Origin of the sequence: Legionella maceachernii, from assembly GCF_900167045.1 — a bacterium.
Taxonomy (GTDB): Bacteria; Pseudomonadota; Gammaproteobacteria; order Legionellales; family Legionellaceae; genus Tatlockia; species Tatlockia maceachernii.
Genome location: NZ_FUXJ01000003.1, coordinates 26,578 through 84,248 on the forward strand (window position 1 = coordinate 26,578; position 57,671 = coordinate 84,248).

Genomic DNA, 57,671 nt, shown 5'->3' on the forward strand with positions numbered 1-57,671 from the left:
AACCCATTCGATGCCTTAACGGATTTTAATGCCGCGTTAGCTCTACAGCCGAATGATGTATTTGCTTTAGCAAGACGGGGAGAGGTTTATCGACAATCGAACCAATTCGATAATGCCTTAACGGATTTAAATGCCGCGTTAGCTCTACAGCCGAATGATGTGTTTGCTTTAGCAAGACGGGGGGCAGTCTATCGACAAATGGGCGATTTGGATAATGCTCTTGTTGATCTCAATAAGGCCTTCGATAATAGTCCGCAAGACGGTTTTATTCTGCACCAAAGAAGTTTGGTTTATTGGCAACAAAATAAAAACGATGCAGCCTTAAACGATCTGGATGCATGGGAGTCCCAGTCAGAGGAGCATGTAGCAGAGTTCGTGCAAGTCGCTGAGATTGCCGAAGAAGAAACATCTTCTGAACCAACCCCAAAAGAAAGCTTGGTAAGCAAGGATTTTTCTTCCAATCCAATCCGTATTGAAGCAAGTGATGAGCAAGTGTTACCAGAAACCTCAGGTTTAAGCTTAACACCCACACCTATGGAAACAGATAATCTTGCATTTGGCTCAATTAATACTGAGGAACAGGCCGGGTCCTCGACAGGATCTCAGAATTCTGGAGAAGAAACGAGCAGGACGACGAAAGAGTTTAAAAAGCCTTGGCAGAAAAATGCACTATTTAGCGCGAAATATTCGGCTAAGTATGAACGTTTGCCGCCTGCGCCTATTAGGTTATTCCATACCCATCGCAATAATTACTCTCAGGTGTTTGACTTTAAGACATTGGAATCTTGTGAGCTATCGGAAAATACTATGGGGGCTCGCAGGCTAATCAGTTTATCCATTGGGCAATCGACCTTTAGACTTTCCACAATGAAAAGGGAGCATCCTGCAAGTGATGAAACGGTTACATTTATTTTTGCAGGCCGAAAAGAAAATGCAATGTTACCCCACCCCGCGGCGCTTGGCGATAAGCAAAGACTACTGCTGGTGGTTAGTGCTGGAGAATACAAGTCGTTTAGCAATCTAAATTATACAGACGCAGTTGAGTTTCTAATCATAGATTCTTTAGAGTCGAGCACCCACGGTAGCTACCAAATTGAAGACATCCAGGCACGCCGGCTTGCTGCCTTTATTCTTTCCTTTCATTGGCAGCTTAAGCATTGTGTTTATCTCGATGACAATCTTGAGTTAATTCAGTCCACGCCTAATTATCCTGCATTATCCACCTGGGCTGAGATAACTGATGTCTTGAAAGCTGATCGAGACAAGGAGAAAGCCGTATTGTGCGGGATGCAAACCTTTTCTTATAAGCCCCATTACTACGTAGAGCCTGACTATTGTTATAAATTGTTCAACCTCGATTTTCAACAATTGACTCAGCTATTGCATTTAGAAACTGCGGACGATGTTTTTATCTTAGGGTATCCAGCCAAATATTCTGGTTACTGTATGCAGGATTTCTACTTTCAGATGATTATAGATTTCGCGCTGTATGCTGCAAATTCAAAGCAGGAAACAGGGCATTTAATGAAAAAACTAGTTTACTTACCCCCGATGGAGTCAATTAGCTTAAAGCGGATGAAACAAAACCAGAATGCAGCTAAAGCCTACACGCGTGGGTTGATAGAGGATATTCTGACGATTACTACAGATGAGTTTGTGCCCCAGGGAATTAGAGAAGAATATGTTCAATTAATGAAAGAAAGTTTGATGCATTTACATAACGAAATTAAACGTAGCTTTAATTTAATGTCTAAGAAACGTCGCGAGCTGGTAACCAGAGATTTTCGGAGTATTGTGCAGGCTAATAATCAAATTGCTCCTTCAGAATCATTCAATAATCTAGAGCCAGAATTGTTGGAGAAAAATGCGAAAAAGCCAAAAAAAAGTGCAAAGCCAATACCGATTAATGACAATTTTTTGCGCACCAATTGGGTGGGGTGTCAAATTAGTGCATTAGCGCCTGCTGAGGTTGTAGATACTTATTTGCAGGAAAAGCCAGTTTCTGATTCCCTTTATCCTCATCAACTCGCCGCTATAAAAATGATTAGTCGATGTAATCAGTCGCATGGTGTACTAAAAATGGCTACCGGAAGTGGTAAAACGCGGGTGCAAATTGTATTCGCTAATTTTCTAATAAAAAGAAATCCGAACGCTGTCATTCATATTGTGGTACCCACTGTTCAACTGGTTAATCAATTCTACCAAGAATTTGTGCAAACGCTGGACACATTAGAGGAGTCAGGGGCAATTAAGAAGGAAAATATTGTTCCGGTGCATAGTAAAGAGAATGGAGTCGCCGCTGGCCTGATTACACTAAATACAATTTTTAGAAGTGAAGCGAGTGTTTATATTTTTTGTGAAGCCAGTTACTCAAAAATGTTAGCGACTGCTGAGAAAAATTTGGCAAACCATCGCGCACCGTTGCTTATCATGTTGGATGAGTTTCATCTTTATAAGCATAAAGCCCGCATTTTGATGGATAGCGGTGTTTCTACGCTTGGATTTTCAGCGACTCCTGGCCCTGATATTGTACCCTTGTACGAATTTAATCGCGCTGATTCACGGGCAGCTTTGCGCACAGCACCTTTGATTATAGACCGTTTATCCTATTCATTGAATCTGGAAAAGAACGAAAAAAAGCATAACAAAATAGCGGTACTGATTAGGCATCATCGACACCCCATGGGTAAACCTTTAGCCTGTTATAAAGGAATTATATACACCAGCAGTATAGAAGAGGCAAATGATCTGACCTCTGCAATTAACGAGGAGGCAGGTGAACAACTTGCGCAAGCGATTCATTCGCAGGTTAAAGATTATAAAAAATGGATAGAGCTGTTCCGCAAAAAAAGCCTGGAAACACCTGCCATTCTAGTCGTAGTGGATATGTTAGGTACAGGGTACGATGATAAAGATGTAGTCTGGGGCCTGTTTGCAAAAAACAATGGTGTTGGTGTGGAAAACCATTCACAAATGGCGGGGAGAGGTTTACGGCTCAATTCAGACTATCCTGAAAAGATAGCGTACATGCTTACTGATGACGATTTATTGTTTGATATTCAGGAAATATACAAAGATGAAGATGCATTAATAATGGCACATCCTGATTATTATACCTACAACCGAGAGGTTATTTACCTCGAGCTCTTAAATGCTGTTGAAAAGCAGCGTCCTTTTAAGCATTATTCAGCGATGTTTCGGCATAACAAGTTGAATTACAGCTTGTCTAAGCACCTGATTTTATTGATGAAGGCTCTGGACTCTAATGAACAAGAGTGGGTACAAGGGCTTTTAAGTGAAAATCGAGTGCTAAAAAAAAATTGGAAAGACCAGCGTGGAAAAGTATTTAATCTGATTGGGACTTTTTTAAATGAAGTGATCGGCCTGCAAGAAGGGCATCAAGATCCCTTGAAAGCGCGTTTATTTACCGTTGATGCATTTCAAAATGTATTGAACGCTGTACATTCTCATTCCTCTGCATTGCTAAAGCAATTGCTGACGGATGCCTCAGTGCAAAGAACTCTGACAGAGCAGTTTAAGAAGGTTTCTGGTGAATATTTTACGATATTCCAACAATATAGGAGCCTGGTAAATAGCCCAAACACACTTCCAAATCGATATGGTTTCTTACAGAGATTAGATAGACCTAGAGGATCCAATTTCTATTTACAGGAGCCTATGGTCAGTAATACTTACTCAAGCCAAAGCTCTCTCTAAACTCGGTCCATGGAATGGGCTTATTGTGTAATTTAAACTTCTTTATTCGATTCAGAGTTAAGGATTTGGCCTATTTCTGCACAACAAAATCACCTCATTTTTCAAGTTCGGCTCTCACCCGCGCTTCGCCTCGATCTCTCCCGCAAGTGGTCGAGGTCACATTTAACTGCAATTTAAATGCCCCGTTTTCTGGACATAACTCAGCTTAACATTGAGAAAAACGCATTACTGTGTTATAATGCGCCAGTTGTTAGAGAGGTCGTACGCATCTGCTGGGTTATAAATGCAGGATGTCAGTGGTAAAAATACCCAATTTGAGCTCTCTACACTGATGGAAAGTAGTAGTCAAGCGCATTTAAAAAAACTATGAATAGGGTTTTTTAGATGTTTAAGTCCTAACTTAACATAAGGGTATTGAATGAAAACATTAGCACTAGTAATGGGTTTGTTTATTCCAGTATTATCATTTGCCGCCAATGTCCCTCCTAATAGAACAATAGACATGTTTCAAGAGCAATGTGCTAAGGAAAAAGATCCTGTAAAGCGCCAAAATTCTTGCCATATTCTTGATCGCCACAGCGAATCCCAGCTAAATCTTCCTGAATTCCATAAAGAAACGGTCACTGTATAAAAAACCAAATAGCGATCCTGAACAAGAGAAATCAAGTCAGGATCGCAATAGTTTTATTTCCTATTCCACCTATCGTTCTCCATTTCAAAGCATTAATCCGCAACAGTCTTCTGATAATGAAGAGTAAGTTCGGGCTCTTCTTCATAGAGCGAATCAATCTTGTAGTGATTTTTTTGCAGCCGATAGCGTTTTGTTAAAATGCTTACATTCATTAGCACAATGCATGCAAGACTCATCATAATAAAACACGGTGAATTGGGAAGCTGAGTTTTGCGAGCTAAATAATCAGATAAGAGAGGGGGCAATCCGGATGCGAGGCTGGCTGCTACTGAAAAAACAATAGAAAGTGCAGTACAGCGAATTTGTAAGGGAAACAATTCGGTGAGTAACACAGAGGAGACGCTGTAGTAGCAGGCACAAGGGACAGAGATCAGCATTTGCATCAGAAGGATATGACTTGTGTTGCCATAATTAATGGCATACATGAATGGATAAGAAAGAAACAGAAGTCCAGCGGTTGCCCACGCTAACATTTTTAGGCGGTCTTGCTTATCTGAGAACCACCCAAAAAAGGGAATAAGGACAGTGACAAAAGCGAGCGAAAATGTCGTGGACATCACAATGAAAGTTCGCGGGACATGTGAGTATTGAGTGGCATGCAAAGGAATATAAAGATAGTAGAAAAACCCTGTAGCAACGGACAGGAAACTGGCAAAAAAAGCGTAGTTAAACATGAAAGGATTTCTTTTAACGAAATCGAGTGATTGATTATAAATGACTCGAGTCGTTGGTTTTGTACGTCCAGCATAGTACATGATGTAAGCTAAACTCTCAGGCATCCGATAGCGGATATAAAAACCAATAAGTGTAGTAAATAAGGCGAGCAAGAAAGGTATTCGCCATAACCAACTTTGCGTGGAAGTATTATTGAGCGAGTGAGTCATTTCGACAACAATGGAAGCAAGAAGATATCCTGCTTTTACTCCGACGGATGGCCAGCATCCGCGAAAGCCTCGCTGCTCACTATCGCCACTTTCCACTAAAAAAGAGGCTGAGTTTAAAAATTCAGACCCTAAGGCCATGCTCTGGATTATGCGAAACAGAAGTAAGAGTCCGGCAGCAAAAAAACCGATTTGCTGGTATTTCGGGATTAAACCAATGAGCACTGTGGATAAACCCATAATGAGAATAGAGCCCATTAATACGTTTTTCCGTCCATAAAGATCAGACAATAACCCTAAAATGAAAGCACCGACAGGTTTGGCTAAATAGGCGAGGAAAATGAGTGACAGGATAACCGTTGGAGTACCTTGATTATCGCCTATTAATACCCGCGAAAGCTCAGCGGATAGAAAATAGCAGATTGAGACGTCATAAGCTTCAACAACGTTCCCCATGAAGCCACCCCAAATGATTTTAGTTTGATGTTTCATATTCAACCTGTGATTTGGGCAAGTAGTCGTATACCCGAAAGAGTTCGCTTAGCATATTGGAACAATATTGGCCTATTTTGTAAAAGTCCTCGTGTTGACTAGCAAACACGTCACGCGTGTGATTGCAGGCACGGTTACTTGCTAAAGAATAAACGAAAAAATGATTTCCAAACTTTGCAGCTAAAGAGTAAGCAATGGGGTAACGATGTTTGATTTGCTTTAAATAATAAAGTTCGTCATATCGCTCTGGAGTGTATAAGGATTGCCAATTGGCTTGGCCGCAAGCGCGAAACCAGTCTGCTTGATACGACTTGTCATAACGCCAAAGACTACTGCTAAATAAGTTAAACTCCAAAGCAGGAGTAGAGGAAAAGCTGAGTATCTGATGTTGTTCATCAATTCGGGCAATAGCAATATGACTAATTTCATGAATGCCCAGCACATCTCTGAACACATTTGATACTTTGGAGCGGAAGGCGAAAAGAGCTTCCAGCAATTGCGGGTGAGGTGTTGCTTCTATGCAATTAGTTTCCATGAGTGACTCTCAAACAGGCTCCATGTTAATGACTAAAGTGCTTTATGGAAGATAAAGCTAAGTCGATAATTTTTTTGGATTGCTCTTCACTGGCATTGATTTGACTTACATCATTGATTAAATCAAGAAGAAAACCAGGAGTTTCTTTTCCTAAGTGAGGGGTATTATATAGATTTGCAGCACGAGTGAGAATATAGAGGAGTAAATTCTTCGTTATCGTCACTTTATTTTCAGATGGGGCAATGTCGGTATGGCTGTCACCAAATAACAACCACCCCGCTGAAACATTCAGTTTCGCAGCGATTTCAACGAGCTTAACCGGTTCAGGAATTGCTTCTCCACGAAGGTATTTCCGACATATTTGAACCGAATAACCCGTAATTTCAGCTAATTTATGAATGCAAACACCGGATGTTGATCGCTGTGAATTGTATCCAGCCGCAATCATTGCATCACGTAAGCGATAAGCAAACTGTTTTGTTAAGTCAACTTTTTCCATGCAGAGATTCGAATGATAAAGTAACCAAATGGTAACAAAGTGTTTTAATTCCTGCAAATAAATGAAGATTAAACGAAATTTATAGTTTCTTTTAGAAATTAACTGTTGCAATTAAGAAATGGCTATGTCATACTGCTCATGAAGCTAAGGAGTAGTTTCAAACTAGAGTCTAAACACTGTAGGGCCGATGGAACATTGTCTTACAGATAGTCCAACTAAGGAAAGAAAGTGGTTTAACCTTAGCAGTTAACCTCGTAAATTTGTGGCTTGAATCGATTGAACATCCATTCAGGCCTCTCTTTTAATAATTAATGACGCGTGGATAGGTGAGAGCACTATTCAACGTGTATCTTGCCTAGGTAGTTATTGCTTTGTGATCCCGGCTTCTATATAATCAACGCCATTTCACATGGTAGAACGAATAATAGGCACGTAGCTCAGTGGTAGAGCACCACCTTGACATGGTGGTGGTCGGTGGTTCGATCCCACTCGTGCCTACCAAATAACCCTGCTGCGCAGGGTTTTTTTTTCCCATACAATCATTAATATTGATGCATGCTTGGGGGAATGGAGGGATAACAGATGCCAAATATTAAACTACCCGACGGAAACGTCAAACATTTTGAGCACCCCATCACTATCCATGATGTGGCTCAAAGCATAAGTCCTAGCTTGGCTAAAGCAGCTCTCGCAGGCCGTGTCAATGGGCAACTGGTTGATACAAGCTATACCCTCTCTCACGATTGTGAATTAGTGATTATTACTGAGAAACAAGAAAAAGACAGTTTGGAAGTGATTCGGCATTCTACTGCGCATTTATTGGCACAAGCGGTTAAAAGTTTATTTCCTAACGCGCAGGTTACTATTGGCCCAGTCATCGAAGATGGGTTCTATTATGATTTCGCTTTTGGCAGACCATTTACACCCGAGGATTTGGAGCGCATCGAAGAAAAAATGCAGGAATTGGCGAAGGCTGATTTCCCAATTACGCGTCGAGAGCTGCCTCGCGATGAAGCCGTTGAGTATTTTCGCAGTTTGGGAGAGGAGTACAAAGCTAAAATTATTGCTGATATTCCTGCTGGCGAAGTGATATCGCTTTATAAGCAAGGGGATTTTGAAGATCTTTGTCGTGGTCCTCACGTGCCCTCCACGGGTCGCTTAAAAGCATTTAAATTAACTAAAGTCGCAGGAGCTTATTGGCGCGGTGATGCGCGCAATGAAATGTTGCAGCGGATTTATGGGACTGCATGGGCAGATAAGAAAGCGCTTGCGGATTATTTGCATCGCTTAGAAGAGGCAGAAAAACGCGATCATCGCAAGCTGGGAAAGGCTCTGGATTTCTTTCATTTTCAAGACATTGCACCGGGTATGGTATTTTGGCACCCAAAAGGGTGGACTGTTTATAAATTGCTTGAGCAATACATGCGAGATCGTTTAGTTGATTTCGGATACCAAGAAATCAGAACCCCCCAACTTGTCGATAAAGTTTTGTGGGAAAAGTCAGGGCACTGGGAAAACTTCCGCGAGGAGATGTTTGTTACAGAAACAGAGAATCGCCAATATGCGGTCAAACCAATGAATTGCCCTTGCCATGTGCAAATTTACAATCAAGGATTAAGAAGTTACCGCGATTTGCCAATGCGTCTTGCCGAATTTGGAAATTGCCATCGCTGCGAACCCTCTGGCGCTCTACACGGTTTGATGCGTGTACGCAATATGGTTCAAGATGATGCACACATTTTTTGTACTGAAGAGCAAATTCAATCCGAAGTGGCAATGATGTTGGAGCTGGTAAAATCAGTGTATGCTGATTTTGGTTTCACAGAAATAAAGTATCGATTAGCATTACGCCCAGAAAAACGAGTGGGGAGCGATGCTGTTTGGGAAAAAGCTGAAAATGCATTAAAAGAAGCAATGAGCAGCCATAGTATTAAGTGGATAGATGCTCCGGGAGAGGGCGCATTTTATGGGCCTAAAATTGAGTGCTCTTTAGCAGATTGCTTAGGCCGTATTTGGCAATGTGGTACAATCCAAGTTGATTTTTCCATGCCTGAGCGCTTAGGGGCGCAATACGTCGCTGAAGATGGATCCAAACAGACTCCAGTGATGTTGCATCGTGCTATTTTAGGTTCTCTCGAACGTTTCATGGGAATTTTAATTGAGCATTACGCAGGGAGACTGCCACTTTGGTTAGCCCCATTGCAGGTTTCGGTGCTCACAATTAGTGATAAGCAGCATGATTTTGCGCAAAAAGTGACTAATATTTTGCAGAAACAAGGGATTCGTGCAAATTTTGACTTGAGAAATGAGAAGATTGGCTTTAAAATCCGCGAGCACACCTTGCAAAAAGTCCCTTATTTGCTCGTTATTGGTGACAAAGAGGTCGAAAAAAACGCTGTTGCAGTACGAACTCGTGAAGGTAATGATCTAGGTGTGATGAGTGTTGATACAATTTGCGATGTCTTGGATAAAGAAATTGCAGCAAAAGGTCGTGTTAAAAATGACTAGGACTGTTTTACATTTCGCTAGTTTGAGCCAAAATATAAACAATTTGGCGAGATAGTAGAAATAGAAAGAGATCCCAAACTACTTGGAGGAATGAACTATTAGTGCATCAAGTAAGCGTGACGGCGATCGCGCGCGTATTAATGAACAGATCAATGTACCTGAGGTACGCTTAATTGATGTCGATGGCAATCAGGTGGGAATTGTATCAACGCGAGAAGCCCTGCGTGCAGCAGAAGAAGGCGGTTTTGATTTGGTGGAGATTTCCCCCACGGCAAAGCCCCCTGTGTGCCGCATCATGGATTATGGTAAATTTCTCTTTGAGTTGAGTAAAAAACAAGCTGAAGCAAAGAAAAAGCAGAAGCAGATTCAAGTCAAAGAACTGAAATTCCGTCCAACGACGGAAGATGGAGATTATCAGGTCAAGCTACGCAACCTGATCCGTTTCCTAAATCATGGCGACAAGGTGAAAATCACTCTGCGGTTTCGCGGTAGAGAGATGGCTCATCAGGAAATTGGTATGAAAATCATGGAGCGCTTGCAGCGCGATACTGCCGAACACGCAGTTATTGAACAGCATGCAAAACGTGAAGGTCGTCAATTGTTGATGGTTTTAGCGCCGAAGAAAAAGCAATAGTAGTTGTTGAATATCTTGATTTGATGGATTCATTCTGATCCACAAATGGATTGAAAGCGCTACATCATAATTAGCAGTAATGTGAATGCGGAGTAAAATGTTATGCCTAAATTGAAAACACATAGTGGAGCGGCAAAACGCTTCCGAAAAACGGCAAGTGGTCGAGTTAAGCGCCGCGGTGCTTACAGAAACCATATCCTCACTAAAAAATCACCGAAGCAAAAACGTCATTTGCGTGTTTCTTCAGGTGCTTTGAAAGAGTGTGATGCGCGTTTGGCCAAACGCATGTTACACGGTAGTTAAGGGGAGGATTGAGAGATGCCAAGAGTTAAACGTGGTGTGACTGCTAAAGCGCGTCATAAGAAAATTTTAGATCAAGCCAAAGGTTATTACGGTGCCCGTAGCCGGACTTACCGTGTTGCCAAGCAGGCTGTGATTAAAGCGGGTCAATACGCCTACCGTGATCGACGTCAAAGAAGACGCCAATTTCGTGCATTGTGGATTACTCGAATTAATGCACAAGCTCGTGAATGTGGAATGTCTTATAGCCGTCTAATCGATGGTTTAAAGAAAGCAGGAATTGAATTAGATCGCAAAATATTGGCTGATATGGCCGTATATGATAAACAGGCGTTCGCTGCAGTGGCTGAAAAGGCTAAAGCGGCGCTCGGTTAAAAGGGATAGCTCAGGCCCTCTATTTATGTCTACTGGAACGGCCGAGGCATTTACCCTAAGAGTTTGTTGCCAATTCGCTAACTTGTGGCCTAAGGAACAAGTTAGTAGAATTGATAACAATACCTGGTTTCTATCTGTATAATTTACTAAGGGAGGCTATAGCCTCCTTTTTTACATGTGGGTTTAATCATGCAAGATATTATCCTGCTACGGCAAAAAGCTGCTGATGCGATTTCTCAAGCACAAGACGTTACAGCCTTGGAGACTATCCGTGTCGAATATTTAGGAAAAAAAGGCCATTTGACCGAGATTCTTAAAGGATTAGCAGGCTTATCTACAGAAGAAAGACCCAAAGTAGGGCAATTAGTCAATCAAGCAAAGATTGATATCAGTAAATTAATTGAAGAAAAAATGGCGTATCTCAAAGAGATGCAGCTGCAAAAAAAATTATCGGCCGAACGGATCGATGTGTCACTTCCCGGACGCAATCACAAATCGGGTTCTCTACATCCAGTCACCCAAGTAAAACAACGCGTCAACGATTATTTCAGCCGTTTGGGCTTTGATATTGTTGAAGGGCCTGAAGTTGAAACGGAATTTTATAATTTCGAAGCCCTTAATATTCCTGGGCACCATCCTGCTCGGGCAATGCATGATACCTTCTACTTTGGTGATGGACGGTTATTACGTACACACACTTCACCGGTACAAATACGCACCATGGAAAAGCGAAAGCCCCCCATGCGATTAATTGCTCCAGGGCGGGTCTATCGTTGTGACTCGGATTTAACTCATACTCCCATGTTTCATCAGGTGGAAGGATTGTTAATTGATAAACAGGCGACGCTTGCTGGATTAAAAGGTGTATTACAAGATTTCTTTGCGCATTTCTTTGGCCGCGAACTCGCATTGCGGTTTAGACCTTCTTATTTTCCCTTTACTGAACCCTCGGCTGAAGTGGATATTGAGTGCACCCAGTGTGCCGGCAAAGGCTGTCGCTCTTGCAAATTCACCGGATGGCTAGAGGTGTTGGGTTGCGGTATGGTACACCCCAATGTACTGACGGCAGTCAACATTTCACCGGAAGAGTACCAAGGCTGGGCATTTGGTATGGGTATGGATAGATTAGCAATGTTGTATTTTGGTATTGATGATTTGCGAATGATGTTCGAGAACGATTTAACTTTTTTAAGGCAGTTCTAGAAGGCGTGGCCGAATTTTGGCCAAAATAGAAAAAGGTAACAAGCCAAGTCGATATTAGGCGGATTTTTTATGAAAGTGAGTGAATTGTGGTTACGCGAGTGGGTAAATCCTTCTTTAAATGAGCAGCAACTTGCGTCGCTCTTAACCATGGCTGGTTTAGAGGTTGATGCAGTGACTCCTGTTGCCGGTGCCTTTGATCGGGTCATTGTCGCACAGGTAACGAACACAAAACCTCACCCGCAAGCGGATAAATTAACTTTATGCGAAGTGAATACCGGTAATGGAAATCCATTAAAAGTAGTTTGTGGTGCTGCAAATGTTCGAACCGGATTAAAAGTAGCGCTTGCCCAGATTGGCGCAAACCTTCCCGGTGGTTTAGTGATTAAGGAGACAACGCTACGGGGAGAACTGTCTCAAGGGATGCTTTGCTCTACTACTGAACTTGGCTTAACCGATACTTCAGACGGAATTATGGAGTTGGAGGATGATGCACCCATAGGAACTAATTTACGGACATACCTCACGCTTGATGATCATGTGTTTGATATTGATTTAACCCCTAACCGAGCCGATTGTTTTAGTGTTTTGGGTATCGCGCGCGAAGTGTCAGCGCTAACCCGATTGCCACGCAAAGCCATTCCGCAACACATTAGTCAACCCACCACGGACGAAACATTAGCGATTCAACTACATGCAAAAGAAGCCTGTCCAAAATATGCTGGGCGAATAATTCGTGGTATCAACTTTCAAGCCCGAACGCCAAGCTGGATGAGCGAGCGATTGCGTCGTGCAGGGTTACGCGCTATTCATCCGGTAGTCGATGTGACGAATTATGTCATGCTCGAGCTGGGGCAACCGATGCACGCTTTTGACTTACAAACCATTAAAGGGGATATCATTGCTCGTTTTGGTAACGACAATGAAACGCTTGAACTGTTAGACGGTCAGCAAGTGAAGCTAAATAATAATGTCTTGGTGATTGCCGATAGCGAAAAACCTTTAGCCATGGCTGGGGTTATGGGTGGGCAAGCAAGTTCTGTGAAGGAAGAGACTCAAGATATTTTCTTAGAAAGTGCCTATTTTAACCCATTAACAATTGCTGGCGTCGCCCGAGGATTCGGTCTCAGCAGTGATTCTTCGCAGCGTTTTGAACGTGGGGTTGATCCCAATTTACAAGTTTTGGCATTAGAGCGTGCCACAGCGCTTTTATTGGATATTGTCGGAGGCCAGGCAGGCCCTATTACTTTAGCTTCTGAGCCTCAAGCTTTACCGGCAAAGGTGAATGTGCTGTTTAACCCGGAAAAAGTAAAACGAATTACCGGCATGAGCATCGCTGAAGAAGAGATGCTGAACATGCTCCAGGGGCTAGGGATGACGGTAAATAAAGAGTCGACCTTATGGAAAGTCGATGTCCCATCCCATCGTTTTGACATTAGTCTCGAGGCGGATTTAGTAGAAGAAATCATCCGTTTGTATGGCTATGATAAAATGCTTGGAGAAAAAATAACCACTGAAGTCCAAGCTGGGACAATTAATCCCCTAGAAGCGCTGTCTGCGCAAATTGCCCGTATATTCACAGCCAGAGGGTACCATGAAACGATTAGCTATAGTTTCGTTGACCCTGAGTTACAACAAACACTTTTCCCTCATGCAGAAGTTTTTCAACTACTTAATCCCATTTCTTCCGAACTTTCACAGATGCGAGTCAGCCTATGGCCCGGATTGCTTGCTTCTATGGTGTATAATGTGCATCGGCAACAAACAGCGATCAAATTCTTTGAGAATGGGGTGATTTTTGAAGGGCAAGGGGATTCATTACAAGAGCATCCGTGTGTAGCTGGTATATTAGCCGGTGAATATGGCGCGTTGAATTGGAGTGAAAAGGCTAGAAAATTTGATTTCTATGATCTAAAGGGTGATTTAGAGGCGCTTTTTGCTTCGCTTCACCTCAAAAACATAAGCTTTGAAAGTGCCGATCATTCGGCACTGCATCCAGGCAAATCAGCGGTCATTATTATTGATGGACAACAGATTGGCTGGTGTGGCGTATTGCACCCGCGTATAGCTGACGCGCTGGATCTGAGTCATGAGGTCATTTTGTTTGAATTACGGATAAAAGAGTTAGTTGCAGCAACGCCTATTCGCTATTTGCCCATTTCAAAATTCCCTCAGATACGTCGTGATTTATCGATGCTAGTTAATGAAGAAATCACTGCGGCTCAAATCGAATCACAAGTGCGAAAGGTGGTTAGCGATGACAAGCTAAAAGCATTCGATGTTTTCGATGTATACACGGGTGAATCAATTCCGGCAGGCAAGAAAAGTTTAGCGATCGCCCTGACTTTACAAGACAATCAACGAACGATGGTTGACAGCGAGATCAATGCAATAATTAGTGCTATAATCAAAAAACTAAACGAGGAATTTTCTATAATATTGAGGGACTAATCGTGAATGCGCTAAGTAAAGCAATGATTGCGGAAGCTTTGTGTAATGAGCTAAATCTCACTAAACCTGATGCTAAAGAGATGGTAGAGCAATTTTACGAGACATTAAGACATGCACTTGAAAGTGGTGAAAACGTCAAATTGTCAGGGTTTGGTAACTTCACTTTACGTGATAAAGCTCAACGCCCAGGGAGAAACCCTAAGACAGGTGAGGAAATTCCTGTGGTAGCCCGTCGTGTTGTTACCTTTAAACCAGGCCTCAAGTTAAAAACCAAAATAGAACAGCGGGGTAAGTAAGCGGTTGACCTACTATAGTAAGCATATCTTTTTGTGCACAAACCAGAAAATACCTGGAAAAAAATGCTGTGCAACTTCCGGTGGAGAGCCCTTTTTTGATTATATGAAATCGAAATTGCTGGAGCTTGAGCTGCACGGACCTGGCAAAATCAGAATGAGTAAAACAGCGTGTTTGGGTCGTTGTGGTGAGGGACCCTGCATCGTGATCTATCCCGAAGGAGTATGGTATACTTACGCCACCCTGGCTGATATTGATGAAATTATAAACAGCCATCTTATTGCAGGCGAGCCTGTAGAACGCTTGCTAATTCCCAATTAGCCGGATATTGCAAGAATTTATAACATTTTTACTTGTAGGTTATCCTAGTTTTAGTTAAAATCGCCCGTCTGATTGAAAGATTACCAATAAAGGCGGTACGGAGTTAATTTAATGAAAACATTTAGCGCCAAGGCACACGAAGTCAAACGTGACTGGTACGTGATCGATGCGAGTGATAAGGTTTTAGGTCGTCTTGCTACCGAGATTGCCCGTCGTCTGCGCGGCAAGCACAAAGCAGAGTACACCCCACACGTTGACACTGGTGATTATATTATTGTAACTAATGCAGAAAAGGTAACTGTAACCGGCCGAAAATTTAAAGAGAAGATGTACTATCATCATTCTGGATTTCCTGGTGGTATTAAATCGACTTCTTTCGATAAATTACAGGCAAAAAATCCTGCGCGTATTATTGAGCTAGCGGTAAAAGGTATGCTTCCCAAAAATCCTTTGGGTCGAGAAATGTATCGTAAGCTTAAGGTTTATATCGGTAATGAGCATCCACATGCTGCACAGCAACCTAAGCAACTTGAGATTGAGGAATAAGTATTATGGCTGATAGACAGCAATACTATGGTACTGGTCGTAGAAAAAGTTCAACGGCTAGGGTCTTTTTGCGTCCTGGTAAGGGCGAAATCAAAGTCAATAATCGCGCCTTGGAAGATTACTTCGGTCGCGAAACTTCTTGCATGATTGTTCGTCAACCTCTTGAAACAGTTGACGTAATCGGCAAATTTGATATTTATGCCACTGTTGTGGGTGGCGGAATCTCCGGGCAAGCCGGTGCCGTGCGCCTTGGCATCGCTCGTGCCCTTGTTGCTTATGATGAGCATGATTTGGCTGAAGATGCAGAACCCAACCCTAATTCTTTCCGAAGAAAATTACGTGCACGTGGACTGTTGACTCGTGATTCTCGTCGCGTAGAAAGAAAGAAAGTCGGTTTGCACAAAGCACGACGTGCAACCCAGTACTCCAAGCGTTAATTGTCATTATCTACCCCGCATCAAGCGGGGTTTTTTATACCCTTTAGTATGGGGTATTGTCATTAAGTTAAGGAATCGGACGCTATCGCTACGTCTCGCGGCTTGTCCGTGCGATCCAAGAACCTCTCACCATCGCTGGATCCCGTAGACAAGCTGCGCGGCGTAGGTAAACGAGCTGTGCCATTAACTTAATGGCAGTGGTATGGGAGGTGATCTATTACTAAAAATAATTGTCATCGCGAAGACTCCGATAATGACACGATAGATGAGCAAAGACGCCGATTTTTACTCGCTACAACAGGTGTCCTAGGTGGAATTGGGGCTGCTTGCGCTTTAACTCCTTTCATTTCTTCTTGGTTACCGAGTGCTAAAGCCCAAGCGGCTGGAGCGCCTGTGACGGTCGATCTCAGCAAGCTCGAACCTGGGCAGCAAGTGACTGTGGAGTGGCGAGGCAAGCCTGTGTGGATAATCCGGCGGACCAAGGAAATGTTGGCACAGATCAATGGACATGATGCTCAATTGCGTGATCCAGAGTCATTGGTTGAACAACAGCCTAGTTATGCAAAAAATCAATACCGTTCAATTAATCCAGAATATTTGGTGCTCGTCGGTATTTGTACTCATTTGGGTTGTTCTCCGAAATATACTCCCACTAAAAATGAATTAGGCTCTCATTGGCCCGGCGGTTTTTATTGCCCTTGTCATGGCTCAACCTTTGATCTTGCAGGACGAGTATTTAAAGGTGTTCCAGCACCTATCAATTTGGAAGTACCGCCTTATCAATTTATCAGCGAGAATGTCATCGTGATTGGTCAAGATCAAGAACATGAGTAACTTAGTATGAAAAAAGTAGTGAATTGGTTGGACGAACGCTTCCCTCTTTTGTGCACTTGGAAAGAACATTTCAGTGATTATTATGTGCCTAAAAACCTTAATTTCTTTTATTTATTTGGTTCCTTAGCCTTGCTTATTCTGGCTATGCAGCTCATGACAGGATTATGGTTGACTATGTTTTATGTGCCTACCGCACAGCAAGCGTTTAGCTCCATTGAATACATCATGCGAGATGTTAATTATGGGTGGCTACTGCGTTATATGCATTCTACAGGAGCATCGGCTTTTTTTATTGTGATCTATCTGCACTTGTTTAAAGCCTTATTATATGGTTCTTACCAGAAGCCGAGAGAATTGATATGGCTGTTAGGGATGGCATTATTCGTTCTATTAATGGCGGAGGCTTTTTTGGGTTATTTACTTCCCTGGGGGCAAATGTCCTATTGGGGGGCCCAAGTTATTACTTCTCTATTAAGTGCGATTCCTTATATTGGTGATCACTTAGTCACTTGGCTTAGGGGCGATTACAATGTCGCAAATGCAACGTTACAGCGCTTTTTTGCTCTCCATGTGATTGGCGTCCCTCTTTTATTGTTATTTTTGGTTTTCTTACATCTCATTGCGCTACATAAAGTGGGTTCTAATAACCCTGAAGGAATCGAAATTAAGGCAGCACTTGATTCACGAGGTAAACCTTTGGATGGAATTCCGCTGCATCCCTATTTTTCGGTAAAGGATTTCGTCGGTATTCTCGGCTTTTTAATTCTTTTTTTTGCTATTGTCTTTTTTTTCCCGGAGATGGGCGGGTATTTTTTAGAGCGAGAGAATTTTGCTCCTGCTAATCCTTTAGTCACTCCAGAGCATATTGCTCCCGTGTGGTATATGACACCCTTTTATTCCATTTTGCGCGCCATTCCCGATAAATTAATGGGTGTTATTGCCGTGGGCGGCGCAATTTTAATTTTATTATTCATGCCGTGGCTAGATAAAAGCCCGGTGCGATCGATGCGGTATAAAGGATGTTACTCAAGATTTGCTTTAGGTGTATTTGTCATCTGTTTCTTTATTTTAGGGTATTTAGGTACGGTTAATGTAACTCCTTTAAATCAATATTTGGCACGGGTTTGTACAGCAGTTTATTTTGCTTATTTCTTATTGATGCCGGTTTACAGTCGTTATGAAACCTCTCGATTTCCACCCAAGAGGATTAAAGGGTGAGTAAATACATTAAATACCTAATTGGTTGTTTTGCGCTTTTAGCGCTGCAAATGACTCAAAGTGCGGTAGCGCTGTTACCAGTAAAAATAGATGTTCATGATCAAACAAAACTTCAGCGTGGTGCAAAAATTTTCATGAATTATTGCTCTGGTTGTCATTCATTACAGTATTTACGTTATAGTCGTATGGGTAAGGATTTGGGTTTAGTCACATTTAATGGCCAGTTGGATACCCGTTTACTCATTAACAACTTGGTGTTTACTCATGCAAAAGTGCAGGATCCTATTCAAGTCAGTATGCCTGTTGCTGATGCACGACAATGGTTCGGACTTGTTCCTCCCGATTTGTCCTTAACTGCTCGAGAACGCGGAGCTGCCTGGATTTACACGTACTTAAAAAGCTTTTATGCAGACAGCGCCCGTCCTTTTGGTACGAATAATTTACTTGTTCTAGATACAGCAATGCCTAATATTTTGGCTCCTCTTGAAGGAGAGGTGATTGCCAGGACAGAGAGTTCTTGGCAAATACCGCGATTAGTGCTTAAGCAAAAAGGAGAAATGAGTCCGCAGCAATTTGATGAAATGCTTGAAGATTTAGTGACTTTTCTTGTTTATGTCGCTGAGCCGGCGAAACTAGTCCGTTATAGTATTGGCATTAAAGTGATTATCTTTTTGCTTATTTTTTTGGTTGTGGCTTACTTGCTCAAAAGAAGTTACTGGAAAAAGGTTTAATAAATTTAAATTCTCACCTCATTCCAATAAAAAATTGTGATAGAATAGTGCCTTTTGACATACTGCAAAGTATGGGTTAGGTAAAAGCTCAAATCCCCCTTATGAATGTTTACTCGAATGGTCGGATTTGAGCACTTACATTTTCAGAGGAGTCGCGATGGCCATTGTAACAAAGCGTACAATTATGTCTTTGTATTCTGACAATGATGATGTTTACAGTCATCAAGTGCGTATAGTTTTAGCAGAGAAGGGAGTCAATGTTGAAATCCTTCATGCTAAGCAAGGTGAAGCTCCCGAAGATTTGTATACAATTAATCCCTATGGATCGGTTCCTACACTGCTTGATCGAGAGCTCGTGTTGTATGAAGCACGAATCATTATGGAATATTTAGATGAGCGATTTCCTCATCCTCCTCTTTTACCTGTTTATCCTGTTGCTCGTGCCGAAGCGCGTAAAATGATGTTTCGTATAGAGCAGGATTGGTATTACCTTTTGCAACGCATAAAAGGGGATATCGAGATTGAGCAATCTCGTCAATATTTATTAGACAGCTTAACTAGTCTTGAGCCTGTTTTTGCTGATAAGGCTTATTTCCTAAGCGATGAATTTTCTTTATTGGATTGTGCGCTTGCTCCTTTATTGTGGCGATTACCCCAGCTAGGAATAGAGATACCGGCGAAATTAAAGGGCTTAAATGCTTACATGCAGCGATTATTTAAACGTGATTCTTTTCAAGCGAGTTTATCGGATGTTGAGAGACAACTAAGAGCGGCCTAATGATGACTACTATGACTTCCAACAAGCCATATCTGATTCGAGCAATTTATGATTGGATAGTAGACAATGATTTAACGCCTTACATTCTAGTCAACGCTGACTATCCTAATGTTCAAGTGCCGAGAGAACATGTGAATGGTGGTCGTATAGTACTCAATATTTCGCCCAAAGCTTGTCGAGGCCTACATCTTGAAAACGATAGAATCGTTTTTACTGCGCGGTTTTCAGGACAAAGTGTACAAATTTTTGTTATTCCCGCTGCTGTGCTTGCCATTTATGCAAAAGAAAATGGCCGCGGAATGGAGTTTGGTGAAGAGTACAGTAATGAACCTCCCCCTCCTCCTAAGCCAGCAAGTGCAGCCTCTACAAGGCGCGGCAAGCCGTCATTAACTCTAGTGAAAAAAGACGAAAAAGATTAAGATTTCTAGGGGCTGTCGACAAATAAATGTGACGACTTTTAGTCAGAAAGGTTAACTAAGTAGGGTGGATTGTTTGACAATGGCGCTGCCTTAAGGATTAAAAGGCCCTCCGTTTACGTGCCGTGGTTTGTTCGCAGAGGTATCCACGGAGGGAGCTAAATGCCAGAGTAGAATCTCTACGTCCACGCAGCAAGCCACGGGACGCAGGAGTGATAAATCCTTAAGGCAGCGCCATTAAGCCGTTTGGCTCAGCATCGATTTGGATATGATTCCAATATTGGCCAAACTTATTTCACCGTAAAACCTATTGTCAACAGCGCCTCGGAAAGATTAATTTCTATTAACGCTTCAATTGATCAAATGGAGCACTAGCGATGATATCAGCAAAAACTGCCCTTTATCAAACTCCTCATATTCGTACTTGCGAACAAATGGCTATGGATGAATTGGGTTTGACCGAAGAGGAATTAATGGAACGGTCTGGTTCTAGTGCTTTTTCGACCTTAACCATGTTACATCCTGACGTGAGGACAATTTCCGTATTTTGCGGCAGCGGTAATAATGCCGGTGATGGTTATGTATTAGCTCGCTTGGCTAAGGAAAAAGGATATTCAGTTATCATTAATCAATATAAAGCGATTGACCATTTGCCTCCGACGGCTCGTCATGCTGCTGCTCAAGCCATCGCTGCGGGAGTGCCTTGTCAATGCTTGGATGACCCTATCGATAGCGATGCAGAATTAATTGTGGATGCATTGTTAGGGATTGGTATAAAAGGGAAGGTGCAAGGCCCAATTGCCACTGCAATTAATCAAATCAATGATGCTCAACTTCCTGTTTTGGCGATTGATGTTCCTTCGGGATTGGACGCCGACACAGGGCGTGTAATGGGTGTTTGCGTGCAGGCGTCTGTGACGGTCACGTTTATTGGGTATAAGTTAGGGTTAATGACTTTGGATGGACCTGATCACTGTGGTCAGGTGGTTTGCCACAATTTACACTTGGATAAGTGCCTAGCATCGATACAGCCTGCTGCCTATCTTTTAGATGAAAAATTACCTAAAATTCTTCTGCCCCGGCGCTTAAAAAATTCACATAAAGGAAAATTTGGCCATGTATTAGTGATTGGTGGCAATTACGGAATGCCAGGTGCTGTTTATCTGGCAGCAAATGCAGCTTTACGCGTGGGAGCGGGGCTCGTTACTATAGCGACACGTCCTGAACACGCCAGACAAGCTTTGCCTAACCTCCCGGAAGCGATGTTACATGGAATCGAGGCGATTGAAGCGTTACTGCCACTCATAGCGAAAGCAACTGTTTGTATTCTTGGTCCTGGCCTTGGAGAGGATGAGTGGGCTAAGGCGTTGTTTGCCACAGCGCTTGCTTCACAATTACCCATGGTAATTGATGCTTCAGCTTTACGCCTATTGGCAAAAAATCCCCAGCATGATGATAACTGGATTTTGACTCCACATCCTGGTGAGGCAGCAAATTTATTGAATTGCACAACGGATGAAATTCAAGAAGACCGTTATCAAGCAGCTATTCGTTTGCAAGATCAATACGGTGGTAATGTCATCCTAAAAGGAGCAGGCTCTTTAGTGGCAACAGATGAATCAGAAATTTATCTATGTAATGCCGGCAATCCAGGAATGGCAAGTGCTGGAATGGGCGATGCACTGAGTGGTGTTATTGCGGGATTAGTTGCTCAAGGACTACTTCTTGCGGATGCAGCCAAATTAGGTACGTGGCTGCATGCTGCAGCAGGTGATGCTGCTGCTCTTGAAAAAGGAGAGCGGGGTTTATTAGCAGGGGATCTAATGCCTTGTTTACATCGTTTAGTCAATTGGACAGGGCATGACGACTGTTAATACGTTTAATTTACCTGATGAAAGCACCTCGGAAAGCCTCGCGGCGCGATTAGCTAATTGCCTGACCACTCCTCTAATAATGACTTTTAGTGGTGAAATAGGTGCTGGTAAGACGGCTTTTATTCGTGCAATGCTTCGTGCTCTAGGCGTGACAACAGCAATTAAGAGCCCAACTTTCTCAATAGTGGAGAGTTATCAGTGTCAGCACTTGCAAATACATCATTTTGATCTGTATCGTATTCATGATGAAACAGAGCTGGAGTATATTGGATTTAGAGATTATTTTTTGGCGAATTCGATCTGTTGTATTGAATGGCCAGAGCGGGCTCGTCATAGTTTAGATTATGTGGATATGAATTTTGCATTTGAGATCAGGGGGAGTGGGCGCTTATTGACGATACATCCACTAAGCCCCGCTGGAGAAACAATGCTATCTTGCCTTGTAGGTAAACAATGAAAATGCGAATTTTTTGCTTTAGTTTATTGATGGTAATGTGCCCTACATTAATGGCAGCAAAATTACTATCCGTGGAAGTCAAGCAGGAGGCAGGCCATCCTTCAGTGCTTTTTAAGTTAGATAGTGCAGTGGCCCATAAAGTATTTACGCTCACTAATCCCAACCGCGTAGTAATCGATTTTGAAGATACTGATTTAGCGCTTGACCTTAACCGAGTCAGTTTGAAAAACCCATTGATTAAGTATCTGCGAAGTGGTCATCCTAATCCTAAAACATTACGTTTAGTATTAGAAGTGAGTCAGGTTGTACAAACAAAAACAAATCCATTAAACCCATCGGCAGCAAAACATGGCTTTTCGCTCGATTTGTCTGCGAATGGGGAGCGAAGTATAAAACCAGTATCGCTTGCTAAGTCGCCCTCCACAATAAAATTATCTGAGACTAACAAAGCTGTGGTGGCCCCTATTTCAGTGCGCCATGCTCCGAATCGAAATTTACGGGACGTTATTGTTGCATTGGATCCAGGGCATGGTGGGAAAGATCCTGGCGCAAGTGGGCCAAGAAACACTTCGGAGAAGGACGTGACTTTAGCGATAGCGTTAAAGCTCAAACAAATCATCGATAGACAACCCGGCATGCGTGCAGTGCTGACTCGTAAAGGGGATTACTATATTGGCTTACGTGAACGCCTAAATATTGCTAGAAAATACAATGCTGACGTATTTATTTCAATCCACGCGGATGCTTTCATTAACCAACATTCACATGGTGCTTCCGTATTTGCCTTATCACAATCAGGAGCGACAAGTGAGGCAGCCCGTTGGTTAGCAGAAAAAGAGAACTATTCTGAATTGGGAGGAGTTAATTTAGCAGATTTGGATGATCAGAGTGGCTTAGTGCGCACCGTGCTAATCGATTTGTCTCAAACTGCCACAATTGGTTCAAGTTTGCATATGGGTGAAAGAGTGCTACGTAACTTAGATACGATTACTACCTTGCACAATAATAAGGTTGAGCAAGCGCGATTCATGGTGCTTAAATCACCAGACATCCCTTCAATTCTCATTGAGACCGGGTTTATTTCGAACCCTCGCGAGGAACGAAATTTGACAAGCACTGCTTATCAAACCCAACTCACGCAAGCGATTTTCCAGGGGCTTAAACGCTATTTTTGGGATTACCCACCCCACGGTACACGAATTGAGGTCTTAGCTGGGAATGGCAATGTTCAAGTGCAAAAAAACAACATTAACCTGCTGTCGAAACGCGCCGTAAGGGAGGAACTGCGAGGAGAGGATTCCAGCACATCAATGGGTGCCGTAGCGAGTGAAAAAAAGGTTATTCATTTGGTGCAAAGAGGAGAGTCATTGCCAAAAATTGCTAAAAAATACCATGTGCCTGTCGCTGTCCTTCAGGCAGCCAATCATTTGCCTGATTCTCGAATTCTGGCTGGGCAAAAACTTATCGTACCTGTCTCGATCACATGAGAATTCAGCAGTTACCAACGGCCGTCGCTAATCAAATTGCTGCAGGTGAAGTGATTGAACGACCTGCCTCGGTGGTCAAAGAGTTATTAGAAAATGCCTTCGATGCACAAGCAGATATCATCACTATTGATATTAGCTATGGCGGGTTAAATCAAATCAAGATAAGTGATAATGGCATCGGCATTGTGGCTGAAGATTTACCTCTCGCCATCGCTGCTCATGCAACGAGCAAGATTAACGAATTAAAGGATTTATACGCCATTTCTAGTATGGGGTTTCGCGGTGAAGCGTTGGCAAGTATTGCCTCCGTTTCGCGGTTAATGATTAGCTCTAAGCCTGCCAATCAACCTCATGCAATGATGCTTTCTATGACTGATGGGGATATTCAACTTACACCCTGTGCCCGTAGCCAAGGAACAACTATCGATGTGCGCGATATCTTTTTTAATGCGCCTGTTCGAAAAAAATTTTTAAAATCCGAGCAAATCGAATTTCAAGCGATTGAAATGATGGTGAGACGCTTTGCTTTGAGCGCACCAGGTATCGCAATAAGTTTAAGCCATAATGGTAAGCAGCAATTCAATTTACCGGCTGCAAACAATGATAAAACACAGTTAGCACGCATTCGTAAGCTTTTGGGCAAAAATTTTATTGAGCAGTCACAATATTTGGATATTGAGCATGCGGGTCTACAGCTTAAGGGATGGATCAGTACTAGCGCGTACCAGCGCAGTCAAAATGACAAGCAGTGGGTGTATGTGAATAAGCGTATGGTAAAGGATAAATTACTAAATCATGCCATCAAACAAGCCTACGAAGGTGTATTATACCCAGGGCGTTACCCTGCCTGCCTACTCTATTTAACCATTAATCCTGAGGAGGTTGATGTTAATGTGCACCCCACGAAGCATGAAGTGCGCTTTCAGCAACCTAGATTGGTCCATGATTTTATTTGTTCTCACATTCAAAAAGCGCTGCATCAATCTCAGTTGGCTGTGGATTATACTCATGCAGCTCTCCCCGTTGAAACGTCGAGCTCTCAAGTTCGCGAACTTTATTTACCTTTACTACACCCAGCGACAAAAGTAACTGATGTGTCCAATTCGAAGAAAAATTGGCTTGTTTTAAATTCTTCATTTGCGTTAATTTTCCTCAATAAAGAGCCTTATGTAGTGAATGTCATTGAGTTACAGCGCGCTTGGCTTTTTTCGGTTCTTTCAAGGGAATCCTTGCCTTTACCCAGTCGTCCATTACTTGTACCGGTAAGTTATCCAGTGAATGCATTAAGTTTAGAGCGCATCGATTCTTATAGGGAAGCATTAAGCCAAATTGGAATGGAGTTAGATTTGGCCGGTGAACAGACAGTGCTAATTCGCTCTTTACCTACCGCGATTCCTCATTTGGATCTCAAGCAATTTCTTTTGTCGATACTTAGTTCTGCGCCGCCTACCATCACCAGGTTGATTGAATTACTAACAATGTGCCAATCTTTTAGTGCTCAAAATGCCAGAGAAGAAGAAATTGAAACGTTAATTGGCTATTTAGAAACTTTAGGTAATGATAAACTAGACATGTGGTGCAAGCATTTATCCATGGAAACCTGCAGGGGCTTGCTAAATGCCTAAAACTATTTTTTGCCTAATGGGTCCAACTGCCTCAGGAAAAACGGCTTTGGCGTGTGAACTTGTCAAACGATTCCCTTTCGAAATCATCAGTGTTGATTCTGCAATGATTTACCGAGAAATGGATATTGGGACGGCAAAACCAAGTCCTGAAGAACTTGCCATAGCACCGCATCACTTAATTGATATTATTGATCCACCTGAAAGCTACTCGGCAGCGCAATTTTGTGAGGATGCGGTAAAGCTTGTGGAGGAAATTTACAGTCGTCAACGATTCCCATTAATGGTAGGTGGGACTATGATGTACTTCCATGCACTGCAACAGGGGTTATCCCCTCTGCCTCACGCGGATGAGGAGTTGCGCGCGTCGCTTTCTCAGCAAGCCAATTTACATGGTTGGGCTTACCTGCATGAACAATTAGCCCAAGTTGACCCTCAGTCAGCACTAAGAATCCATCCAAATGATGCTCAGCGTATTCAACGTGCGTTGGAGGTGTATCATTTAACCGGAAAACCACTTTCTTCTTTCTGGTCAGAACAAAAAGAAAATCAGAATTATCATTTTGTGAATTTAGTTTTATTTCCGCAAGACAGGAACTGGCTGCATGCACGTATTGCAGCCCGCTTTGAGCATATGCTAGAGCAGGGTTTTGTTTACGAAGTCGCTCAATTACTCCAGAAATGGCATTTAACGTTAACCTGTCCTGCGATACGTTGTGTGGGTTATCGGCAAGTGGTCGATTATTTAGCTGGGGATTATGATTATGAGACCTTGCGCCAAAAAGGGATTGCTGCCACTCGCCAACTGGCAAAAAGACAATTAACTTGGTTACGCTCTTGGCCCAACGCCATGGTTTTTGCATGCGAAAATCCAGCGAGTCACGGAGAAATCATAGCGCTTGTGAGTGAAATATTAGATAATATGGCGGATTCGAGTAAGCAAAAAGCAATAACAACTCCTGTAAAGAAACCAACACACAAGAAAATGATTCGTGGGGAAAAATAGATGGCAGAAACAAAAGAAAAACCAGCATGCACTAAAAAGAAATACATTGTTCATCATCGTGATTTACCGCTGAGTTGTCCTACTGATGAAATGATATTGTGGAATGCTCATCCAAAGGTCTATTTGCCTATTGAGAAAACGGGTACAGAAGTTTGCCCCTATTGTGGATCTGAGTTTGTTTTAGAATGATAAAATCAATTTGCGTAGTGCGCTTATCGGCCTTAGGTGATGTGCTGATGTTTGTTCCATTAGTGCGTACGCTGCAAGCTAATTTACCTGATGCATCCATTACCTGGGTCATTTCTCCTCCAGCTTACGATTTAGTAGCGGGTATGGACGGCGTTGAGTTTATTGTGATTAATAAACCGAATAACTTAGCTGATTATTGGCGTTTTAAAAAGCAACTTAAGGGAAGGAAATTTGATGTGTTATTGGCATCACAAGCTAGCTTTCGAGCAAACCTACTCTATCCCTTGATTCGTGCGCCAAGGAAAATTGGCTATGACAAAATTCGTGCAAAAGACGGACATCACTGGGTGATTAATGAAACCATTGCCTCTGGACAGGATCATACCTTGGATGGGTTTTTAAAATTTGCTTCTGCTTTAGGGATTGAAAAAAAAGAATTGCGCTGGGATTTACCCATTAGTCAAGCCGATCATGCATGGGCACGTGCTCATCTACCCGCTTCATCCCCCATTTTAGTGGTTAATCCTGCAGCCAGTAAGCCTGAGCGCAGTTGGCCTCTAGAGCGTTATGTGGAGGTTATAAAAGAAGCGCAAAAACGTTGGCAGGTGCAAGTGGTGTTAACGGGCGGACCGAGCGATTATGACAGGACCTTAGCGAATGAAATAATGAAACAAGTCGCATGCACGGATTTAGTAGGAAAAACCAAACCTAAACAACTGCTCGCAGTGATTAGTCATGCCCACGCCGTATTATGCCCTGATACAGGCCCTTCGCACATGGGTGCTGCAGTGGGCACACCTGTCGTAGCCTTGCATGCAGTAACGAGCGCTGAAGTCTCCGGTCCTTATACTTTCAGGCATTTGGCTGTGGATTGTTATCCTGAGGCAGTGTCGACCATTCTCAATAAGACTGCTGAAACAAATACGTGGGGTACTCATGCGCATGGTGAAGAAACCATGAAATTGATTAAGGTCGATGCGGTGCTTGCTAAACTGGAATCGTTATTTCTTAAAAATGATTGTTTGTAGTACAATATGATTCTATTTCTATCTTTTGGCATGGAATTTTGTTTTCATTACAAGTCCGCAAACCTTATTATCAATGGATAGCAAGCCTTTATTTTTTTCAAAGCATGCCTTTTGTTGTTGTCAGTTTAATTGCGACGATGATGTATCAGCAACAAGGTGTCAATAATACCCAGTCCGCTTTAATAACCAGCTTATTAGCATTGCCTTGGGCCATTAAACCCCTCTTTGCGCCATTTCTGGAAAGATTTTTAACTAAAAAACGTTTAACTATTCTCTCGCAAACTGTGATTGCGCTGTTATTTTTTGCTTTAGCTTGCAGTGTAAATAGGGAACATTTTTTAATCATTAGTGTATTAGGATTAACGTGTTTGGCGTTCACTTCTTCAATCCATGATATTGTTTCGGATGGGTTGTACATGATTAATTTGGATGAGTCCAATCAAAAGCGTTATGTGGCTTTGCGTAGTTTTTTTTATCAAATGGGGCGTTTAGTCATCAAAGGCGGGCTATTGGTTGCTGTGGGGTATTATGCGTTTTATTGGCATGTGAATGCTTGGAAAATATTTTTTTACTCTTTATCGTTGATAAGTCTTGTGCTAGCAATCTATCACCTCATAAAAATACCTGAAGTGGAAAGGGGTTCTCCCAGAGTTAAAAAAGAATATTTTTCTATTTTGCATAGTCTATTAACAGAGAGGTCCATATATTCCGTTTTATTTTTTATTTTCATTTACCCTTTTTCCGAAGCGCAAATGCAAAAAATAGTTCCTTTATTTCTTCTGGATAGTGTCGGACTGGATTTGAGTTTGCCTCGTGTAGGCGAACTGTACGGAATTTTAGGTGGGTTGGCTTTGATGCTTGGTATTTTTACTACGGGGTTTTTGATGACCCGTTATAAAATTGAGCATTGCCTCAGCAAATTAACCCTTCTCCTCCTTTTAAGCCATTTGCTTTTTCTGATCGTTGCTTACTGGGAAATTCATTCCTTGCTTGTTTGGGGTGTAATAGCATTAAGTCAATTTGTTTTTGGCTTGGTAAACGGTGCTTATATGGGTTATTTACTCTCAGTCGCTAATCAAAGTAGATATCCCATGTCGATGTATACGCTGTGTACTGCGATTATGGCCTTAAGCTATGTTCTTTTTGGATCCTTAAGTGGCTTACTCGAGCAACAATTTGGTTATTGTGGATTTTTTTTCTATATTTTTGTGGCGAATTGTGGACTGGTCATCATTACCTTTAAGACATTGAGAGATCATGCAGGATTTAAAGCAATTTGAAAATCAACTCGCTCAAGCCGATCAAATTAATCAATGTGATGAGGCTTTAGGGCATTATTTATTCCAAAAAGGGATAACTACTTATTCTTTTACTTATTATGCCTACCATCCCAATTCCGCCAATAAATTAAAATACGATATGAGTTCGGCTAATTTTAGAAATTGGCATAAGCATTACCTTGCGGAGCATTATAATGATATCGACAGCACTTTAAGTTTTGTTTATAAGAGCCATTTGCCTATATACTGGGATATAAAACAGCAATTGGCTCGGGCTGTTTCCGCTTCTGAGCGCAAAATGCGCTTGGATTCGATTGCGTTTGGTACTGAAGCGGGGTTATCGATACCCATTCATGGTCCGCAAAATAATTTTGCAATTTTATTGCTCGTGCGCATGCAGAATGAGCAGTGCAATCTGCAGCAACAAGAGTTACAGTACGAATTTTTTGTGGCTGCACATCTCTATTATCATTACATTCAAATTCATCTCCTGAATGACACACCCGAAAGGAAATCGTTTCATTTAACTCAGCGTGAAGTTCAGTGCTTATTGCTTATTGCCAAACACTATTCAGTGAAACAAATGGCACAATTGCTGGAATTAAGTGAAAGAACAATTAATTTTCATATCCAGAAAATCAATAAAAAATTAGGTACCCGCAATAAGTATCAGTCTTTAGCAAAAGCCTTGGAAGAGCATTTGCTCACGTTATGACCCCTGTCAAAAATATCAGTAGTTCATTAATTGCTCTCGAAGATAAAATTTGAACAACTAGATGATGAAGAGGTGGTTATGAAGCGTTATAAAAAAATGATTTTTCCTGTATTCACAGCACTATTTTTTCCTATGATTGCTAATGCCTCGCTGACACTCTATACCACCGGATGGTCAATGTATGGGGATAATGCCTATGAATATGATGGGGCTTATAAAAATGGTCAGCCTTATGGCCAGTTAAAGTATGTCGCTAATCCGGATATGGTCGCTCAATTTAATAAAGCGGATATTGTGGCTTGGAGTTTTATGCAGGTTTGGAACAGCAAAGATCCTAATCAAGCGCAATACCCAATTCCTGCCTCGTGGGATGGGCTAATGCACTTTTCTGATTTATGGGGCGAATTGCCCTTTGAAGCGTCCTGGGTATCGTTACCCCCTGAAACCAATGAGTTTTTAACCTTTTGTAGAGCCAATGAAGGAGCCTGTTCTTCCGTGCAAGTCAATGGGAATACGGGTGTAAAGGAGTTATTTACCTATACGGATCAAAAAGGGGTGGGTCAGCTGAATAGCTTCGGGGCATTCATTCACTCAAACAAATACACGGCAAAACGAATTATTGCTATTGGTGGTGCAAATACAGTGAGTAATAAGGGCATCAGCAGCCATACTTTTGATGCTATTTTTGCTAATCAAAGCAAATTCTTAAATCAGTTCAAAGCATGGATGACGCAGTTTAAAAATTTAAAAGGAGTCGATTATGATTTCGAACCGCCGATTGATTCACAAACAGGCGCGCAATTGCTTCCGGATGCAAAAACTTTAGCCGACTATAACCATCTGTATGAACTGGTCAAAGCCAGTCGGCAAACGTTAGGGCCTGATACCTATATTTCAGTCACTATTACGGTGAATAAAGAATATTTAGCTGCGATTAATCAGTCTGTGGAGGGCGGTTGGTTCAAGCAAATCGCACAATATGCGGATAGTGTTAATTTGATGACTTATGACTTGCATGGCCCTTGGAGTCAGAGTAGCGATCCTTATACATCCATACATGCTTACCTTAAGCAACCCGAAACCAGCCGCAAAGATGAGTTTGCAATAAACTATGCGACTGATTCGGTCACTGAACAGGTATTAGCTTATGGGATGCCAAAGGAAAAATTACAAATTGGCCTCGCCGCTTACGGCCGTGGATTTTCTGGTGTTCCTCAAGGGGAAGATAGCGAGCACCCTGGTTTTGAGCAGCCTTGGGCAGGCCCAAGTCAATTTACTGCAACTTATACCAATCAGGAGGGTATGTTACCTTATAAATCAGTTGATAGAGTGATTAACGAGCTCGGTTATAAGCCTTATCTTGTTCGGGCCTCGGATGTTGAAAATACCTCATTCGTCACTGGAGCCTATCTTTATAGTTTTTCTGCTAAGCAATTCGTGGGTTACCAATCCCCAGAAGTGGTTAAATCAGTCTGTGAATTTGTGAAACAGAAAGGATTGAAAGGCGCCATTATGTGGAGTGCGGATACCGATTTGCCCGTGTCCAATGCACATAGTTTAGTGGCGGCTTATAAGGATGGTTGTAATTAATACAGTCAAGAGATCACAATCCACTCTTGCTGCAATGATTGAATTCTTTCATACTTCAACGCTTCTAAATGATGTCGCAAAGTAAGGGGCAAGGCTTGAATTTTGCTTTCAAAATCAAGCTTCGACCCCATACTCGCGCAAACAAATTTTTGAAGATTTTATATGCTATCCAAAACTGAGCTAGAAAAGGCTAAGAATAAAAAAGGACGAGAACTTATCAACCATAGAGCCACTTCTAAAGACCCTCAGAATATTTCCATAGAAACTGCGGATCACATTCAGCAACAACAAATGACAAGAGTTCAGCAAGCCCAACAGCGAGCATTCCAGCAACATGTCCAAAGGCGGCAATCCCAGAGAAATCCATTACGGCTACAAACTTGCGCACAACAAAACGCTCAACACGCGCAAAAAGAGGCGAAGAAAGAAGAAGCTAAACCTCCAATGGTTCAGTCAGTTAAGCAGCGAGCACGACCGCAGACACAGAAAGGTATCACACAACAAACTTTAGCAGCTCATACTCCTCAACAGAATACGAGAAACGAACAAGTCAATGATCAAGAAACTCCTGATAATCTTGTTGAGTTTTTTTTATCGGTTCTTACTGAAGACTCGTCTTTCTCTGATATTCGTAACTACGCAAAACAAGCGATTAAAAAGGGGCTGATTAAGGATGAGAGGGGCAAAGAACAGTGGGTACTTGCGGCACTAGAGGGTCTACAAACAATACAACAAGATACTACCATCCGTATGCGAAAGTATATTTTATCTGGAATTGAGGTCATTATGCTTTCGAGACGTGTTTCGAATTTACGAAAAGCAGGTATTTTTTCAAATCAAGTCAATGGCAACAGTAATCATGTTTGGTTGTTAGACGGAGCAAAATTAGCTGTTTCTGCTTGTTTTCCAGAAATCTTAATTCATTTTATACGTGCCCCAGAAAGTGAACAAGACCTAGATAATCTAGGTAAAAGTCTCCAATGTAATGATTCTATCTGGATTATTTTAGGTTATAAAGGAATGTTCCATTTAACACTTATAAGACTTATAAAAAATAAAGATTCAATTCATGCTCAATTATTTGATTCTTTAGGAGCGTTTCCTTCAACAACGCAATTAAGCAAAATCAGTGAATATAATACAGCTCTTTATTATTTATTGGATAGCATTCAAAAAACGCAAGGACTTGGCATGATCGTCACAGGATACAATCAACCACGGCAAATGGATGGAACTAATTGTTTTTCTTTTATTGTTTCCGATCTTGAATGTGCTTTAGAGCTAATTAAAAAGCAAGAAAATATTTTTTTAGAGACAAAAGAGGAAAATCAATTAGAGGGAATCACCCTAAGAACAGCTAATATTAATCCTTCATTCCATAACTTAACTCAGGTTGCAAGTTCGATACCAGAAGAAATGAGACCTACAAAGTTAACAATTCCCCTGAGTAAGAAGACTAACTCCTCTCTTGGTAATCCATTAGCTTTAAACCGGAGTGCAAGTACATTGTCAAAATTAATACGAACAGGTAATTTATTTTTTGCAGGGACTGGGCATCAGCAAGAAGGTGAATCGGAAGAAGACAAGGAAGAATGCATTATTATGTAGTAGGTTAAAACTTTACATTCGATAAAATGAAACCGACAATAAAGCTAGTTTGACTAGTCATATTGTGGTTAAAGATGCAAAATTGGCAATTACAGCAAGCGAAAGCTCATTTAAGCGACTTAGTTAAAGAAGCAACTGACCAAGTTCGCTTCTTGACAACTTGTCAAATAAAAACTACTTTATCATTATTAATGACTAAAAAATTAAAGTAATGCTATGAAATCAGTACAGGTGGGTGTCTTTAAGGCAGAATTTTCTGAAATTCTACAGAAAGTGAAAGAGGGTGAATCATTTATCATCGAATATGGGAAAAATCATAAAAAAGTAGCTGTGCTTATCCCTTATCAAGAATCATTAGAGCAGCAACCGCGAAGGACCTTTGGTTATTTGAAAAATCGAGGCTCTTTTAAGATGCATGAGGATTTTAAAATGACTGATGAAGAGCTTTTAGGCGATGAATAATTTTCTTATCGATACCCATGTATTCTTGTGGTTAAATTTTTCACCTGAAAAGTTAGCACAAAACCTTCTCGATCAGTTGCAAGATAGGAAAAATCAAGTTTCTGTAAGTGTTATTAGTTTTTGGGAAATTTCCTTGAAATACCAACTAGGTAAACTAAGTCTATCCGGTATTCTTCCCGATGAGTTACTCGATTCTGCAAAACAGATGGGAATACCAGTTGCTAATCTTAGCCCTAATGAATTTGCTAGTTTTTTTAAATTACCCTCTGTGGATGGACATAAGGATCCCTTTGATAGACTAATCGTATGGCAATGCCTCATGCAAAACTTGACTCTTGTCAGTACTGACTCAAAATTTAAGGATTATATCGACTTAGGACTAAAGGTTCTAATTTAGCCTTTAGGTTTAATTTTAAATTTTTTTTCACTTTGCAATAACTTCAACCGATTCCTACGTCGCATAGAAGTTGCCTAAATTACCCTTAACACAGTATAATAATTGCCCAGTTTCAAAATAAACAACATTTATGAAATATTTTTTATACCTATTCCTGATTGTTAGCAGTTTAGTCCATGCTCAAACCCATGTGGTTAAATTGGGTGACACGAGAGTAAAGGTGATAAAGATAAACGGACGGGGTAAAACCTTTGTTCATCTGCATGAAAGTGAATTTACTGCCTTAGCGGCTGCTAAATGTTTTATTAAAAGAGAGGGGGGAGCATTAATCACGCTCCATCACTCAGGCAAACGTAATGTCGAATTTTACTTAAAAGGGGTTCGCTATGAGTTTGACCCAAACCGTATTTTTACTGACATTGGCATCAAGAAAACGCTGAAAAAATATGGACCCTATTCATTGGCAGCACATCGCGAAGTTAAAAAACTAGCTAATAAAATCATTAGGTTACTTCCTAAGGGCAAAGTAATTGCTGTGCATAATAATCGAAATTATTCCATTAAAGAGTACTTTCCTAACCATTCGTTAGCCAAAGATGCGAGAGAGCTCCATTATCGTCCTAGGACAAATCATCGCAATTTTTATTTTGTGACTAAAAAAGAAGACTATGAACGTCTAAAGCGACTTAATTTCAATGTGGCTTTACAAGCAAGGCATGCGCAAGACGATGGCTCTCTTTCTTACTACCTGGCTAAAAAAAATTACATTAACATTGAATCGGGTTATGGAGAAATGGTGGCTCAACTTAAAATGCTGCATTTTGCCTAAATCGCATCATTCGCTGAATTAGCTTATTTGTTCTCTTTCAGTTATGATAAATTGAATAATAAAGAAGGCACATCATCATCCAATGGAGGGGAGGCGACATGCAGTTTTATATAAAAATCGTATTAGCAGTGATAATTACTGGCTTTTTTCCACTTTTGACCGCTGCTGAAACCACGGATGATGCTAACAAACAAGCTGAGTCTTTTCAGGCCATTTGTCTTTCCTCTTGGATGAAAAGGGTAAGTGATGTGGGCAATATGACAGGATATAAAAGTTTCGGGGAAAAATATTGCGCTTGTGCTTTAACTCAACCTTTAGATACTGATGCAGCTGTCGATAAAGCAATCCAAGTTTGCATGTCTCGCACTTTGCTGCATAATACCATGGATTCTTTAGAAGAAGAGATTGGTTTGGAAAAAGCCAATGATAAAGACATCAGTCAATTTTGCCAGGACACTTGGAATCTTGTTTTTCCAAAAATGACTCCCCAAGTCAAAGAAACCGCTACAAGTTTTTGCAATTGTTCCCAACCGAAGTTAGTGGCTTTGCTTAAAAACTCGAGCAATATGACTGATAAAGAATATGATGCTCAAATTGATTCAGTTGCGACCTCTTGTTCTGAGTCAATCCAAGGGGGCTAATGGCTGGTCCCACTGATAAGTGAGCTTAAAATGAAGCTGACCTTAAAAGTCAATGCGTTTATAGGGCAAACTCTATTAGGTAATCCTGCGGCAGTTTTTGTTTCTGAAAAGCCAATGGATACTGAAATTTGTCAACTTACCGCAGTTGAGAATCAATTACCCGTTACCGCTTTTATCTGTTTGCTTGAAAATAAATTTTTCATCCGCTGGTTTACTCCTGTATCGGAATTACCTCTTTGCGGTCATGGGACGCTGGCAGCATCTTATGTAATATATCAACGCCATTTGAATCCTACACCTGAGATAACCTTTTATTCTCCGCAATCGGGTGAATTAAAAGCAAAGCGGCAAGAAAATCTTATTTTTCTTAATTTTCCTGCGAAACAGTTAACGCCAATAGCATGTTCGGATAATCTAGTTAAAGGCTTGGCTGGTATAGAGCCAACAGAGATTTATGACGCTGAGGACAGGCTTCTCATTGTTCTGAAAAATGGCCAACAGGTTCGGGAAATGAAACCAAACATTGGAATTTTAAAAACATTGACTCCGTCAGGCATCGTGATTACTGCTCGGGGAGAAACCGCTGATTTTGTTTCCCGAACCTTCTATCCCCATAAACCCGATTGGGAAGATGCAGTGACGGGTGCATCGCATTGCGCCTTAGTTCCTTATTGGTCAAAGGAACTTAAGAAAGATAATTTGCATGCTTTGCAAGTTTCGTCCAGAGGAGGCGAACTATTTTGTGTTAATGAAGGAAATCGGATCGGTATTGGCGGTAGAGCAGGGTGGATGTAATTTATTCTTAACTTCTATGAAATGATTAGATAATTAGGTTACATGCGCTATAGTTCGTGGTATACTGATGATTCTGGTAAAAATACTAGGATTTTTTAATTTCCATAGGAATAATTTCATGTCGGATAAAATTCGCGGTACCGTAAAGTGGTTTAATGAAGCTAAAGGGTTTGGCTTTATAGAAAGTGGTGGTAAGGATTATTTTGTGCACTTTAGTGCTATTCAAAGCAGTGGTTTTAAAACCCTTCCAGAAGGAGCTTCTGTTTTATTTAAAGCAGGAAAAGGACAAAAAGGCCCTCAAGCAGAAGAAGTTGAAATCGTTTAATCTAATTTTAAGATTTTCCTTTCATTAAGTACGTCTGCCAAACCGTTGTTTGTGAGTTTTTTTGCCCTCAACGGTTGGCTTCTTCTTTTTAGAGAAAGGCTTTTGAGCTTGAGTAGATGATGTCCTAGTGGGCAGATTATGGTTGGGCTCAAAATTTTCAATCTCAACTCGATCCAATTTACGCTTAATCAATCGTTCTATTGCATTTAATTGATCCACTTCATCGGCACTCACTAAAGAAATTGCCAGACCCGAAGCGCCAGCTCGGCCTGTTCGGCCAATGCGATGCACGTAGTCTTCTGCAACCTGTGGAAGATCAAAATTAATCACACAAGGAAGTTGGTCAATATCGATGCCACGCGCTGCAATATCTGTTGCTACTAAAATATGTAACTCACCCGATTTAAATTCAGCCAAAGCTTTGGTGCGCTGAGATTGGGATTTATTCCCATGAATGGCGGCAGCATGAATATGATCTTGAGCTAATTGTTTTACCAATCGGTTTGCCCCATGTTTGGTGCGAGAAAATACCAATGTTTGTCCCAATTTATTTTTATGGATTAAATGGCTTAATAATGCAGGTTTACGGCTTTTATCTACAGGATGAACGGTTTGTTTTATGGTAGCCGCAGTGGTATTGCGCGGTGCCACGTCAATGACTACGGGGTCTCGTAATAGGCCTTTAACAAGGGCCCGAATTTCTTCAGAAAAAGTAGCTGAAAAAAGGAGATTTTGCCGATTTGCGGGCAATAATTTAATGATGCGCTTTATGTCATGAATAAATCCCATATCTAACATCCGATCGGCTTCATCCAAAATCAACGCATCGACTTCATCAAATAAAATAGCTCGCTGTTGGTGTAGATCTATTAACCGCCCTGGCGTCGCTACTAGTAACTCTACACCTCCACGTAATTTCATCATTTGTGGGTTGATTTTTACTCCACCAAAAACTACCGCAGAGCGTAAGGATAAATGGCGTCCATATTGAATAATGCTTTCATGAACTTGAGCCGCTAATTCGCGTGTGGGAGTGATTATCAAAACCCTAGTTCGATTATGCTTAGCACGTGGTTTATCGGTTAATTTTTGCAAAATAGGTAGGACAAAACCGGCCGTTTTACCTGTTCCCGTTTGAGCGGAGGCTAGGATATCTTTACCACGTAAAATGGCAGGGATCGCTTGGGTTTGAATGGGTGAGGGCTGAAGATACCCTAATTCGTTAACCGCACGAACTAAAGGATCTGTTAAACCCAATAATGCAAAACTCATGTTGTTTCCTTATCAATAATTTGCTGAAGATCTTTCAGCTTGTGTCATCCTAAACGTTATGCGATGACAATTTAGGGGGGAGGGATATAAAGAAGCTATCGTTCGCCATACCCAACTCAATCTGATTAATTTTGATTCAATTGTATCATGGATTGGATGGATTATGAAATTAAATAGCCTTTCAGGACATTGCATAAAATTGTAATTTTTCAGCCACCAAAGCCAGAATGCGCCTTGAATGATAGATTATTTATCTAACTGTACTATTATTATAATAGTTAAGTTTGTAATAGACGATTAGCTATGTCCAGTAAAGATGAAGAGGTCATTAAAGCCTTTGTCGAACAACGAGGCGAAGAGTTAAAACAAGCAACTAAAGCGACCACCACAGTTGCTCTTGAATACGGTCCACTGATAAAAAATGATGCAACTATCCAATTTGAAAAACTTATTAAGGCTGTTCTAGCAACACAAACTAATCCTAGTGCGCCTCCAGTGGACTTTGAAGTTGAAAATGATAAATTATTCGCCACATTTGACAAACAAAAATACGACGTCAGTGAACTTATTAAAAATGCGAATATGAATCATTTGCAATTTAATGATAAAGATGCTGATAGCTATATGGCGCTACTTAAGTCAGACAAATGCCAATACCCACCTGCTTTAAAAGGTTCGAGCTCAATACCTACTATGGCGGATTATGAAGAGCAAGAGAAAAAAGGGAAACATCCTGAGGCCTTGAAAGAGTTGAATTTGGCAGAGAAGTCGGCGATTAATATTTACACTGGGGGGTTTTATGGAGTTTGTAATAAGGTTTTGCGAGGAAATGTATCGGGATTAACGGGTTGTAGCTCGCAAGAAATTGGCGAAATTTTAGCAACTTCAGCCATGGGGTGTGCCGGTCTTAATAAAGTATCTGAATCAGAACCACATCAGACCTTCCGCATTGAAGAAAATTTTGATCCTGACTTCACCCAAAAAAGAATTGATGCGGTAAACAGTGGTGGAGAAATCACTCAGGAAATGGGCTTTTTTAGTACGGCATTTGCACCTTCTGACGACAAAGATACTAATGAAATGTATACTGAATTGCTGAATTCAGGAGGAGGCACAGGAGTTCTACTTTCAGATTTACGAGGTAAGTATGTTGCAAGCATCGCTCGTAAACCGGATGAATTTGAATATTTAGTTCCTCCTACGCAGATGCAATGGATTGGTCATTATGAGACAGCGAATGGTAGCCATTTTTTTCATGCAAAGCCTGTGCAGACTCTTACTCATTTAACTGAAGAGCAAAAAAAGAGCACATTACTTAAAAATCAACAAGAACCTGCAGAAAAAGACGCTCCAACGATTAGCGCGAGCGTTGATTTTAAAAAAAGGCTTAGTGAAGCAAAAGGACCAGAAGAGCCAAATTCATCGAATACCTTTGGGCTTAAATGATATAACTCTTCCCTAAATGATTACTTTCTTAAGACGTAGCTGGGTTCCACGAAATCCAGAGCACTTTGATAAATAAAAGTCATAAAGCATAAAATGCGCACTTTTTTATGGTCAGGATACTTAAAGATGCCCACACACCATGCCCGAAACACTGGGTTCCCCCAAGCTGACTCCCTCATTGAAAAAGAGAATGTTGCTAGTCAACCCAGCACTGGACTCTCTGAAGTGAAGTCAGCTGAAGCCTCGCCAAGCAATCCTGTGGCAGTTCATGAACTGGCCGAACGCATTGCTGATTTTATTCCTACCGCCGATGTACTCCCCAGTATCGATGAAGAAACCGGTGAGAAAAGCACAAGGGAAATCACCCCGCTTGCCAATTTTGTCTCAGTAAACCGCTTTTTTTACCAGTTAACCCAACCCCGGCATTTAGCCAGCAAACTGTTATTGTTCACTGCGCAAGGCAAAGAAGAGGAGGTGGTAAACTTCTTTGCGATGTCACCCCACTTAATTCGCAGCTTAATCGTCAAAAATGATGTTGAAGATTATTCTGGAAGGCGCTTTAAAAACATCTCTGCTTTCCAGTATGCGATAGGGGCAAAGGATTGGCTTGAGATAGAAAACTACTGGTGTTATGAAGTAGGTATGGCACAGCGTGAAGTACCTGCCCATATTGCTCAGGAATATTGCCGTAACGATTTACCGTTGAGGAAAGAAAAACGGTCATTCACGGAGTTTGAATTTCCCAGGACGCTAGACTTTGATAATTGGATAAATAATGAAACTGAATTGTGGTTTCCTCTGCATAAGAATCATAAACTTGGCTATGATTTTGCCATCGCTAATTTCCCTCGTGAGGGGAAGGAGGTGGATGGAATGTGGCGACAGGAATGGGCTGGAGTGGGGCGCAGCGCGCCGTTTGTTGCACTGAGGTGGCTCGAAAATTTGGCGGGATTGCTAGCTCTATGTGAAGTAAGAGCTAAACAGGTGATAGAGCTAGGAGAGCGTTTATCAAAACAGGTGCAACAAGAGGTGGACTTGGAAGCAGGGAAGGATAATGGCATGTCTTATTCATAATAGCTTGGTGTATGTTTGTGTCTCTGAGAGGTTCTCCCTATTCTCTAAAATATGCTAGCATTAGCTTAATTTTTAACGAGGGGATCCCGCTATAGACAAGAATGCACAACTTTATTACAAAAGCGCATTGGAGTTATTACTACCTACCGAATTGATTAATACGATTGAAGGGTTCGCAGTAAGGCTGGGTAAAAGACAGTATTATTTTCGAGGTGGTGACACGCCATTTAATGATTATTGCAGTGCAAATATTGCTTTAAATAAGTATTGCATGAATAAGGTGCTAGAGAAGGACGGAATTCCAGTCCCTAAAGCAATTGTCTTGCATGTCAAAGAGTTTGAGCAAGGTGAACTTGAGGCAAGCATAGTTGATTTGAAGTTTCCCTTAGTGGCAAAGCCAACAAAAAACGGTTACCGTGGCCGTGACGTTCTATGCAATATTCAAACCCTCGGGCAATTAAAACACTATTTAGAAAAAACGTTCCCGTATTATGAATACCTCACCATTGAAGAGTTTCATGCTAAATTAAAGTCTTACCGCATTCTTGTTTTTAACAAACAGGTCATTGGTGTTATCCGTCGGTACCCCGCGCATGTGGTTGGGGATGGCAAACACACGATAGAAGAATTGGTGGGACTTACCAACGTGTGGAGGGCGAAGTTGAATGATGCCTTAGGCAACATTGTTATTGATGATGAATGCCGTATTAAATTAAATGAATTAAACCTCAGTGTGGATTATATCCCTCAGCAAGATGAGCGGATTTTCTTGGCTTACACTTGTAATGCAACGAGAGGTGGTACTTTTAAATCGCTAGGCACCCAAATTTGTAAAGAAAACAGCCGATTGATGATTCGCGCTGCAGCGAGATTGAATTTAAATATAGTCGGTATTGATGTGGAATGCGAAGATATTAATGTACCAATTGAGCAGTCGAGAGGAGTTATTATCGAAATGAATGTTAATCCGAGTGTTAAAATTCATGAAATCCCGATGAGTGGAATTCCTACTCGAGTCACTAAAAAGATCATGCGTAGCCTTATATACCGTCATCCTTTTTCCTACCTTCATGTGCTATATACTAATAAAGGAGCTCATTTTTATACAAGAAGTCTTCTTTTAATAATCCTTTTGGGCCTTATCTATGGGATATTTACTTACTTTTCGTAAGCATAGATTTAAAGCGAAGTTGGCAGTATGACAATGGATAAAATTAATGTTTTAGATGTTTCATTAAGAGATGGTGGGCATCGAACTAATTTTCATTTTAACGATAATGACTTAGAAACCATTTTGCAATTGCTCGATAACTCAGGACTTGAATACATTGAAATCGGTTATCGTAACGGCTCTTTACATCCTATTGAAAATTTAGGCAGGGCAGGTCTTTGTGAAAAAGATTATCTTCTCTTTTGTCGTTCATTAATAAAAAAAGCGAAGATTGCGGTTATGGCCCATCCTGAAAATGTCAAAAAGTCGGATCTTAAAGAATTAAAGGCGTGTGGGGTTTCCTTATTGCGCATTTGCATTGCTAAGGGGCAGGTGGAGCCAGCTTATCCGGTGCTCGCTTGGGCGAAAGAGTTAGATTTAGAAACTTCGGCTAATTTAATTCATATGTCTTATTATCAGGAAGATGAATTAGACAAGGCTGTTGAAGCCATTGCCTATCATAATCCGGATATGATTTATTTTGCTGATTCAAACGGCAGCATGCTGCCTTCCCGAATCCAAACGATTTATAAAAAATACACCAGGCAATATCCTATTCCTTTTGGATTTCATGCCCATGATAATTTAGGGTTAGCACAGGCTAATGCCTTAGCTGCGTTAAGCAATGGAGTTCAATACATTGATGTGTCCCTTGCGGGTATGGGTAAGGGAATAGGTAACCTTAAAACCGAATTTTTTACCGCTTATTTGCATGCAATAGATATAAAAAAATACAAATTACCTGAGATTTTAGCGGCCGCTAATTATGTTCGCAGCGCGCTAGGAATTGGCCAAGAAGATATTGAGATGGACGAATTTATTCGAGGAATTTCTGATTTCTCAACAGCCGATCTTAAAATCCATAAAGAACGTATCTTGGGTAGATAATCTCGCGTTATAATCGATAGCCGAAAGGCTCAACATGAAATGAAATGAAAAAAAGAATACTAACCATTGCGCCAGTGATGCCTTGTGAATCTGATATTAAAGAGATTGCCAAGACGTTATCATTCCTTAACGAAACCTATCAGATTGACTTTATTGATCCACTGATTATTGCTGAAGAACTTCCTAATGAAGCGTATTATCACCTTTGGCAAAACGAATTAGAGAAGCGTTGCTTAAATTATGATGCGTTTTTGGGGTTTTCTTTCGGTGGCGTTATTTTACAACAATGCTTTACTCTCTTTGAGCGCATTAGAAAGCCGCTTGTCTTATTTTCCACTCCCACTTTTGCTGATGACAAATTACGGGAAAAATTAGGTAAAGTGATTCAATTGTGCAAAGAAAATCGCGTGGAGGAAGCACTGCAAACGCTTTATGAAGATGTGTTTTATCCTAATAAAGCACCACTGATTGATTATCAAAAATACGATTTAGAAATCGCATCCAAACGGTTGATTTTTGGGTTGCAGCGGGCGTTAGATACTGACTCTCGTGATAAGCTTCGCGATGCAACCGTTGATCATTTGCATTTGATTGGTGAATTTTCACAGTTGGTGAACAAAGGTAATGTGGTAGCTCCTGAAGTGGGCCGTTTAGTCATTGTTCCTGAAGCGAGCATGCGAGTACTGCAAGATAATCCAGTCTATTGTAAAAATCGAATTCTAGAACAATTAAATCGTGGGGTTAGTCCTTGATAAAGATAGCGGTTTTGCCAGGCGATGGGATTGGTGCTGAAGTGACAATGGCGGCAATACCTGTTTTAAATGCCCTCAATATCCCCGTGGAATTAAGTTTTGGAGATATTGGTTGGACGTTTTGGCAAAAAGAAGGCAACCCCATACCTGAAAGAACGTGGGAACTCATTAAGCAAGCGGATGCCACTTTATTGGGCGCAACGACGAGCAAGCCTGAAAGAGAAGCGGTAGCGGAGTTAGCGGGCGAATTAAAACAGACGAAGTTGCAGTATGTCTCTCCTATTATTCAGTTGAGGCAGCAATTAGATTTATTTGCCAATGTTAGGCCCTGTTTTAACATCAAGGAGGAGGGGCCCGATTTTAACTTTTGTGTGATCAGGGAAAACACCGAAGGACTTTATTCAGGGTTTGATTATTATCCTCCTCCCCCAGAGATTCAAAGTCTGTTGGGTAAAAAGTCAGCTTGGCGAGAGATCCCAAAAAATGAGATCAGCTGCAGTTTACGCTTGCAGACTAAGAAAGGGTTGATGCGCATTTTTAGGTTCGCTTTTAACTATGCAACATGTCAGCATATGAGTCGTGTTACCTTAGCCGATAAGCCAAATGTACTGAGGCAAAGCGGTGCTTTTGCACGCGAAATTTTTGAATCAGTGGCAAGTGATTACCCACAGATTAAGGCGGATATTTTAAATGTTGACGCAGTAGGATTATGGTTAGTGAGACGCCCTGAGGAGTTTGGTGTTATTGTCGCAGAGAATATGTTTGGGGATATTTTGTCAGATGTTGGTGCGGGAATCATGGGGGGACTTGGGTTTGCTCCGAGTGCTAATCTAGGCCAACAAAGCGGTTATTTTGAACCCGTTCATGGTAGTGCACCGCGAATAAAAGCACGCTCCGCTAATCCAAGTGCTATGTTTTTAACCATTGGTCTTTTGCTGAACCATTTGGGTTACGCAAAACAAGCCGACAAGATAAAACGAGCAGTCACTCAAGTGATAAAAGAGTGCCGTTTTGTGAGCTATGATCTCGGTGGGAACAGCACGACGGAAGAAATGGCAAAGGCAATAATCGATTATTGCACTCATGGGGTTGCCAATGAAAAGTAGACAGTTTGTATAATTTGAATGATGAATAAAAATGAACCAATATCAACGATTACTAGGCTTAAGTACGACGGAAATATCTGACGCCTTGGATGCTTGTGGAGTGGAAGGCGCCTTATTTCATATCAAGCCGCTTATTGCAGGTACCAAACTAATTGGCCCTGCTTACACCATTCAATATTCCCTGTATGAAAAAAAGCCCGATACCTTTAAAGGGGCTGCTGACTACATTGATGCGGTACCTGCAAACTCAGTTATTGTCATTGATAATAAAGGGCGAAGTGATTGCACAACATGGGGAGATATTTTAACCCAAGTGGCTATTCATAAGAAAATAGCCGGCACAGTAGTGAATGGCGCAGTGCGAGATGTCGCGTGTATCCGTGCAGCGAAATACCCCGTATATTGTGCTGCGGTTTATATGCGTTCGGGCAAAAATCGTGTTTATAAATCAGGAGAACAATGCCCTTTACTTATAAATGACGTCACAATTAATCCCGGAGACCTTATCTTTGGTGATGATGATGGGGTGTTAGTTATTCCGCAGCACCTAATCAATGAGGTATTAGACAAGGCAGAAAATATACAATCGACTGAAAACAAAATTATCACGGCAGTAAAGACCGGCCTAAGTTTAGAGCAAGCCCGTAAGGATTTCCGCTATGACCAGCCCTGGCTTAACAACAAAAAATAACGTGAAAGCTTTACACGATTATCAATTCATTGATATTCATTATCATGCTTCTCCTGATCTTTATCTGCGGCGTTTCAATGCATTAGAAGCAGGAAATCATTACCAAGCATTAGATGGAGCAGTTGTACTTAAAAGCCACTTAGGGGCTACTGCTGTGCAAGCGACACTGGCTCAAAGACAAGGGTTACCTGTTTTTCCTTCTGTCGTTCTAAATGCGATTGCAGGAGGGATCAGTTACCGAGTGATTATGCAGGCGCTTGCTGAATATCAGCCGCAAATCCCATCGAAACTCATTGTTGATTTTCCTACTATTACCGGCCGTAAATATCGCTCTAAATTGACCCGACAAGTATGTCATGAACATTTCGCTGAGCACACTTTTGTCGGCGAAACCCTGTTTGACAATACATATAAACTCAAGAAAGAAGTCATAGACATTTTGAAAATGGCTGCTGATTTCCCAATTGTCTTATCCACTGGCCACGCTGCAAAAGAAGAAATCGATTGTTTAATTGATGCTTGCATAACCTATCATGTATCGGCTTTATTGCTCAATCAGCCCGCGAATCCTTTAACCAATCTACCAGCGATGGAACTAAAGGAAATAGCAAAACAGGATTTTGTATGGATTGAGCAAACGGCGCTCACCTATTTGCTTGGTCATCAAACGAGAGACGACTTCACAGAAGTATTATGCTGTTTACCTCGGGTAATTTATAGTTCTGATTTAGGACAAACCAATCAAATGGATATTAAAACCTGGTTGGATTATTCAACGGCTTTATTTGATGAAATGAATTTGTCACCGGAACGCAAAGAGGCGCTTTGGCGAAGGAATGCATTAATGCTCCTAAGTGGCTAAGCCAAGGAGCCTCCCAAATAAGGCGACAAAATGAAAGCTGATTAATTATTAATCAGCTTTATTGTGTATTTATTTATACTCTAGAAAAAAATCTTCGTCCATTACCTGTATTTCGGATTGGCGCGCTAGTGACCGAGGAGTTTCTTGCGAATCTGAAGAAAAAAATTGAGGAGTATAAGAAGAAGGTTTTATTTTCATCGAAACAAAACCGTCTACCATTTCACGTTTTTCGGGATCAGGGTAGAGACGTACAATTAGAGAGTCCTCTCTTTCACGTTCTTCAGGATCAAGGTAGAGACTAACTATTAGAGAGTCCTTTCTAGTTAATCTGGCTGGAACAGCTGAAAAAAGCCGCCAAAAACCGCCACGTTCTTGCTTCTCACAAGCCTTGCTATCATGAGCATCACGAGCAACTATCACCTCGTCCTCGGTTTTGGTAGCAAAGCTATTCGTGCTAGATTTTTCTGAGGAAGCTAATACCTCGTAAGAATCATTCTCATTATTTGGTTCACTATCTCCTGTGGAAACTAATACCTCTTCAGGATCAATCTCTTCATCCGATTCACTATCTCCTAAACGATGAAATTTATCTATATTTTTTGGGTGATACTCTTCTACTCGCTGTTTTAATTTCTTATAGGAGGTGATGTAGGTTATTAAAGAAAGTGCACCAAGCATCATCAAATAGCCACTTTGAACTCCTAAGTTGCCATAAAAAAAACCATCGGATACCTCGCCATCTGAGGCACTATCCCAATCATTTAAAAAAGAAAAGGCGGCGGTAGCTAGAGAAGTATTCGCAGCAAAAAATTCAAGCAAGAAAATTAAGCTCATTGTCCAAAACAAATGATTTTTTCTCAGTATCCCGGCAGCACCACCGAACAGGGAACAACCCAAAATAACCATGATTGGAATATAAGAATCCTCTGATACCACATCTTGTAATATCAATTCCCTCAAGAGAAATGTCGGACACATTCCACCCCAACTTGCGTAGGCTAAAGTGGCAATGGCTCTATTATTTACTATCCGTGCAAAATCAGAATATCGAAAACAGCGGAGCAACGCTGCAGGTATCACACTGGCACTTGGTGCAATAATTTTTGCAAAAATATTCGTTGTATCTTGAGGTTTTATGGGGCCCGCCATGAGAATTAACGTTGTCCATGTAAAACCAAAGTCTTGTAAAAAACCAAGGAGCCCATGGTTAATTATTTTGGACACTTTTCCAAGAAATTTGAATTTATTGTTTTCAGGAAAACGATTTTGGCAATACTTAAGTATTTCTTCACTAAGCCCCATTGCCCCACCAAAACCGACGGGAGCTAAAAGCCAAAGGCCAGAGGGAACGATTCCTAAAAGTGGTAATAAGCTTACAGGGATATATACTTGCATCATCCCAATTAGAACAGCATTCGCTGTAGGAACGAGGTATAAAACATTCACGACCCCTTTACTTATCTTAATAGCGATGGGAATAGGTTCTTCCTCTTGAGATTTTTTATTCAACAAGAGCTGTATTTCCCCTTGCTTCTCATTTTCCTCTCCATTAAGCACAATAATCTCAGAATCGTCTTCTTGAGGTTGTTGGTATTTTTTTGTTTTCATGCAATCCCATTTTTTGTTTTATAGTGAATTAGCCTGCTACGATTTGCATTGCTATTCTTTTGCCTAAACTGAGGGTGCGATTGTTCTTAGTCGACGTCCCCGTGGCTTGACTGCGGGGATCAGGAATCTTTACGATCACTGGATCTCGCGGTAAAGCCGCTGGGTATCAAGAACTTGAGAAACTTAAAAGCCGCAAATCACACCCGCGAACTGACATTTTTTTGTTTTTAAATTCTTATGACCACAGTTTTGATGGTCGATAAGGTTTCAAAAACAAATCATTCAATTCAACGAGGAAACGCAAACATTGTTTATTGCTTTGCTTAGGGTATTTAGAAGCCACCCGAATTCCAGGGTATGCTGTCGAAAAACAGCACCACATGTTTATAATTGCCTGTTTCTATATGAGTGTCATTGATGGATTTAAGATGATAACTGACACTGTTGCGAGAAAAACTAGGTTTGGAAATGGTAGCGATGAGTTCTTGAGTATTACTTCCTTTAGTAGGAATCATTGTTATTGCTGCATTGGGAGGGTTTTTGGAAAAATCAACTTTGCTATTGCTATCCCACAGAGAGAAAAATTCTTTCAGACGGGACACACCGGCTTTGCGCACGGGTCTTTCGCTAAAATAATTAATATATTCAGATGGATAGTCGAGAGTTAAAAGATAATCACTTTGCCCCATTTTCTGTAGAGTGCCTTGCGAAGCAGTTTGAAAGAAAAGATAATTAGCCTCAGCGGAAAAACTCTGAGTGGTTAATCCAAATAAAACAGGGATGATGAATTTTTTTAACATGTTATTGTCCTTTCAATGTTTTAATTAAAAACTTTGCCATTGTCCTTATTTACTTCTATGCGAGAGGTTGCTGCTATGTAAAAGCAGTATAAACCATTTTTTGATGTGATTACTAGTAACTGCATGTATATATTGATAATTTTTTAAGGTGGGGAATTATTTATACGCGTAAAATCTTTGGCCGGGCATTTGATTATGGAGGGTCAAATCAGCCCCCCAGAAACCAGATATTTGTTGATTCGTTAAAGTCGGAAAACAACGACTATGACTGTTTATTCATTTTATTCGACCGCTAATCAGTTCGATTATTTTCCTTTATAGCGCAGATGTTCATACGGTTTTAGAGAGTTGTTTGCTTAACAAATCTTTAATAACCCATTCTGCACCGTAATGATTTAAATGATCGCCATTAAAATAATAGGGCAGCTTATCATCACGAGCTAAGCATTTCTGATTGTTGCAGAGTAAAGTGCGGGGGTCGTAAACTTTAATTTGTGGAAATCCAGCCAAGAGTTCATCAATGATTTTATCATAATCAGCAACTCGCTTGCTGTAATCTGCAACATCAATCCAACATTCCTTTCTCGTTTCCGAAGCAAATTGGAAAGGTCTTATTTTAAAACACGATTTAATATTAAAATTCAGATCCGGAATGTCTTTTAAAAAAATGATTTCTTTATTTGTTTTAAGGGCGTGTGTGAGGAAATACTTCCCATTTTCTTTAAAGCTTCGAGCTCCTTCTTTATCAAGGGCTTTTGCATGACGCCAGCGTTCGCCTATTTCACCAAAACCGCCGGACATTAAGTAGGCCCAGTAGCCGGATAAATAGATTTTTTTAATAGTGGAATTTGTTTTAAGAAAAGAAAGAACAGCATCGAATTTCTTTTTGCATTCCCCTTGCAAGAAATAATTGCTCGAAAAGGGTAAACAAGAGGTTTGTACAATCATTAAAACGGATTCTTGGGGGAATTGTGTCCACACCGCATTGTAGTAATGCGCTGTGTGCGAATCGCCCAAAAACAAGACGGTTGGTGCTGATTCTTTGGATAACCGGCAACCCCCATCAAAGTCTAACTCTTTCAACTCTGGTATTAAATGAGCGCAAAAATAATCCCTACCACTTGGGTAGGGGTGATCCATTAAATTAACCAATGCATTTAAATCGTTTAAGTGAGTAAATCGAGATTTGAATCCCTGGTGCATGTAGATGTAAGAGCCTACGCAACCCATAAAAGACATTAAGATAAGCAATAAAACAGCTTTAAATTGATTTGAACGATTGCCAAAGCGAATGGGTTTTTCAATGAATAGGTAAGTAAGCCAGGCTAAAACGATTGAAATAATAACGGCGGCGATACGGATTTTTTTATTAGGCTTTTCGTCTTCAATGATGCGTGCAAACGCCAACAAAGGCCAGTGCCATAAATACAAAGGAAAGCTAATTAAGCCAAGCCAGATGAGAATACGATTAGAGAGAATGACACGATTTATCCAAGCTTGTGTGCCTGCTAAAATGATTAATACGGCACCCACAGTAGGCAGTAATGCCCTGATGCCAGGAAAACCGACTTTAGTGAATTGATAGATGCCATATTCAATGAACAAGAATCCCAGTACTGAGATACTATGATTGATCACCGATGTGTTTATATTCCATTTTTTAAAGGGGGTTTTGCTTATCCAAAGGGTTAGTTTTTGACTCAATTTCGCAAAAGCGGCTTGTTTATAGAGGATTAACCACGCCAGTAAGCTCCCACTTAATAATTCCCAAAAACGAGTTTGTGGGGAATAGAAAACCGCCGTTGCGTTAGAATGAATGTTTTTTAGGTTAAGAATAAATGAGCTTAAAGCGATTATCATGATAATTGCGGGTAAATTGATGCGATTTTTCCATGTGACCCATAATAGCAAGGGCCAAATAATGTAGAATTGTTCTTCTATGCCTAGGCTCCATAAATGTAACAAAGGCTTAGTCTCTGCTGCAGCATCAAAATAACCGGATTCATTCCAAAGTAAGAAATTAGAAATAAAACCAGCTCCACCAGCGATATGTTTTCCAAGCTGTGTGTATTCATCAGGAAGTAATACAAACCAACCCAATGCTACGCAAAAGCTCAGTATAAGTAATAGTGCTGGAAAGATTCGTTTAATTCGCTTTCGATAGAAGTCGATAAAACTAAAGGTTTCTCGCTCTAAACTTTCAAACAAGATGGTAGAAATGAGAAATCCCGAAATAACAAAAAAGACATCGACGCCGATGAAACCCCCTTTAAACAGTTTGGGAAAAGCATGAAAACCAATAACGGATAAAACCGCTATGGCGCGCAAACCATCAATGTCTGCCCGATATTTAGGATAACTTAGTGCTCTAGGATTCGCTTTCATGAAAGATTTCTTTTAAGAATAACTCAGTACTTTTCCAGGAGCGATGATCAGCGGTAGGATTATAATGTAAACCCATTTCATCATCGTTCGCTGTCGGATCAGTAAATGAATGCGCTGTGAGTCCGTACAAATGAATTTGCCAATCCGCTTTTCTTTGAGTCATTTCATTGGCAAATTGAATGACTTCTTGGGGTGGTACAAGCGGATCATCGTAACCATGCAAGACTAAGATTTTGGCTGAAATAGGCATAAAAATCGTGTCTTCGGGTGCGTAAAGAGTCCCATGAAAACTGATAACTCCTTTCACATCGACTCCGGCGCGGGCAAGATCTAAAACACATAATCCCCCGAAGCAATATCCCATGGCAGCAATCTTTTGGGGATCAACTTGGGGCAATTGGGCAACAGTATTAAAAGCGGTCACTATCCGAGCGGCTAGACGCGCTCTATCTTCTCTCAGAGGGGTCATTAGCGCTCTTTTTTCCACTTTGTCTTTCCCAAGTTTTGCTTGGCCATACATGTCCACCGCAAAGCCTACCAAACCGCTATTGGCTAATTGCTTCGCTTTTTCACAGACGGCCTGACCTCGTCCACCCCAATCGTGAGCGATAAGGACGCAAGGCCTTGGGTGAGTGGTGTCGTTATCATAAGCCAGAAAGCCATGGCAGATGGTTTCTTCATCTTTATATTTGATTTCACTGGTCACAATCATCTTTTTTCACCGGTAAATTTTGTCCCCCACTTTATAGAAAAGTTGATAAAGGAACAAGCAGCAGAAGTTTAACAATGCTAAGCTGTAATTAGGAAACAATACGAAGAAGAAGGAGAAAGTTCGATGGATTACGAACGACGCGTCGATAAAAATGGAAATCCCTATTTTGAAGTGAGTTCGAGCGATTACAAGCTTATCTTAAATCCTTTGCTTAATAAGGGGACAGGTTTTTCCGATCAGGAACGAGAAGATTTTAAATTATTTGGTCTTTTACCCCCTGAAGAAAGCACCATCATTGAGCAGCGGGATCGATCTTACAAAGCATTTAAAAGCAAAGAGACTGACCTGGAGAAGTACATTTATTTACGTGATCTTCAAGACTCGAATGAAACCCTCTATTATAATTTGCTCTGTGCGCATATTACGGAAATGATGCCCATTGTTTATACCCCTACCGTGGGCGATGCGTGTTTACAATTTAGTCATATTTATCGCCGACCACGCGGTATTTTTGTTGCCTATCCTTATCGTGATCGAATCGAACAAATATTAGCAAACCCCCGCTTCGATTGTGTGAAAGCTATCGTGGTGTCGGATGGCGAGCGGATTTTAGGATTAGGTGATCAAGGCGCAGGGGGTATGGGAATTCCAATTGGTAAGCTTGCGCTCTATTGTGCCTGCTCAGGAATTCATCCTTCGGGAACGTTACCTGTTTTATTAGATACTGGAACAAACAATTCTGAATTAATTAAAGACCCTTTATACCTGGGTTGGCGGCATGAGCGCGTACGCGATCAAGAATACGATGATTTTGTGGAGGCTTTTGTCGTCGCTTTAAAGAAACGCTTTCCACACATCCTTTTGCAATGGGAAGACTTCGCCTTGCAAAATGCAACGCGATTATTGGAAAAATATCGTGACCAACTCTGTACGTTTAATGACGATGTTCAAGGAACTGCCGCAATTGCTACGGGGACTTTATTTGCTGCTGTTCAAGTCACTGGTGTGCGGTTAACAGAACAACGTATAGTTATTTTAGGTGCTGGTACGGCAGGTTGTGGTATTGCTGAACTTATTGTGCATGCCATGATGGAAGAAGGTCTTTCCGAACAAGAAGCAAGAGATCATATCTTTATGGTGGATCGTTATGGCCTTTTGGTGGAAGGGATGAAAAATTTACTGCCGTTTCAACAAAAGCTTTTAAAATCCAAAGCCATTGTTGCTAATTGGCGTCTGGAAAACAGTGATACCATTAGTTTGAAAGACGTCATCAAAAATTTACATCCCAATGCCTTACTTGGGGTGTCAGGCCAGCCTGGCTTATTCACTGAGGATTTAATCCGAGAGATGGCAGCTCATGTGAAACAGCCGATTATCATGCCGTTATCCAATCCGATAACTCGCAGTGAAGCGAAGCCAAGTGATCTCATGATTTGGACAGATAATCGTGCCGTCATTGGAACAGGAAGTCCTTTTGGTAATATTGTAAAAAATGGCCATTTGTTTCGTGTGGATCAAACCAATAATGTTTATATTTTCCCGGGCATGGGATTAGGTTTAATTGCTGGAAAAGTAAAAAAAGTGACGGATAAAATGTTTATGGCAGCTGCCAAAGCACTGGCCGATTGCTCGCCAGCAAAGCATGATCCGAATGCAAATCTTTTACCTCCACTCACTCAAGTCAGAGAGATTTCATTCAAGGTAGCTACTGCAGTGGTGAAGGAAGCGGTTAAGTCTAATTTAGCTGATAATTTTACTGATCAAGAAATTGAAGAATGCATTCAACGTCATGTATGGAAGCCAGAATACGTGCCTTATAAGCCCAAAACGTAGCTTCCTTTATTCTCAGCTCGTGGCTTGTCCGAAGCGATAATTCGATGTCCCCCGGACAAGCCGCGGGACATAGTGGAGGGGGAACAAGCATCTTGGTTGGGTCCCGCGGCGATGCCGCGAGGCAACTTACCTGTCATTGCTGTGTGCCCGTTGCAGTCGAAGCAGCAGAAGAGCCGGCTGCAGTGAAAGTAGGACTTGGTTGAGTAGCGCGAGCATTCTGAATCAGCAGCATCGTGTTAGTTAATAAAAGGCGCTCTTGCTGCTGCCGGGTTAAATAGAGTTGATAATTAATTTCGGCAAGTAAAATGGCCATTTCTTTTTGCACGGTCGCAGCGGACGCATTGTTAATTTGAGAGACCCATTGCGTATTTGGGCTGGAGTCGGTGTTATAAAGACGCCAAGTCGCCATAGTGAATTCATTCAAGGCTTGGCTGGTTATTTGCCCTGATTGGCCTGAAGTATTGCCACTCAAATTTTGCGGTAATCGTTTGGACAAAATGTAATAGAGATTGGCGACTCCAACAGAACTTTGAGCCGCATAGATTCTGATGCTGTTTAGGTAACTCGCTAAAGTGGCCTGGGCTTGGGCTTGTTGCACGGGTTTGCTCGTATCCTGTGCTTGCATAACCAAGGCATCGTAATCATTACGATTAGGCATCGGCATGGGGGAGACTGCGCCAGTAGCAAAGCGAATGAAATTGGCCGCTTGCTGCTCTGGACTTGTCGCAACGAGACCTTGCTGTTGCTGTTGGCTACCTCCAATGAGCGGTGAAGCGCCCGCTGAAACAGGAGTACCTGTTCCCCCGCTGGCTTGTGATGAATAAAGCATAGGCGTAATTAAACTATTGACGTTCAACTCCGCCAAAAGCGGCTGTACTTGATTGTAAGTAAAATATTTCTGGGAGGTAGGGAGGGTACCTACAGTGTTCGATAGTACTTTATTCGTATCCATCATTCCAGAAGGATAAGTGCAAGAGATCACTTGTGTTTGATCGTTATTTAAGCAATAACTGAAATCAGGTGTGGACAAAATATTTAAAACTGCCTGACTGACGGGATCTGCTTGATAAGGAGGTTGATCCATCAACGGCGAAACCGAAACACTATCTTGAGACACAGTTGAATAAGGTGACGGTTGTGAAAACGTGTAATTGGCAAAAGCGTTCAGCGACGAAGCATTAGGAATGTTAGATGATGCAGTGGTTGAAACTATTGGTGACGAATTGGACACGGCAGAATTGATTAATAAGGCACCTAAATAACTATTAATGGTGTAGTTGGTGAAAAGCTGGGGTTGTGTACCGTTATTAATTAAAGTTTGGCTAATGGCTATGGGTTGTTGATTGCCGCTTGAATCGGTTGCGGAAGGAGGGCCTTGAAGATTATATCCTAAATAGGCTCCTAAATTAAGGAGATAGTTAGTCAAATCATTTAAACTATCGTTTGTGCTATTACTGGAAGCAAAAGCTGACGACGATGTGGCAAGCAAAAAAACACCGGGCAATACTATACGACTTAATGGTTTCATTATTCATCCCCTTCAAGAGCGCGAGCTACAAGTTTTAATCGATATTCAGAAAAAACGCGGGCTAACAAACGTAATCGTTCAAAGACGATATTTCGTTTTAGAAAAAAGCCGGCAGGATCATGGCTTCCGGTACTTGTTTCTTCCGCGTGAATTAAGATTCGAGAAGCACTGCCCGGATGCACGGTGTCAATTGCTTGAAGTAGGCGTAGACCCCTACCTGATTTAATATTACCCACCAAACGGATAAAACTATCTTCTTGACCCAATGCACCCATGTCAATTTTTTCGATGTCGTCTAATTCTTTACCCAGTTGAGCAATTGCGGCTTCTAATTCAGGCTCCCCGTCAAGAGTCCAGTCTTCGACACTTTCCATAAACGTAATGACGCGATAGATCATCGGGTCTACATACTCGTGCCAGTAATTTGCGGAGGCTTCGTGGCTTAAGTCGGGCATTTTTTACTCTTTTTTTACTGTGCTATTCATTGATGGACGATAGGTATTCTAACTACTATAGTATAGTAAGAAGAGTAAAAGTCTATTTATAAAAAGTAAAAATTATGAAAAAACAGCAAGGTTCCAGATTAATTACCATTTTTTCGCGTATATTTAACGTAAGGGCATGGATAGATTTTGATCGTATAAAGTCATTTACAGTCTATCTAGCAGATGGCTTTAGGAAAATGTTCGTGCCGCAGAAACTTACTGGCCCTGGAGAGTCATTTGAGGATGCTATGTTGAGGTTAAACATCAGTGAGAAGGAGCTTCAAGATAAAAAAACAGCGTTGTACCGGTTAAGCCTTCTGATGTGTGCGGCCGCTCTATTTATTTTTGCCTATGCAATCTACCATTTGGTTTATGGGGGTTACAAGGCAGTGATAATTAGTTTGGTAGTGATGCTAATTGCTTTAGTTCTAGCTTTTCGATACCACTTTTGGTATTTCCAAATCAAGGAACGAAAGTTGGGTTGCACTATGCAAGAATGGTATAGGAAAGGCCTGTTAGGTGAAAAATGATGAAAAAAATAGTATTAATCGTACTGTCCTTGCTTTTCCCAGCATTGGCTTTTGCCTCATCTCCAAGTGGTACTGGATTGAGTTTTGCTCCTCCGCCCAGTGACGTGTCGGTTATATTCCTAGGAAACATCTTTGGCATTGTGGATGGCGTATTACATGGCACCGGCAGCCAAATCATGGGACAGATGTTTGGCGTATTTAACTCCGCTGTGTTAGCACTAGGCGGTATCATTATTATGTATACCTTGCTCGTGTCGACAATGAACACAGCACACGAAGGCCAAATGTTAGGCCAGAAGTGGTCATCCATATGGGTTCCCCTACGCTCTACCTTAGGTTTGGCTTTGCTCATCCCCAAAGCCACAGGGTATTGTTTAATGCAAGTTTTTGTAATGTGGATTGTGGTGCAAGGGGTGGGGGCGGCGGATAAAGTATGGGGTGCGGCGTTAAGTTATTTAAATCGGGGGGGCGTGATTGTCCAGACGAACATGACGCCATTTACTTTAACCAGTAGTGCGTCGACAACAGTTGCCCAAGGCGCTTCGACAATCCTCGCCGGCCAGGTTTGTATGCTGGGTCTGCAAACCGTGCTCCAAAATCAACAAAAACAATTTCAAAACGCTAAGCAATCAGACTCTGGTGCCTGTGCCGGTTCACCTTCCCAAACCATGCAAGATTTTTGTAATTCGCAAATCCCTGATTTTCTGAGCACAGTTAATGCGACAACAGTGCAAAGTTTAAATGCAAATAACACCACCCAAAATTATTCTGTACCTATGCCTAATTTTTCTGGTGGCCCTTACGCGTTTTTAAATGGTATCTGCGGTAAAATCACCTGGGCACCACTTAACACGAGCAGTATCAATTCGATTAACACACTAAGCCAGAGCGATATTCAAACAGTACAACTGTCAAGAGCAGCAGCAGTTCAACAGATGTATCTTGATTTGGCGACTGTTGCGCAAATCATGGTAAATAATGACCCTCAATTGAACCCGCCAACGATGGGTTCTCAAGGTATTCCCACTACGGCAACAGAACCTTTTGGAATCCCTCTCTTAAATACGGGAGGGCCTTGTACAACAGTGAGCGCCAACTGTACCTCATGGGGAGCTCCAACAACTGCCACAAGCGCATTATTTAGTGGTACAGAGTTCTTAGGGGCGATTTCAGATTACAATGGTATTATGTTGCCTACCCTTAATTTAATGCAGCAGGCGGGTAATGCACAAAACGCAAGTAACCTCCGTGCCTTTATTCAACAAGCAAACTCCCAAGGATGGATAATGGCGGGTAGCTATTTCTTTAACCTGGCTATGTTAAATGCTTCGGCAATCAATAATGCGAACCTCACCGACACGAATACAGGACTTGATGGTAGTTCGTTTGATCCCAGTCAACCGACCTCTGCTTTCGGTAGTAATGGCAATATTGGGTGTTCTGGGAATTATGCCACCTTATGTACCTGGCTGACCGGTGGTATTCCGAATACGACGATAATTCAACAAGCCTCAAACTCTGTTGGAAACATTATTACCTTGATTAATGGTTCAGGGCTCATGCCAACTCTTTCTCCCCCTAATTTTAGTCCCACCAGTACTCAGGCAATACCAACTCCTGGGGCAAATACTGTTTTTGGCTTTGCTAATAATTCCAGTATGGTTAATTTGCCAGGTCAGCCAGGATTAACACCTCCGCAGTTTGCAATGAAATTTAATATCGATATCAATCTGGGGCAATTCCAATTGCAATCGCAAGATTTCCCTTGTGGAAGCGTTAAGATCTTGTTCTTTAGTTTCTGCTTAGGATCCTTGCTGGGTAATATTTTCTATAACCTTATTATTAAGAACCTATTCAATTTCTTCCTAAGCATGGTTGCTCCAATTATTAATGCTGTCATTATGAGTTTCCTAGCAGCGCCTTTGCTTGGTATCGCGCAGATCTTCCAGCAAGGGGTTGCTATTATCCAGCAACCCACGGTTAATCCCGTTGTCGCCCTTGCCAATATGGGTGTCAACTACATTAACTTTGCTAATGACTTATGGGTTTTACTGATTGGTTTGTCGGTGACAACTGTCATGATTCCTCTATTTGGAATATTTATCTTCCCGCTGATTGCATTAGCAATGCCGCTATTACTTTCTTGGATGGGTGTGATGGTAGGCATAGGTTTTATTACTGCCTATTATATCCCGTTTTTACCCTACATGATTTTTACCTTTGGCTCGATAGCTTGGCTCATGGCAGTGATCGAAGCCATGGTTGCAGCGCCCATTGTCGCTTTGGGAGTTACCCATCCTGAAGGGCATGAGGCCTTTGGTAAAGG

53 protein-coding genes, 1 tRNA gene and 1 pseudogene (1 of these 55 running past the window's edge) are annotated in these 57,671 nt (G+C 41.4%); 45 read left to right on the forward strand and 10 right to left on the reverse strand.

From position 1 onward, the window contains the following. A partial coding sequence (locus B5D33_RS01810; RefSeq protein ID WP_176119737.1) for a DEAD/DEAH box helicase family protein occupies positions 1-3,717 on the forward strand: 3,717 nt, incomplete at its 5' end. A gap of 418 nt (positions 3,718-4,135) precedes the next feature. After that, positions 4,136-4,348: a hypothetical protein gene (locus B5D33_RS01815; RefSeq protein ID WP_058452639.1), complete on the forward strand. Its 213-nt coding sequence runs from the start codon at positions 4,136-4,138 to the stop codon at positions 4,346-4,348. 92 nt (positions 4,349-4,440) lie between these two features. On the opposite strand, the gene B5D33_RS01820 is transcribed toward B5D33_RS01815, so the two are convergent. Genes B5D33_RS01820 through B5D33_RS01830 form a run of 3 tightly spaced genes read right to left on the reverse strand, consistent with a single transcriptional unit; the run spans position 4,441 to position 6,815 of the window. Next, positions 4,441-5,781, reverse strand: coding sequence for an MFS transporter (locus B5D33_RS01820; RefSeq protein ID WP_058452640.1), 1,341 nt, complete (start codon positions 5,779-5,781; stop codon positions 4,441-4,443). Beyond that, entirely contained in the window at positions 5,765-6,316 is a 552-nt protein-coding gene (locus B5D33_RS01825) for a hypothetical protein (RefSeq protein ID WP_058452641.1), read from the reverse strand. The genes B5D33_RS01820 and B5D33_RS01825 overlap by 17 nt, the downstream gene beginning before the upstream one ends. Before the next feature lie 25 nt (positions 6,317-6,341). Further along, positions 6,342-6,815, reverse strand: coding sequence for a helix-turn-helix domain-containing protein (locus B5D33_RS01830; RefSeq protein ID WP_058452776.1), 474 nt, complete (start codon positions 6,813-6,815; stop codon positions 6,342-6,344). A gap of 426 nt (positions 6,816-7,241) precedes the next feature. Here B5D33_RS01830 and B5D33_RS01835 point away from each other — a divergent pair. From B5D33_RS01835 to B5D33_RS01995, 33 genes are all read left to right on the forward strand, one after another. After that, positions 7,242-7,316 (forward strand) — tRNA-Val (locus B5D33_RS01835). Positions 7,317-7,397: 81 nt separating this feature from the next. Continuing rightward, positions 7,398-9,323 carry a threonine--tRNA ligase gene (gene thrS / locus B5D33_RS01840; protein WP_058452642.1) on the forward strand — a complete coding sequence of 642 codons (1,926 nt, stop codon included), beginning with the start codon at positions 7,398-7,400 and terminating at the stop codon, positions 9,321-9,323. 97 nt (positions 9,324-9,420) lie between these two features. Then, positions 9,421-9,957: a translation initiation factor IF-3 gene (gene infC / locus B5D33_RS01845; protein WP_058452643.1), complete on the forward strand. Its 537-nt coding sequence runs from the start codon at positions 9,421-9,423 to the stop codon at positions 9,955-9,957. A gap of 102 nt (positions 9,958-10,059) precedes the next feature. Continuing rightward, positions 10,060-10,260 carry a 50S ribosomal protein L35 gene (gene rpmI, locus B5D33_RS01850; RefSeq protein WP_058452644.1) on the forward strand — a complete coding sequence of 67 codons (201 nt, stop codon included), beginning with the start codon at positions 10,060-10,062 and terminating at the stop codon, positions 10,258-10,260. Positions 10,261-10,275: 15 nt separating this feature from the next. Then, entirely contained in the window at positions 10,276-10,632 is a 357-nt protein-coding gene (gene rplT / locus B5D33_RS01855; RefSeq protein ID WP_058452645.1) for a 50S ribosomal protein L20, read from the forward strand. 189 nt (positions 10,633-10,821) lie between these two features. Continuing rightward, positions 10,822-11,835, forward strand: coding sequence for a phenylalanine--tRNA ligase subunit alpha (gene pheS, locus B5D33_RS01860; RefSeq protein ID WP_058452646.1), 1,014 nt, complete (start codon positions 10,822-10,824; stop codon positions 11,833-11,835). 69 nt (positions 11,836-11,904) lie between these two features. Further along, positions 11,905-14,283 (forward strand): phenylalanine--tRNA ligase subunit beta, encoded by a 2,379-nt coding sequence (gene pheT, locus B5D33_RS01865; RefSeq protein ID WP_058452647.1) that lies wholly within the window; start codon positions 11,905-11,907, stop codon positions 14,281-14,283. 2 nt (positions 14,284-14,285) lie between these two features. Next, entirely contained in the window at positions 14,286-14,579 is a 294-nt protein-coding gene (locus B5D33_RS01870) for an integration host factor subunit alpha (RefSeq protein WP_058452648.1), read from the forward strand. Between the two features lie 4 nt (positions 14,580-14,583). Next, the gene (locus tag B5D33_RS01875) at positions 14,584-14,898 is read left to right on the forward strand and encodes a (2Fe-2S) ferredoxin domain-containing protein (RefSeq protein WP_058452649.1); all 315 of its coding nucleotides are present in this window, start codon (positions 14,584-14,586) and stop codon (positions 14,896-14,898) included. Between the two features lie 111 nt (positions 14,899-15,009). Next, positions 15,010-15,444, forward strand: coding sequence for a 50S ribosomal protein L13 (gene rplM, locus B5D33_RS01880; protein WP_058452650.1), 435 nt, complete (start codon positions 15,010-15,012; stop codon positions 15,442-15,444). A 5-nt stretch (positions 15,445-15,449) separates the two neighbouring features. Further along, on the forward strand, positions 15,450-15,881 hold the full coding sequence (rpsI, locus tag B5D33_RS01885) for a 30S ribosomal protein S9 (RefSeq protein ID WP_045100193.1): 432 nt from the start codon (positions 15,450-15,452) through the stop codon (positions 15,879-15,881). A gap of 216 nt (positions 15,882-16,097) precedes the next feature. Then, on the forward strand, positions 16,098-16,715 hold the full coding sequence (gene petA, locus B5D33_RS01890; protein ID WP_058452651.1) for a ubiquinol-cytochrome c reductase iron-sulfur subunit: 618 nt from the start codon (positions 16,098-16,100) through the stop codon (positions 16,713-16,715). A gap of 6 nt (positions 16,716-16,721) precedes the next feature. Next, positions 16,722-17,933, forward strand: coding sequence for a cytochrome b (locus tag B5D33_RS01895; protein WP_058452652.1), 1,212 nt, complete (start codon positions 16,722-16,724; stop codon positions 17,931-17,933). Positions 17,934-17,983: 50 nt separating this feature from the next. Beyond that, entirely contained in the window at positions 17,984-18,664 is a 681-nt protein-coding gene (locus B5D33_RS01900) for a cytochrome c1 (protein WP_058452777.1), read from the forward strand. Positions 18,665-18,821: 157 nt separating this feature from the next. After that, positions 18,822-19,442 carry a glutathione S-transferase N-terminal domain-containing protein gene (locus B5D33_RS01905; protein ID WP_058452653.1) on the forward strand — a complete coding sequence of 207 codons (621 nt, stop codon included), beginning with the start codon at positions 18,822-18,824 and terminating at the stop codon, positions 19,440-19,442. Positions 19,443-19,444: 2 nt separating this feature from the next. Then, a complete protein-coding gene (locus B5D33_RS01910; protein WP_058452778.1) occupies positions 19,445-19,861 on the forward strand; it encodes a ClpXP protease specificity-enhancing factor in 417 nt (138 codons plus the stop codon). Between the two features lie 374 nt (positions 19,862-20,235). After that, positions 20,236-21,732 carry a bifunctional ADP-dependent NAD(P)H-hydrate dehydratase/NAD(P)H-hydrate epimerase gene (locus tag B5D33_RS01915; protein ID WP_058452654.1) on the forward strand — a complete coding sequence of 499 codons (1,497 nt, stop codon included), beginning with the start codon at positions 20,236-20,238 and terminating at the stop codon, positions 21,730-21,732. Continuing rightward, complete coding sequence (gene tsaE / locus B5D33_RS01920) at positions 21,719-22,189, forward strand: tRNA (adenosine(37)-N6)-threonylcarbamoyltransferase complex ATPase subunit type 1 TsaE (RefSeq protein ID WP_058452655.1); 471 nt, start codon at positions 21,719-21,721, stop codon at positions 22,187-22,189. The genes B5D33_RS01915 and tsaE overlap by 14 nt, the downstream gene beginning before the upstream one ends. After that, positions 22,186-23,676 (forward strand): N-acetylmuramoyl-L-alanine amidase, encoded by a 1,491-nt coding sequence (locus B5D33_RS01925; protein ID WP_058452656.1) that lies wholly within the window; start codon positions 22,186-22,188, stop codon positions 23,674-23,676. The genes tsaE and B5D33_RS01925 overlap by 4 nt, the downstream gene beginning before the upstream one ends. Then, a complete protein-coding gene (gene mutL, locus B5D33_RS01930) occupies positions 23,673-25,301 on the forward strand; it encodes a DNA mismatch repair endonuclease MutL (RefSeq protein WP_058452657.1) in 1,629 nt (542 codons plus the stop codon). Before B5D33_RS01925 ends, mutL begins: the two co-directional genes overlap by 4 nt. Continuing rightward, positions 25,294-26,304, forward strand: coding sequence for a tRNA (adenosine(37)-N6)-dimethylallyltransferase MiaA (gene miaA / locus B5D33_RS01935; RefSeq protein WP_078767300.1), 1,011 nt, complete (start codon positions 25,294-25,296; stop codon positions 26,302-26,304). The genes mutL and miaA overlap by 8 nt, the downstream gene beginning before the upstream one ends. Further along, entirely contained in the window at positions 26,305-26,493 is a 189-nt protein-coding gene (locus tag B5D33_RS01940; protein ID WP_058452658.1) for a zinc-finger domain-containing protein, read from the forward strand. It abuts the gene before it with no gap. Then, positions 26,490-27,521, forward strand: a complete 1,032-nt coding sequence (locus B5D33_RS01945; RefSeq protein WP_058452659.1) for a glycosyltransferase family 9 protein — start codon at positions 26,490-26,492, stop codon at positions 27,519-27,521. The genes B5D33_RS01940 and B5D33_RS01945 overlap by 4 nt, the downstream gene beginning before the upstream one ends. Before the next feature lie 38 nt (positions 27,522-27,559). Further along, entirely contained in the window at positions 27,560-28,801 is a 1,242-nt protein-coding gene (locus B5D33_RS01950; protein WP_058452779.1) for an MFS transporter, read from the forward strand. Beyond that, positions 28,779-29,516: a helix-turn-helix transcriptional regulator gene (locus tag B5D33_RS01955; protein WP_058452660.1), complete on the forward strand. Its 738-nt coding sequence runs from the start codon at positions 28,779-28,781 to the stop codon at positions 29,514-29,516. Before B5D33_RS01950 ends, B5D33_RS01955 begins: the two co-directional genes overlap by 23 nt. A 78-nt stretch (positions 29,517-29,594) precedes the next feature. Continuing rightward, the gene (locus B5D33_RS01960; protein ID WP_058452661.1) at positions 29,595-31,106 is read left to right on the forward strand and encodes a glycosyl hydrolase family 18 protein; all 1,512 of its coding nucleotides are present in this window, start codon (positions 29,595-29,597) and stop codon (positions 31,104-31,106) included. 162 nt (positions 31,107-31,268) lie between these two features. Continuing rightward, a complete protein-coding gene (locus B5D33_RS01965) occupies positions 31,269-32,714 on the forward strand; it encodes a hypothetical protein (RefSeq protein ID WP_058452662.1) in 1,446 nt (481 codons plus the stop codon). A gap of 216 nt (positions 32,715-32,930) precedes the next feature. After that, positions 32,931-33,176, forward strand: coding sequence for a type II toxin-antitoxin system Phd/YefM family antitoxin (locus B5D33_RS01970; RefSeq protein WP_058452663.1), 246 nt, complete (start codon positions 32,931-32,933; stop codon positions 33,174-33,176). Continuing rightward, entirely contained in the window at positions 33,169-33,573 is a 405-nt protein-coding gene (locus tag B5D33_RS01975) for a type II toxin-antitoxin system VapC family toxin (RefSeq protein ID WP_058452664.1), read from the forward strand. The genes B5D33_RS01970 and B5D33_RS01975 overlap by 8 nt, the downstream gene beginning before the upstream one ends. Positions 33,574-33,703: 130 nt before the next feature. Next, positions 33,704-34,402, forward strand: coding sequence for a hypothetical protein (locus B5D33_RS01980; RefSeq protein WP_058452665.1), 699 nt, complete (start codon positions 33,704-33,706; stop codon positions 34,400-34,402). Between the two features lie 98 nt (positions 34,403-34,500). Beyond that, complete coding sequence (locus B5D33_RS01985) at positions 34,501-35,043, forward strand: hypothetical protein (RefSeq protein WP_058452666.1); 543 nt, start codon at positions 34,501-34,503, stop codon at positions 35,041-35,043. A 30-nt stretch (positions 35,044-35,073) separates the two neighbouring features. Continuing rightward, entirely contained in the window at positions 35,074-35,838 is a 765-nt protein-coding gene (locus B5D33_RS01990; protein WP_058452667.1) for a PhzF family phenazine biosynthesis protein, read from the forward strand. A 118-nt stretch (positions 35,839-35,956) separates the two neighbouring features. Then, positions 35,957-36,163, forward strand: a complete 207-nt coding sequence (locus tag B5D33_RS01995; RefSeq protein ID WP_058452668.1) for a cold-shock protein — start codon at positions 35,957-35,959, stop codon at positions 36,161-36,163. A 24-nt stretch (positions 36,164-36,187) separates the two neighbouring features. Here B5D33_RS01995 and B5D33_RS02000 read toward each other — a convergent pair whose 3' ends face one another. Then, positions 36,188-37,435 carry a DEAD/DEAH box helicase gene (locus tag B5D33_RS02000; RefSeq protein ID WP_058452669.1) on the reverse strand — a complete coding sequence of 416 codons (1,248 nt, stop codon included), beginning with the start codon at positions 37,433-37,435 and terminating at the stop codon, positions 36,188-36,190. A 303-nt stretch (positions 37,436-37,738) separates the two neighbouring features. Between B5D33_RS02000 and B5D33_RS02005 the strand changes: the two genes are divergently transcribed. The 7 genes and pseudogenes from B5D33_RS02005 (at position 37,739) to B5D33_RS02035 (ending at position 45,464) form a co-directional block, all read left to right on the forward strand. After that, on the forward strand, positions 37,739-38,881 hold the full coding sequence (locus tag B5D33_RS02005) for a hypothetical protein (protein ID WP_058452670.1): 1,143 nt from the start codon (positions 37,739-37,741) through the stop codon (positions 38,879-38,881). 126 nt (positions 38,882-39,007) lie between these two features. Further along, positions 39,008-39,955, forward strand: coding sequence for a hypothetical protein (locus B5D33_RS02010; RefSeq protein WP_078767301.1), 948 nt, complete (start codon positions 39,008-39,010; stop codon positions 39,953-39,955). 127 nt (positions 39,956-40,082) lie between these two features. Further along, positions 40,083-41,126 carry a UDP-N-acetylmuramyl peptide synthase gene (locus B5D33_RS02015; RefSeq protein WP_234802434.1) on the forward strand — a complete coding sequence of 348 codons (1,044 nt, stop codon included), beginning with the start codon at positions 40,083-40,085 and terminating at the stop codon, positions 41,124-41,126. A gap of 33 nt (positions 41,127-41,159) precedes the next feature. After that, positions 41,160-42,053: a beta/alpha barrel domain-containing protein gene (locus B5D33_RS02020; RefSeq protein WP_058452673.1), complete on the forward strand. Its 894-nt coding sequence runs from the start codon at positions 41,160-41,162 to the stop codon at positions 42,051-42,053. A 44-nt stretch (positions 42,054-42,097) separates the two neighbouring features. Continuing rightward, a complete protein-coding gene (locus B5D33_RS02025) occupies positions 42,098-42,805 on the forward strand; it encodes a hypothetical protein (RefSeq protein ID WP_058452674.1) in 708 nt (235 codons plus the stop codon). Then, a pseudogene (locus B5D33_RS17025) lies at positions 42,802-44,602 on the forward strand (isocitrate/isopropylmalate family dehydrogenase). Before B5D33_RS02025 ends, B5D33_RS17025 begins: the two are co-directional and overlap by 4 nt. After that, positions 44,571-45,464, forward strand: coding sequence for a DUF6282 family protein (locus B5D33_RS02035; protein ID WP_058452675.1), 894 nt, complete (start codon positions 44,571-44,573; stop codon positions 45,462-45,464). The pseudogene B5D33_RS17025 and the gene B5D33_RS02035 overlap by 32 nt, the downstream one beginning before the upstream one ends. A 69-nt stretch (positions 45,465-45,533) precedes the next feature. Here the strand turns inward: B5D33_RS02035 and B5D33_RS02040 are convergent, their stop codons facing one another. The 4 genes from B5D33_RS02040 to B5D33_RS02055 form a co-directional block, all read right to left on the reverse strand. Next, positions 45,534-47,072 (reverse strand): hypothetical protein, encoded by a 1,539-nt coding sequence (locus B5D33_RS02040; protein ID WP_058452676.1) that lies wholly within the window; start codon positions 47,070-47,072, stop codon positions 45,534-45,536. Positions 47,073-47,404: 332 nt separating this feature from the next. Further along, a complete protein-coding gene (locus tag B5D33_RS02045) occupies positions 47,405-47,872 on the reverse strand; it encodes a hypothetical protein (protein ID WP_058452677.1) in 468 nt (155 codons plus the stop codon). A 330-nt stretch (positions 47,873-48,202) separates the two neighbouring features. Further along, positions 48,203-50,257, reverse strand: a complete 2,055-nt coding sequence (locus tag B5D33_RS02050) for an acyltransferase family protein (protein ID WP_058452678.1) — start codon at positions 50,255-50,257, stop codon at positions 48,203-48,205. Further along, a complete protein-coding gene (locus B5D33_RS02055; protein ID WP_058452679.1) occupies positions 50,241-50,969 on the reverse strand; it encodes a dienelactone hydrolase family protein in 729 nt (242 codons plus the stop codon). The genes B5D33_RS02050 and B5D33_RS02055 overlap by 17 nt, the downstream gene beginning before the upstream one ends. A 123-nt stretch (positions 50,970-51,092) precedes the next feature. Between B5D33_RS02055 and B5D33_RS02060 the strand changes: the two genes are divergently transcribed. Further along, positions 51,093-52,802, forward strand: coding sequence for an NAD-dependent malic enzyme (locus B5D33_RS02060; protein WP_058452680.1), 1,710 nt, complete (start codon positions 51,093-51,095; stop codon positions 52,800-52,802). 133 nt (positions 52,803-52,935) lie between these two features. On the opposite strand, the gene icmX is transcribed toward B5D33_RS02060, so the two are convergent. Further along, positions 52,936-54,330, reverse strand: a complete 1,395-nt coding sequence (gene icmX / locus B5D33_RS02065; RefSeq protein ID WP_058452681.1) for a type IVB secretion system protein IcmX — start codon at positions 54,328-54,330, stop codon at positions 52,936-52,938. Beyond that, complete coding sequence (icmW, locus tag B5D33_RS02070; protein WP_058452682.1) at positions 54,330-54,785, reverse strand: type IVB secretion system protein IcmW; 456 nt, start codon at positions 54,783-54,785, stop codon at positions 54,330-54,332. The genes icmX and icmW overlap by 1 nt, the downstream gene beginning before the upstream one ends. A gap of 104 nt (positions 54,786-54,889) precedes the next feature. Between icmW and icmV the strand changes: the two genes are divergently transcribed. Together icmV and dotA are read left to right on the forward strand one after the other, a co-directional pair. Then, positions 54,890-55,345: a type IVB secretion system protein IcmV gene (gene icmV / locus B5D33_RS02075; protein ID WP_058452683.1), complete on the forward strand. Its 456-nt coding sequence runs from the start codon at positions 54,890-54,892 to the stop codon at positions 55,343-55,345. Then, a protein-coding gene (gene dotA, locus B5D33_RS02080) for a type IVB secretion system protein DotA (protein WP_058452684.1) crosses the window boundary here: on the forward strand, positions 55,345-57,671 show its 5' portion. The gene runs 718 nt beyond the window's last position; 2,327 of the gene's 3,045 nt are visible here — the first part of the coding sequence; it begins with the start codon at positions 55,345-55,347; the stop codon falls past the right edge of the window. The genes icmV and dotA overlap by 1 nt, the downstream gene beginning before the upstream one ends.

Excerpts from the sequence above, each read along its gene's own strand:
- B5D33_RS02055 (WP_058452679.1), bottom strand. The coding sequence starts at position 50,969 with ATGATTGTGACCAGTGAAATCAAATATAAAGATGAAGAAACCATCTGC.
- icmX (WP_058452681.1), bottom strand. The coding sequence starts at position 54,330 with ATGAAACCATTAAGTCGTATAGTATTGCCCGGTGTTTTTTTGCTTGCC.
- pheT (WP_058452647.1), top strand. The coding sequence starts at position 11,905 with ATGAAAGTGAGTGAATTGTGGTTACGCGAGTGGGTAAATCCTTCTTTA.
- B5D33_RS02010 (WP_078767301.1), top strand. The coding sequence starts at position 39,008 with ATGCCCACACACCATGCCCGAAACACTGGGTTCCCCCAAGCTGACTCC.
- B5D33_RS01965 (WP_058452662.1), top strand. The coding sequence starts at position 31,269 with ATGCTATCCAAAACTGAGCTAGAAAAGGCTAAGAATAAAAAAGGACGA.
- B5D33_RS01815 (WP_058452639.1), top strand. The coding sequence starts at position 4,136 with ATGAAAACATTAGCACTAGTAATGGGTTTGTTTATTCCAGTATTATCA.
- rplT (WP_058452645.1), top strand. The coding sequence starts at position 10,276 with ATGCCAAGAGTTAAACGTGGTGTGACTGCTAAAGCGCGTCATAAGAAA.
- B5D33_RS01905 (WP_058452653.1), top strand. The coding sequence starts at position 18,822 with ATGGCCATTGTAACAAAGCGTACAATTATGTCTTTGTATTCTGACAAT.
- B5D33_RS01955 (WP_058452660.1), top strand. The coding sequence starts at position 28,779 with ATGCAGGATTTAAAGCAATTTGAAAATCAACTCGCTCAAGCCGATCAA.
- B5D33_RS01825 (WP_058452641.1), bottom strand. The coding sequence starts at position 6,316 with ATGGAAACTAATTGCATAGAAGCAACACCTCACCCGCAATTGCTGGAA.
- tsaE (WP_058452655.1), top strand. The coding sequence starts at position 21,719 with ATGACGACTGTTAATACGTTTAATTTACCTGATGAAAGCACCTCGGAA.
- B5D33_RS02025 (WP_058452674.1), top strand. The coding sequence starts at position 42,098 with ATGAAAAAAAGAATACTAACCATTGCGCCAGTGATGCCTTGTGAATCT.
- B5D33_RS01960 (WP_058452661.1), top strand. The coding sequence starts at position 29,595 with ATGAAGCGTTATAAAAAAATGATTTTTCCTGTATTCACAGCACTATTT.
- B5D33_RS01990 (WP_058452667.1), top strand. The coding sequence starts at position 35,074 with ATGAAGCTGACCTTAAAAGTCAATGCGTTTATAGGGCAAACTCTATTA.
- rpmI (WP_058452644.1), top strand. The coding sequence starts at position 10,060 with ATGCCTAAATTGAAAACACATAGTGGAGCGGCAAAACGCTTCCGAAAA.
- B5D33_RS02020 (WP_058452673.1), top strand. The coding sequence starts at position 41,160 with ATGGATAAAATTAATGTTTTAGATGTTTCATTAAGAGATGGTGGGCAT.
- B5D33_RS01915 (WP_058452654.1), top strand. The coding sequence starts at position 20,236 with ATGATATCAGCAAAAACTGCCCTTTATCAAACTCCTCATATTCGTACT.
- B5D33_RS02050 (WP_058452678.1), bottom strand. The coding sequence starts at position 50,257 with ATGAAAGCGAATCCTAGAGCACTAAGTTATCCTAAATATCGGGCAGAC.
- B5D33_RS01895 (WP_058452652.1), top strand. The coding sequence starts at position 16,722 with ATGAAAAAAGTAGTGAATTGGTTGGACGAACGCTTCCCTCTTTTGTGC.
- B5D33_RS02060 (WP_058452680.1), top strand. The coding sequence starts at position 51,093 with ATGGATTACGAACGACGCGTCGATAAAAATGGAAATCCCTATTTTGAA.
- icmV (WP_058452683.1), top strand. The coding sequence starts at position 54,890 with ATGAAAAAACAGCAAGGTTCCAGATTAATTACCATTTTTTCGCGTATA.
- B5D33_RS01975 (WP_058452664.1), top strand. The coding sequence starts at position 33,169 with ATGAATAATTTTCTTATCGATACCCATGTATTCTTGTGGTTAAATTTT.
- B5D33_RS01985 (WP_058452666.1), top strand. The coding sequence starts at position 34,501 with ATGCAGTTTTATATAAAAATCGTATTAGCAGTGATAATTACTGGCTTT.
- B5D33_RS01995 (WP_058452668.1), top strand. The coding sequence starts at position 35,957 with ATGTCGGATAAAATTCGCGGTACCGTAAAGTGGTTTAATGAAGCTAAA.
- B5D33_RS01945 (WP_058452659.1), top strand. The coding sequence starts at position 26,490 with ATGATAAAATCAATTTGCGTAGTGCGCTTATCGGCCTTAGGTGATGTG.
- B5D33_RS02035 (WP_058452675.1), top strand. The coding sequence starts at position 44,571 with ATGACCAGCCCTGGCTTAACAACAAAAAATAACGTGAAAGCTTTACAC.
- B5D33_RS01900 (WP_058452777.1), top strand. The coding sequence starts at position 17,984 with ATGACTCAAAGTGCGGTAGCGCTGTTACCAGTAAAAATAGATGTTCAT.
- B5D33_RS02005 (WP_058452670.1), top strand. The coding sequence starts at position 37,739 with ATGTCCAGTAAAGATGAAGAGGTCATTAAAGCCTTTGTCGAACAACGA.
- B5D33_RS02000 (WP_058452669.1), bottom strand. The coding sequence starts at position 37,435 with ATGAGTTTTGCATTATTGGGTTTAACAGATCCTTTAGTTCGTGCGGTT.
- miaA (WP_078767300.1), top strand. The coding sequence starts at position 25,294 with ATGCCTAAAACTATTTTTTGCCTAATGGGTCCAACTGCCTCAGGAAAA.
- B5D33_RS02040 (WP_058452676.1), bottom strand. The coding sequence starts at position 47,072 with ATGAAAACAAAAAAATACCAACAACCTCAAGAAGACGATTCTGAGATT.
- icmW (WP_058452682.1), bottom strand. The coding sequence starts at position 54,785 with ATGCCCGACTTAAGCCACGAAGCCTCCGCAAATTACTGGCACGAGTAT.
- pheS (WP_058452646.1), top strand. The coding sequence starts at position 10,822 with ATGCAAGATATTATCCTGCTACGGCAAAAAGCTGCTGATGCGATTTCT.
- mutL (WP_058452657.1), top strand. The coding sequence starts at position 23,673 with ATGAGAATTCAGCAGTTACCAACGGCCGTCGCTAATCAAATTGCTGCA.
- B5D33_RS01980 (WP_058452665.1), top strand. The coding sequence starts at position 33,704 with ATGAAATATTTTTTATACCTATTCCTGATTGTTAGCAGTTTAGTCCAT.
- rpsI (WP_045100193.1), top strand. The coding sequence starts at position 15,450 with ATGGCTGATAGACAGCAATACTATGGTACTGGTCGTAGAAAAAGTTCA.
- rplM (WP_058452650.1), top strand. The coding sequence starts at position 15,010 with ATGAAAACATTTAGCGCCAAGGCACACGAAGTCAAACGTGACTGGTAC.
- B5D33_RS01820 (WP_058452640.1), bottom strand. The coding sequence starts at position 5,781 with ATGAAACATCAAACTAAAATCATTTGGGGTGGCTTCATGGGGAACGTT.
- thrS (WP_058452642.1), top strand. The coding sequence starts at position 7,398 with ATGCCAAATATTAAACTACCCGACGGAAACGTCAAACATTTTGAGCAC.
- B5D33_RS01925 (WP_058452656.1), top strand. The coding sequence starts at position 22,186 with ATGAAAATGCGAATTTTTTGCTTTAGTTTATTGATGGTAATGTGCCCT.
- B5D33_RS01970 (WP_058452663.1), top strand. The coding sequence starts at position 32,931 with ATGAAATCAGTACAGGTGGGTGTCTTTAAGGCAGAATTTTCTGAAATT.
- B5D33_RS01940 (WP_058452658.1), top strand. The coding sequence starts at position 26,305 with ATGGCAGAAACAAAAGAAAAACCAGCATGCACTAAAAAGAAATACATT.
- B5D33_RS01910 (WP_058452778.1), top strand. The coding sequence starts at position 19,445 with ATGACTACTATGACTTCCAACAAGCCATATCTGATTCGAGCAATTTAT.
- B5D33_RS01830 (WP_058452776.1), bottom strand. The coding sequence starts at position 6,815 with ATGGAAAAAGTTGACTTAACAAAACAGTTTGCTTATCGCTTACGTGAT.
- B5D33_RS02045 (WP_058452677.1), bottom strand. The coding sequence starts at position 47,872 with ATGTTAAAAAAATTCATCATCCCTGTTTTATTTGGATTAACCACTCAG.